The sequence below is a fragment of the Aestuarium sp. genome (genome assembly GCF_023253315.1).
In the GTDB taxonomy this organism is placed as follows: Bacteria; Pseudomonadota; Alphaproteobacteria; order Rhodobacterales; family Rhodobacteraceae; genus Marivivens; species Marivivens donghaensis.
Window position 1 is genome coordinate 371 of sequence record NZ_JALRGW010000015.1, and the last position, 54,172, is coordinate 54,542.

Sequence of the window (54,172 nt, forward strand, 5' to 3'; positions counted from 1 at the left end):
CTCGCCCCGAACAAGACGCTCGCCGCGCAGCTATATGGGGAATTCAAAGGGTTCTTCCCCGACAACGCCGTCGAATATTTCGTGTCCTACTACGACTACTACCAGCCCGAAGCCTATGTGCCGCGGTCGGACACCTACATCGAAAAAGAGAGCCAGATTAACGAACAGATCGACCGTATGCGCCACTCGGCGACGCGGGCACTGTTGGAGCGGGACGATGTGATCATCGTGGCGTCGGTTTCGTGTATCTACGGTATCGGTTCGGTCGAAACCTATTCGGCCATGACGCAGGACCTGTTCGCGGGCAAAATGTATGACCAGCGTCAGGTGATGGCGGATCTCGTGGCGCAACAATATCGGCGCAATGATGCGGCATTCCAGCGGGGATGTTTCCGTGTGCGTGGTGACAGCCTAGAGATCTGGCCTGCCCACTTGGATGATCGGGCATGGCGGCTGTCGTTCTTTGGCGAAGAGCTTGAGGTTATTCACGAATTTGACCCGCTGACGGGCGAGAAGACCGATACCTTTGACAAGGTGCGTATCTACGCGAACAGCCACTACGTGACCCCGCGCCCAACGATGCAGCAGGCGATCAAGGGTATCAAAGAGGAACTTCAAGTCCGCCTGAAGCAATTGCAGGACGAAGGGAAATTGCTGGAGGCGCAGCGCCTTGAGCAGCGAACGAACTTTGACCTCGAGATGCTCGAAGCGACGGGCGTCTGCAACGGCATCGAAAACTATTCACGGTATCTGACGGGTCGTGCCCCGGGTGAGCCGCCGCCAACGCTGTTCGAATTTATCCCTGACAACGCGATCGTTTTTGCCGACGAAAGCCACGTGTCCGTGCCGCAGATTGGCGGCATGTATAAGGGCGACTACCGTCGTAAATTTACGTTGGCAGAACATGGGTTCCGCCTGCCGTCCTGTATGGATAACCGCCCACTCAAGTTTGAAGAATGGGACGCGATGCGTCCGCAGTCGATCTATGTGTCGGCAACGCCAGCCTCTTGGGAGCTGGAACAAACGGGTGGTGTGTTTACCGAACAGATCATTCGTCCGACCGGCCTCCTCGACCCTGTCGTCGAAATCCGTCCTGTTGAGATGCAGGTCGATGACCTCTTGGACGAGGTGCGCAAGGTCGCGGCCCAAGGTTATCGGACGCTCTGCACCACGCTGACCAAACGCATGGCCGAAGACCTGACCGAATACATGCACGAACAGGGTATCCGCGTGCGCTACATGCACTCGGACATTGATACGATTGAGCGGATCGAAATCCTGCGTGACCTGCGTTTGGGTGCCTTTGACGTGCTGATCGGGATCAACCTCTTGCGCGAGGGTCTCGATATCCCTGAATGCGGATTGGTTGCGATCCTCGATGCGGACAAAGAGGGCTTCTTGCGTTCTGAAACCTCGCTGATCCAGACCATCGGTCGTGCGGCGCGAAACGCCGAAGGCCGCGTGATTATGTATGCGGATCGGATAACTGGGTCGATGGAGCGGGCGCTGGGCGAAACAGAACGCCGCCGTGCCCGCCAGATGGCCTATAACAAAGAACACGGGATCACCCCGCAGACGGTCAAAAAGAACGTCGAGGATATCCTTGCAGGCCTCTACAAAGGTGACACCGATCAATCACGCGTCACGGCTACGGTCGACAAACCGCTCCACGGTGGGAACCTTGAGGCCGTTCTGGAAGGTCTTCGCAACGATATGCGTAAGGCCGCTGAAAACCTTGAATTCGAGGAAGCCGCCCGTCTGCGCGATGAAGTCAAACGGCTAGAGACGGTCGATCTGGTGATTTCCGACGATCCATTGGCCCGACAGTCCGCAGTCGACGATGCGGTCGAGGAAAGCCGTAAGGCATCAGGTCGGTCATCCGCTGGCCGCGCGGGGCAGCGTGGCGGTAACAAACGCAGTCGTAAATCGCGTTAGATAAACGGCACCAACGGCACGCCACCACAAGCGGCGAGAAGTGTCAGGGTGATCAGTGCAAGGGTGATGCGCATGGTGTGTCTCCTCGTTTGCGTTCAGAGAACACGAAGTTTGGCCACGAGGAAACCCGTGGCCAAATGTTTTTCAATGATCAGCGCATGACGTGCACAGCGCATTGCGCATGACGCACAACCCGCGCTGCGGTCGAGCCGATCAGATAATCGCCAAGACCCGGATGGTGCGAGGCCATGACGATCAGGTCAACGCCGTGCTCTTCGGCCCAGTCGAGGATGGTGCGGCCAGCGTGACCATCAACCACCCACACTTCGGCGTTGGGGATGTCCGCTGCTCTTTCCTGTAGGTCATTGCGGATGGCTTCGCGGCTTTCTGCGCGAAAGTCATCAGGCATGTAGGAAATCGCGTAGCTAGGCACTTCTTCGAGGACGTGGATCAGGCTGATCCGCGCATCTGGTTCAGCGAGAGCCTTAGCGATCGGAAAGGGATCGAGGTGATCATAACCCGCGTCAAATGAGACCGGCACAAGGATGTGTTTGTACATAGCAGACTCCTGTTTATGACCCCTACCAACCACGCGCACAGAGTCGCCGCATTGATCCAGATCACCCTTTGATCAAAGGGGTTTGTCCATGCGGGCCTTCACCCAGACCTTGCCTTTGACCGCCGAGGGCCAGACCAGTCGGACTTGGCTCTGCGCGGTGCCATATGATGCGTCGATCCAAGGGCTAACGAACTGCGTTGCGTTCGAGGCGTTGGTGATCGCACCATTCGGCGTGCAGCTTTCCACCGTGCGGGACCGTCCGCCAAACGGCAGGAGAGGGGCCGTATCGACGACCCAAGCAGAGCTTGCCGTATCTTGGCTATGTTCGATCATCGCGGGGTTTTCAACTTCCTCTTGGACGCCATTAAACGTGTTACCTTGGAACAGGACATTCCGCATCCGCCCGTAGTCGAGATCGGCAAAGGTGGTGTCAACTTTTTCGACCCGCTGGATACTGCCATTGAGCACGCGGAAGGTGTTCCCCGTCACGGATAGCCCGTGGATGTAGTGGTTGGGACCGTAGGGTTTGATGACGATGTAATTGAACCAATCGGCCACATCGTTGGCGGTAAAGATATTGCCTGTGATCGTAAGGCCCCCAAACGAATACTGTTGCCCCAAGGCGGGCGTTTCGTCGTGTTCATTAGTCCATTCGATAAAGTTGTTATCGATGTAATTACCCGTGATCACCGACTTTGCGTTCGGCGTGGTAAAGATGATCCCGCCCTTGCGCACACCATCCGTTTCGCCATCCCCGTGGAACCAGTGGTTGCCGACGATCAGGTTACCAGTCCCAGCCAAGAGGCAGAAATGTTTGAACCGCACAACGCGGCAATCGCGGATTTTCACGTCGTTGGCGTTTGCGTTGAACCCGATTGTGGTGCGGTTGCTGACGGGTTGATCCATCTCGTTCGATAGGAACTGGCAACGGTCGATGGTCAGGCCCTGACAAGCCCCACCGACAGAGGTGATCCCGCGGTCTTTGGGTTTGGTCATGCGGCAGTCGCGGAGTTGGAAAATGCTGCCCTCAATAGCCAGCATCACGCCGCTGGCATTGCCCTGACAGTTAAAATCCACCCCGTCGATGATGAAGTTCGAAATGCTCTCGAACCCCGAAAAATCGAGCAGGTATTGGAACCGCGTAAAGGTAAAGACCTGCGTCCCCTCGGCATCATAGAGCGGTTGGTTGAGTGTGATGGTTTGCGCGGCGATATTGCGGTCTTTGACGTAGATTTCGCGGCCGACCCCGTTGCCCGTGATGTGCGCCCCAATAGGGATATTGGCCACATTCACCACATTCGTCAGTTGCCGCGAATTGGCCGCCGAATAGGTTGCCTGCGATGTGACTGTGACATCGTCCCAATTGGCAGAGCTATTCGCTTGAAGCTGACCATTTCGGATCACACGGCGGCTGGCGTAGGTGGTTTTGGTGCCCTCGGCGGCCTGCATGTCTACGGGGCCGCTCAATTGAATCCGCCGTCCGCAAAGGTCGAGCGAGTCATGATCCACGTTGTTCAAAAGCGCCTGAAATGCCTTGCGAAAGGCGACCTCTTCGTCGGGGAAGGCATCGTTATAGGTCGCAAAGTCAAAGTTCTTTTGCAGGACGAGCCGTTTGTCGTCGGGCATCACAACCGAGCCAGAGAAATGGATCTGGTTCTCGATGGTCACATGGTTGGCGAGGTAAAACACGCCATCAGAGACGAGCACCTCACGTCCCCGCGCATCGGCATCGGCGGCTTCAAACGCGGCACTATCGTCGGTGACGCCATCCCCCACGGCCCCGTAATCGCGCACATTGACAAAGCCGATCATGTCGCGGATGTAGACGTTGGTGATGTCCTCGATCACGATGTCATCGACGCGGACCACGCCGCCCGTGCCGTTCACGATGTCGATGCCAAAGTGACCGTAGATCGCGTTCGGCCAGACCATATCGACGCCACCACGCGGACCTGTGCCGACAATCGCGCTGATTTCTGTCACCTCGCCATAGGCGCTCAGCGTTACGTCTGGACCCGTCTCGGTCAGACCCGCCACGTGGTTACCACCCGCGCCACCAGCCCAACCCGCAATGCGCACAGTGGGCAGCGGGCCAGAGATCGCCTTAACCCGTGCGGTGATGCGCAGATAGCACCCCGGTAGTATGGTCGTTTGCCCGATGTATCGCAGCTTTTGCAGCGCAGAGGTCGATAGAATTTCGATGCAGCCGTCAAAATGCTGATCGGCGGGCACATAGACGCCTTGTCCTGATCCGTCGTAGGTGTCCGATCCTGGGGTGCCGTCCCCGCTCGACCAAACAGAAAGACCGAGCGCAAATTCAGGCGGCATAAAGACCAGACCGTCGGTGATAGCTTTGTTCATGATGACCTCTTTCATTCCAGCTTTGCGCTAGAAATATCAGGTCAGTTTGAACATCTGCTTAGACCACCGTGACGGTGCCCCCTTAGACGCTTGGGGCGGGGGACGGGACGAGATCGACGCCATCGATGCGCCAGCCGTCTTCGGTCTCAATCATGTAGTATTCGAGGATATGGATCGCCCCTCGGGTGTCCGTGACCATGACCCGCTGGACCCAACGATCCGCTTTGGGCGAAAGGCCCAAGAACCTTCGGTCACTGTTATCCCAGACCATCGGGTAGCCGAATTCGACCATGTGTCCAAAGTTCCGAGGGCTGTTGAATAACCGTTGGATCATCGGGCTTGCAAATTGGAACGCTTGTTCGACATCCCGCGCGGTGAAAGCGTCCAACTGTCCTGTGATTGTCGTTTCAATCGCGGGGCGGTCTTGGGCTGTTGCGGGAATGGCCAGCAGGCTCAGAAGCAAAATTGCCGTTCTCATCATGGCGTATCCTCCATATCGAAAGATACGCGCGAAACATGGATTTGGTTCAGAACGGAGATTGGGGTGACCCTGAAAAGCAGTCGCTTTGAGATGGTCGACTAGGAGATCATGGGCGGTCGATGCGCCCATGATCTAATTTGTTCAAGACGTTAGCCGAGGTTACCGGCCAAACCGTCTTCGATCAGCTTGATGCTTTCTTCAACGCCGTAGAGCGCGATGAAACCACCGAAACGCGGACCTTGGGATGCGCCCAAGAGCACCTCGTAGAGGGCCTTGAACCAATCGCGGAGGTTCTCGAACTCGTGGTCCTTACCAACGGCAAAGACCATCGACTGCAGTTCTTCGGCATCCAGCCCACCGTCCCAAGCCTTGAGGCGAGTAACCATATCCTCCATGGCAGCGCGTTCTTGATCGTTCGGCGCGCGGTAGGTTTTCTCGGGCTTCACGAAGTCCTGATAGTAGCGCACGGCAAAGCCTGCGGCCTGATCCAGATCGGGGTGCGACTCTGGGCCCGCGTCGGGTGCGTAGCGCTGAATAAAGCCCCACATTGCGCCCTTGTCCTCTGCGCCCGAAACAGACGCGAGGTTGAGCAGCATGGAGAACGGAACGACCATGTTGGACTGCGGAACGTTGCCGTTGTGAATGTGGTAGACGGGGTTCGCCAGCTGACCTTTGGCATCCTGACCGTGGTAGGCGTTCAGCTGCTGGTGATATTCGTCCATCATCTTTGGGATCACGTCAAAGTGCAGGCGCTTTGCGGTCTTGGGCTTCAGGAACATGAAGTAGGACAGCGATTCCGTCGAGGCATAGGTCAGCCATTCGTCGATGGAGATACCGTTGCCTTTGGACTTCGAAATCTTTTCACCGTTCGCATCGAGGAATAGCTCATACACCATGTGGTTCGGCTTTTTCGCGCCGAGGATTTCCGAGATGCGGTCGTAGATGTTGGTGTTGGTGGAGTGGTCCTTACCATACATCTCAAAGTCTACGCCAAGCGCAGCCCAGCGTGCGCCAAAGTCCGGCTTCCACTGGAGTTTCACATTGCCGCCCGTGACAGGCAGTGTCCACTCTTTGCCTGCCTCGTCGTCAAAGGTGATCGTGTAGTTTTCGCGGTTCACTTCCTTCATCGGCACGTAGAGAACGCGGCCTGTTTCAGGGTGGATCGGAAGGAAGATCGAATAGGTCGCCTGACGTTCGTCGCGCAGCGAGGCCAGCATCACTTTCATGATGTCGTCGTATTTATCGACAGCACGTTTCAGGACTTCGTCGAACTGGCCCGATTTGTAGAATTCGGTCGCCGAATAGAACTCATACTCGAACCCAAAGGTATCGAGGAAACGGCGCAGCATCGCGTTGTTGTGGTGACCGAAGGATTCGAATTCACCGAACGGATCTGGCACCGAAGTCAGCGGCTTTTGCTCGTGGTCTTTGAGCATGTCCTGATTGGGGACGTTGGTCGGAACCTTGCGCATCCCGTCGAGGTCGTCCGAGAAACAGATCAGACGGGTCGGGATGTCCGAAATTTGGTGGAATGCGTTGCGGATCATCGTGGTCCGCAGAACTTCGCCAAAGGTGCCGATATGCGGCAGACCCGACGGCCCGTATCCTGTCTCAAACAGAACGTATCCCTTTTCCGGCGGCGCCTTTTCATAGCGTTTGAGTAGGGCGCGGGCTTCTTCAAAGGGCCATGCCTTGCTCTCCATCGCTACTGCGCGCACGTCGGTCATTGTGATACTCTCAGATTTATGGCCCGCCCCCATGGCAGGTCTCAAGCGCACTCCCTATTGCGACAGCGCCATGTCGTCAATAAATGAAGGGGTGTAACACGATGGAGACGACAATGATCGAAGACGCCCCAATGACCGCTCAGGACGCACTGGTTGCCCTGATGATTGCCGTTTCCGCAAGCGACGCCGACATCCGCACCGCGGAATTGGTGCGGATCAACAATATGATCAACCATTTGCCAGTATTCGCAGAATTCGATGAAATCCGTCTGCCGCGCTTGTCTCAGACCGTGTTTGATCTATTGGAACAAGAAGACGGATTGGACGCCTTGTTCGGCCTGATCCGCGATGCATTGCCTGAAAAACTATTTGAAACGGCCTATGCGTTGTCTTGCGATGTTGCGGCAGCAGACGGTCGGATTGAAGGCGCCGAAGCACGTATGCTGGAAGAAATTCGCCACGAGCTGAATATCGACCGCCTGCATGCCGCGGCAATCGAACGTGGTGCGCGTGCGCGTCATATGACGATCTAATAGCGGCCCCAGCGTTTCAGTAGCACTTGTTGCAGCGCCTTGGCGCGGTGGTTCCATCCGACCGCGCCCGCTGGCACATCGTCGAGGCTACCTTCGGCGGCTATGCGTTCTCCGAGGTTGGCCGAGAAAATCGCGAATGCCAGTTCGCGACCAGTTTCTGTGTGGATGTATCCCGCAAGCGTAGAGACAAAGTTCAACGTGCCCGTTTTCGCCTCGACTTTGATCGGGGTTTCCATCGGGCGACCGTTTTCATCCTTGATCGGAATGGACTTCAGTAACGGTCGAAGTTGCGCCTCGACCCCATCGGTTGTCAGGAATTTCACCATCTGCGCCGCGCTCACCTTCGAATCGCTTCCAAGGCCAGAGTGATCTTCGACGGCGATCCGTGCCCCCGTGCGCTGGGCGATCCAATCGCACATGTGCTGTGCGGATTGGTGCTGGTCCTCAACGTCTCCAGTAAGGCGGGCGCTGGCGGTCAGGCCAATCGCCTCGGCCGTGAGGTTGGTCGAGTATTTGAGGCAATCGCGCACAACAGTGGTCAGCGGTTCGCTGCTATGGGTCACGAGTATTTCGCCACGCGGAGCACGGCTACGTTTCGTCGGCGCGGGCAGGGTGATGCCGTGGCTGCTGGCAAAACTGCGGAACACATCACCCGCGTAGAGCGCGGGTTGCCGAACGGGGAGCCAACGAGAACCGTCGTTCCCCAAGGCACGCCGCGCAACCGTCCAGTCATCGACTTCGCCATCGGCGTCGTAGGTGTAAACAGGCAGATCACGATCTACGACCCGCATCCGTGCCATATGCACTTCGGGGCGGTACAGTTCGCTTCGGGCGTCTAGGCTGACGCGATAGTCCCCCGCCGTCCGCGCCCATTCAAAATACACGCGGTTAAAGTTCAGGTTCAGCCCAGACACCGCAGGGTTATAGCCCAGATGGTCAAGCTGGTCTGGGTCGATTTCATTGATGTAGGGCAGGGCGCCGTTCCAGACCTCGAACCCGCCGCGCACTTCGCGCAGGCCCGTCGCTGCAAGCCCCTCTGCCATCGCAGCGAGGTCATCCGTAACCAAGGTCGGATCGCCACCGCCAGCCAAGATAAGCGTGCCATCCAGCACCCCATCGGTGATCGTGCCCTCAGCGCGAAGAGTGGTCCTGAATTGGTAATGCGGCCCGAGCGCCTCTAGCCCGTAAACCGATGTCAGGGTTTTCGCCACGCTCGCAGGGGGCAGAGGCACATGCGCCGATCCACGTTCGATGATCTCGCCTGTTTGGGCGTCCGCAATGACAAAGCCTGTGGTTCCGCCCAATCGGGCCTCGGCGATCAGGTCTTCGACCTCTGGACGAGTCGCGGGGCGCGGGGCGGGTGGCCAAAAAGCTGGTCGTTCGGTCGGACGGGGTGACTGCGTAGGTGCGCCAGCCAAGGCGATAGACGCGCTAGACGATAAGAGGCCGATCAGGGCGGCGCGGCGTGTTAGTCGAACCGTCATGCGCCTGCCTTGCCGTGATCCCATTCGCCCTTATCGCGGATCGCGGTGCTCGATGCATGAGAGAGCGGGTGGTTCACATAGCACCACGCGGGCGCGTCGTGGGAGCCAAGCACAGTAGACGCGCGGGGATCCAATTGCGCCCCCCTGAACATCCGCGCCATTTTCGATGTCCGCGCCTGAACGCCATACCCCGGACGGGCGACGACCCCGATAGGCACCGAATTGGCGATCTGTTTCCAGCTCTGCCAGCGATCAAACTGCGACAGGTTATCGGCCCCCATCAGCCAAACAAACCGCACGCCGCGATAGCGTTGTTGCAGGGCTGCGATGGTTTCGGCTGTGTAGCGCGTGCCGAGCCGTTCTTCGATGCCCGTGACGATAACACGCGGGTCATTGATGACCTTGCGGGCACGTTCAATGCGCAGGTCCAGTGGTGCTGGGCCGCGCTCTTTTAACGGGTTCCCCGGAGAGACGAGCCACCACACGCGGTGCAGTCCGAAACGGCGCAAGGCCACGCGGGTGATATGGGCATGGCCTTCGTGGGCGGGGTCGAATGACCCGCCCAAAAGGCCGATCACCTGACCGGCTTGCGCGACTGGAAACCTCTGATCCATGGCTGACCAGAAACCGTGTGGCGGCTGAAAAGTAAAGCCGCTGTTTGTTATTCCAGCTCTGACGACCGCGCCCAGAGGTTGATCTGTTCCTCATTTGCATAGGTGTCGATCAGCGCCAGTTCATCGGCGGTGAAATCGAGGTTCCCGATCGCGCCGCAGCAATCCACGACCTGCGAGGCCTTGGACGCACCGATCAACGCCGTCGTCACCCGACCACCGCGCAGCACCCACGCAATCGCCATTTGGGCGAGCGTTTGACCACGGCCCTCTGCGATTTCGTTGAGCTTGCGGATGTTGTTCAGAACACGTTCGTCCAGAACATTCGGATCGAGACTCTTGCCCTGAACAGCACGGCCTTCGGTGACACCGCCGAGGTATTTGTTCGTCAGCATCCCTTGGGCCAGCGGAGTGAATGCAATCGACCCAACGCCGAGGTCATCCAATGTATCCAGCAGGCCGTCATGTTCGACCCAGCGGTTTAGCATGTTGTAGCTGGGCTGATGGATCAACAGCGGCACGCCCATGTCACGCAGGATCGCGGCAGCTTCGCGGCTGCGTTGCGAATTGTAAGACGAGATGCCGATATAGAGCGCCTTGCCCGACCGCCAGATATGCTCCAGCGCGCCCATTGTCTCTTCGAGCGGGGTTTCGGGGTCAAAGCGGTGCGAATAGAAGATATCGACGTAGTCCAGACCCATCCGTTTCAGCGATTGGTCACAAGATGCGATCAGATACTTGCGGCTTCCCCATTCGCCGTAGGGGCCAGGCCACATGTCATAGCCCGCTTTGGACGAAATAATCAGTTCGTCACGATAGCCCGCGAAGTCGGTCTTTAGGATTTCGCCAAAGGCTTCTTCTGCAGAGCCTGCGGGTGGGCCGTAGTTGTTCGCCAAATCGAAATGCGTGATGCCGAGGTCAAAGGCCGTCTGGCAGATATCGCGCTTTGTTTGATGTGGTGTGTCATGTCCGAAATTGTGCCAAAGGCCGAGCGAGATCGCGGGCAGTTTCAGGCCAGAATTTCCGCACTTGCGGTAGACCATTTTCGAATAACGGTCCTCGGCTGGTGTGTATGTCATGTCATCCTCCCTCGTGTTGGCGCTAACTTGATCGGAAAGATGATATTGAGCAAGCGGATTGCAAGCCGCGCCGCATTGCCCCTCGTCGCCATGATCGCTATCTAGGGCCAAACCAGATTCAGAGGATCACCCAATGGCCAGCTACCAGTTTGTCTATTTCATGGACGGCGTGTCCAAGACCTACCCAGGCGGGAAGAAGGTCTTTGAGAACATCCGTCTCAACTTCCTTCCCGGCGTTAAAATCGGTGTTGTCGGTGTCAACGGCGCCGGTAAATCGTCGCTTCTTAAAATTATGGCTGGCTGGGACAAGGATTTCTCGGGCGAGGCATGGGCCGCAGAAGGCGCAAAGGTCGGCTACCTGCCGCAGGAACCGCAACTCGATGAAACGCTGTCTGTGCGTGACAACGTGATGTTGGGTGTGGCTGCGAAAAAGGCCATTCTGGACCGTTATAACGAACTCGCGATGAACTACTCGGACGAGACCGCCGACGAAATGGCGCGTCTTCAGGACGAGATCGACAGCCAGAACCTCTGGGACCTCGACAGCCAAGTGGACGTGTCGATGGAAGCACTGCGCTGCCCGCCAGATGACGCGATGCCTGCGAACCTCTCGGGCGGTGAACGTCGCCGTGTGGCGCTGTGTAAACTTCTGCTCGAAGCACCTGATATGCTTCTGCTCGACGAACCGACCAACCACCTCGACGCTGAAACCATTGCGTGGCTCCAGAAGCACTTGATCGAATACAAAGGCACGATCCTCTGCGTTACCCACGACCGTTACTTCCTCGACGATATCACGGGGTGGATTCTCGAACTCGACCGTGGTCAGGGCATCCCTTACGAAGGCAACTACTCCAGCTGGCTCGAACAGAAAGCCAAACGTCTGGAGCAGGAAGCCCGCGAAGACAAATCCAAGCAGAAAACGCTGGAACGCGAACTTGAGTGGATGCGTCAGGGTCAGAAAGCCCGTCAGGCAAAACAGAAAGCACGTATCAACGCCTATAACGAACTGGCTGAACAGTCAGAGCGTGAAAAGGTCGGTCGCGCCCAGATCGTTATCCCGAACGGCCCCCGTCTGGGCGGCAAGGTGATCGAGGTCTCTGGTCTGAAAAAGGCGATGGGCGATAAGCTGTTGATCGAAGACCTGTCGTTCGACCTGCCGCCGGGTGGTATCGTGGGCGTCATCGGTCCGAACGGCGCTGGTAAATCGACCCTGTTCAAAATGCTCACAGGTCAGGAACAGCCAGACGAGGGCTCTATCGCTCTCGGGGATACCGTGAAACTGTCCTACGTTGACCAGTCGCGTGACGACCTCGACCCGAACGCGACTGTATGGGAAGCAATCTCGGGCGGTGCAGAACTAATCGCGCTGGGCGATGCCGAAGTGAACTCGCGCGCCTATTGTTCGTCGTTCAACTTCAAAGGCGGCGACCAACAGAAGAAAGTCGGACTGCTGTCGGGCGGTGAACGCAACCGTGTTCACATGGCGCGCCTGCTCAAAGAAGGCGGCAACGTTCTTCTTCTCGACGAACCGACCAACGACCTTGACGTTGAAACCCTCCGTGCTCTCGAAGACGCGCTGACCGATTTCGCGGGCTGCGCCGTTGTCATCTCGCACGACCGTTTCTTCCTCGACCGTATTTGTACCCACATCCTCGCCTTCGAGGGTGAGGCACATGTCGAATGGTTCCAAGGTAACTTTGAGGACTATGAAGAAGACAAGAAACGTCGTCTCGGTGCCGATGCATTAGAACCGAAGCGCCTGAAATACAAAAAGTTCTCGCGCTAATACGATCCAGGCAAAGCCGCAGCCCCGCGCTGCGGCTTTTTCATTCTCAAGGAACAAAGCCTTGTCCGCAGCACTCATCCTCTTTTTCTCGACCTTTGGCGCAGTCAGTGCGGCCCTGTCGGTCTGGCTCTTTGGCGCGGGTATTGGTGTGGCTGCATTGCTCTACGCAGCCATTGGATTAGGCATCCCAGCGGCAATTGTAATCATTCGCCATTCGGGTGAGGATTGCGGCCCTGACGATCAGTGATCCGATTTGGTCGTGACAAAGATCACAACGCATCCCGCAACCAATACCGCTGACAACACAAACGGTGCACCTGGGAGGTAGCCCCAGCCACCCGACGTGAAGGCCCAGAAAATCCAGGTCATGATCAGTGGTGAAATCGCCATGCCGACCGCGTTGATGGATTGGACGACGCCTTGCAATTCGCCTTGCTGGTTGTCGGGGGTGGCGCGGGACATGATGCCTTGGATCGTCGGCCCAGAGATAGAGCCAAGCGCCATCACAGGCGTCAGCGCGAGAACCATCCAGCCGTTGTCGACAAAGACCACGAGCAGCATCCCAACAATATCGACGATAAAGCCTGCGAGCACTGTTTTACGATCCCCAAGTATGCGGAGGATCGGGCGGATCAGGACGGCTTGGACCACGGCCATCGAAATACCGAAGGCGGCGAGCGATAGGCCGATCATCGTCGGGTCCCAGCCGAATTTCTCTTTGCCTAAATAGGCCCAGATTGCAGGGTAGACGAAATGCGCGACGCTAAAGACAAAGATGATCAAGAGCATGGGCGATTGGCCAGGAAGTGACCCAATCGCACGGAACGCTGACAAGGGGTTTGCGCGTTTGATATCAAAGCTTCGGCGGTTTTCTTTTGAAACAGTCTCTGGCAGCACGAATAGCCCAAAGACAAAGTTGGCCGCGGCAAAGATCGCGGCAGCATAGAACGGCGCACGCGTGCCGAGGTCAGCGAGGAACCCGCCAATCATCGGCCCCACGACAAAGCCCACGCCAAAGGCAGCACCGATCAGGCCAAAGTTCGCGGCTTTTTCTTCAGGTTTTGAAATGTCGGCCATATAGGCGCCTGCGGTGGTGTGGGTTGCACCTGTGATGCCGCCGATAATCCGTCCGACCAGCAGCAGCCAAATCGTCCCCGCCACGGCCATCAGCATGTAGTCCATCGCCATGATCACAAGCGCGATCAGCAGGACTGGCCGACGGCCAAAGCTGTCAGAGATATTGCCGATCAGTGGTCCAAAGAGGAACTGCATCGCGGCAAAGACGGCGGTCAGGATGCCGCCCCAAAACGCCGCGTTGCCAACATCGCCGCCGTGGATCTCTTGGATCAGGTCGGGCATGACGGGCATGATGATGCCGATACCCATCGCATCAAGCAGGACTGTGATCAGGATGAAAACGATAGGTAAGCGCATGTCAGGCTCCAATTAGCCTGACAGGAGTTAAACCATCGGGTTCACTTTGCAAGTGTGTTTAACCTACCTAGCGCAAGCGCCATTTGTGGGAGGCACATGCGACGGGTCAGTCGCTCTGCGTCTGTGTCGCGTGCGGATTGGAGGCTGTGGTTCAGGCCGGTGATCAGGGCAACCAGTGCAGAAGCGAGTGGCGATGTGGCGGCTAACTGTTGAGCGGTCGTAACCATCCAGTCCGCAAAATCGGCAAAAGCCACATCAGTGTCAGCGTCAGCGAGGCCAAGGTTCAGGCCCTTTGCCAAATCTTCGTCCGCGATGTGGCTGACCTTTAGCCGCGCAGCGAGCGGGGCAAGGGCGTCGGGCGCACCCAGACGTTCTGACATGATCGTCAGGAACTGACGGAGGCGGAGCGCTTGGGCCGTGTCCTCGATCTGCGCCATGGTCGCACCTTCGCCAACGTGCGGTGCGAATTCTGGCGCCTGCATCATTTCTCGGAAATACTGGATGACAGGGGCCACGGGATCGCCGTCAACGGCGACACCCTTGGCCAGACCCGACGGGTCGATCTGCAGTTCGAGCGAGGCACGGTGGATAGCCTTTGCCGCGATATCAGGAACCTCACCCCGTTCACCGCGAACCTTTGCCAAGGTGCCCAGCACGATCATGATAGCACGCACTTCGGCTGTATCAGTAAAGAGCGCAGCCGTTTCGCGGTCAAAGAGGGCGTCGCGCCAGATTGCGCTGTCAAAGGGGGATGCGGTCATCAGATATGGCCCGTGTCTTTCATGAATTGCGTTAGGAGCGCGGTATACTCTTCCGGCTTTTCAACACAAGGCAGGTGTCCTGCTTTGCGGATGATCTCGAATTTGGAACCGGGGATCACGTCTATGGTTTCGCGTACCAGATCGGCAGGGGTCGACCCGTCATCAGACCCCGCGATGCCTAGCGTGGGGCAGCGAAGCCCGCTGGTGGGCGTGTAGAAATCCGTGCCTGAAATCGCAGCGCAGCACCCGCAATATCCCTCGACCGAGGTTGCGCAGACCATATCGCGCCACGGTGTCACGGCAGGCGAATTGCGAAAATCGCGGGTGAACCATTTCTGCATGATCCCATCGACCAAGGCCTCTAGACCCTTGGTGCGGACGGTATCAATGCGGTCTTGCCAGAGTTTCGGCATGCCGATCTTTGCGGCGGTATTCGATAGAACGAGCGTGCGGATGATGTCGAACCGTTTGACTGCCAAGCCTTGGGCAATCATGCCGCCAATCGACAGACCAACGAACATCGCATCGCGCACGTTCAACGCGTCACAGACGGCCTCTGTATCGGAAATCAGCGCACCCATTGTATAGGGCGCCTCAGGAGCCGAGGACTTCCCGTGCCCACGTTTGTCCATCCTCACGATCCGCAAGCCTTCGGGCAAGAGCGGCAGAACGGCGTCCCACAGATGAAGGTTGGTGCCGAGAGAGTTGGCAAACACAACGGTCGGTGCAGCAGGATCATCGACCCCGTCAACACGTGCGTAGAGGGTCACATCGCCCCGTTGGATGAAATGTTCGGACATGGTCGCCTCCTCGGTTTCCCCGATACATGCGGCGGGTTCCGCCGAAAGGCAACCTTTAGACCTAGATCAGACGCTAGGCTTGGGTGTCCTTCACAGCTGAGAGCCAAACCCGCAGGGCTTCAATGGCTTCTGGTTCGTCCAAAAACGGCACGTGACCACGATCTGGCACCTCGGCGCGGATCATGTCGGGGCGGCGCTTTGACATTTCGTCAGCCGTCTCGAGCGAGAGCAAATCGCTGTTCATCCCACGGATCAGCGCAATCGGCAGTCCGTCGAGCGCGTCGAAAAACGGCCAAAGCGATGGGGCGTTGTTGTCTGCCGCGTTGAAAGTATCGCGTAGCTTTGGGTCATAACGAATGACGAGCCCATCGGCGGTCTGTTCGTAGTGGGCACGAACCTCGGCCAACCAACGCTCCATCGGGACGTTCTTAAAATGCACCCAGTTGCGGTCGCGGAATTGGGCGGCCTCTTCGTAGGTTTTTTGCGCGGGATTGCGGCCAACGTAGGCGCTGATGATATCCAGCCCTTGGGTGTCGATCACGGGGCCAATGTCATTGAGCGCAACGCCCAGCAGTCGGTCCTTGGCGGTTGCTGCCAGAACCATTCCAATAATCCCACCGCGCGATGTGCCGATGATCGCAGCCTTTTCCAGCCCCAGATGATCCATAAGGGCCAGAATGTCCTGCGCCTCGTGCGGCACGGAATAGGTGTCCGACGATGCCCAGTCCGATTTCCCCCGACCGCGATAATCAGGCCGAATGAGTCTGATCCCGTCCAGCAGCGGTGCGATGTGGTCGAAATCAGCCGCGTTGCGCGTTAGGCCTGCCAGCGCGAGGACGGGCAGCCCTTCGCCTTCGTCGAGGTAATGCAGTCGGGTTCCGTCGGGGGCGCTGTAATAGGGCATTAGATCAGGTCCGGGATCGTACTGAGGTCTGTGAGTACCCATTCCGGCGCGGCATAGAGCCGATCCATCGGGTCGCCATTACGGTTCACCCAAGCGGTGCGATAGCCAAATTTCGATGCCCCCGCCGCGTCCCAGCCGTTCGACGAGACAAAGAGGACTTCGTTCCGTTCGCAGACAAAACGGCTCTCGACCATTTCGTAAACGAGGTCATGCGGTTTATAGACGCCCACCGTTTCGACCGACAAAACATCGTCGAGAAGATCAGACAGGCCTGCCGATTTCACCGCCGCATCCAGCATCGCGGGCGATCCGTTCGACAGGATCGCAGTGTTCATCCCGCGCTCTTTCAGCGTGGCGAGCATTTTGGGCACTTCGGGATAGGCGCTCAGTTCCCAATAGAGCGCCAAAAGACGTTCGCGGAGGGCGGCATCGTCGAGGCCAGAAGCCTCCATCGCCCAATCCAGACCGTCACCCGTGACCTGCCAGAAATCAACGTGTTGGCGGGCCACAGCGCGGAGCCATGAATATTCCAACTGCTTGCGGCGCCAATTTGCGGCCAGTGTCGGCCAGACTTGCGCCAGTGCCTCCTGTCCGGGTTCTGCGGCAGCTTCCCGTGCTGCGGCAGCGACGTCGAACAATGTGCCATAGGCATCAAAAATACAGGTGTTGATCAATGTGGGTCCTCCATCCTGTCGCGCAGAGTGACCAACTCTGAGCGGAAGAACAAGGGTGCCGTTTGCAATCCAGCCATGCATTCCATAGGGTGTCCCCCGAATCCCAGAGCACCCGCAGAGTGCGGCCTCTTTCATTCTTTCCCTGACAGACCGGAGATTTTTATGACCCAAGTAAAATCGGGTGACACCGTTCGTATTCATTACACTGGCACCCTGACCACTGGCGAAACCTTTGACAGCAGCGAAGGTCGTGAGCCGTTGGAATTCATCGTTGGCTCTGGTCAGATCATTCCTGGTCTGGATAAGGCTCTGCCTGGCATGACCGTTGGCGATAAGAAAACCGTCGAAGTCCCCTGTGCCGAAGCCTACGGCGAAGCCAGCCCTGACGCGATCCAAGCGATCCCGCGTTCCGAAATTCCTGATCACATCCCGACCGAGATCGGCACCCAGCTTCAGATGCAAGCGCCGACGGGTCAGGTTGTCCCTGTGACTGTTGTGGACGCGAACGAAGAGCAGGTTGTTCTGGATGCGAACCACATGCTCGCTGGCAAAGACCTGATCTTTGCGATCGAACTGGTCGAGATCAAAGCGGCCTAAAGGCCCAAGGCGAGAACAATGAGCGGCCAGCCGAACCGATACAGGCTGGCCGTGACCACAAGATAGGCCCCGATCAATAGCCATGCGGCATCTTTGGGCATCGGGGATTGATGCGGCGTCGGGTGTTCAAGGGCCATGAGGCCACGAATGCCGATAAACGCGATAGCGCCAAGCGTGAATGACATAAAGCCAGCGGCCAATGTTAGGATCACAGCGAGGGCAGCACCCCCCAATACAAACGGCAGAATTGGCCAGAATGTCTCTGACACGGCGCGGATGATCCGTCCTCCTGCCAGCGGCCAGAACGGCAACAGCGTGAAGGCGCCGTAAGTGGCCGAGACGGCTGCAAACCCCGCGAGGTAATTCCCCAGCAGCGGTGAGCTGTTCAGCAACATCGCTGCAATCGCGAGGCACAAAAATACCGCAGGCACGGTAAAGGCAGGTCCCATCAGCGCGACATAGGCTTCTTTGCCTTGGTCCAGTTTGTGCAAATCCCACTTGGGCGGGTTCGCAAAGACGGGGATGGCGCGGATTTTTGCGTCCACGCCGAAAGAGCGAAGCGTGACGACGTGGCCGAGTTCTTGGAAATAGAAGGTTGCGATCAGGCAGGGGCCAAAGAACGGGCCGAAAAAGAAAAAGATCGCTGCGGCGGCGAGTGCGCCAAAGGCCCAGAACTTGCGGTCGGGCCACTCAATGGAAAGTCCAGCCCAGCCCCCGCGTGTTGCCAGCCAAAAGGCAGTGCAAAACCCGAGGGCAAGGGCCAGTAATCCCATGGATCAGAGGTGGTCTTGCTGTGGCATCCCAAGAACGTGGAAGCCGCCGTCAACGCGGATAATTTCGCCCGTTGTGTAAGCGCCAGCATCGGATGCGAGGTAAACCGCGGTGCCGCCAACAGCCTCGAGCGTTGCGTTCGACCGCAGCGGTGCGTTTTGTTCCGTGTGGCGGAACGTTGCGCGTGCGCCACCGATGGCTGCGCCGGCCAGTGTTTTCATCGGGCCGGGGGAGACCGCGTTCACGCGGATACCCTGCGGGCCGAGGTCGTTTGCCAGATAGCGGACCGAAGATTCCAGCGCAGCCTTTGCAACGCCCATGACGTTGTAGTTCGGCGTCACGCGGTTGGAACCGCCATAGGTCAGCGTCAGCAGCGTGCCGCCGTTCGGCATCAGTTCCGATGCGCGCTTGGACACTTCGATGAACGAATAGCAGCTGATAACCATCGAATTGCAGAAGTTATCGCGGCTGGTGTTGATGAAACGACCTGTGAGTTCGTTCTTGTCCGAATAGGCAATCGCGTGGACCACGAAATCTATGGTGCCCCATTTGTCTTTCAGTGTCTGAAAGGCGAGGTCCATGCTTTCGTCGTTGGTCACATCTACGTCGATGAGGGTGTCAGAACCTACCGACGCGGCCAGTGGTTCAACGCGTTTGCCAAAGGCTTCGCCTTGATAAGAGAACGCGAGTTCTGCGCCTGCGTCCGCCATTGCCTTAGCGATACCCCAAGCGATGGAGCGTTCGTTGGCAACGCCCATGATCAAGCCACGTTTGCCCTGCATCGAAATAGTCATGTGAAAAAGTCCTTAGTCTCGAAACTTGGAGAGCAGCATCGACCCGTTCGTGCCACCAAACCCAAAGCTGTTGGTCATGATGGTGTCTAGCCCAGCATTTTCAACCAGAGAAGTCGATATTTCTGTGGGATTCAACTCTGGGTCGAGTGTTTCGACGTTGATCGAAGGTGCGATGAAGTCGCCCTGAAGCATCAGGAGGCAGTAAATGGCCTCGGATGCGCCAGTTGCGCCTTGGCTGTGACCCGTCATGGATTTGGTCGACGAGATCGGCGGTGTGGTCCCTTCGCCAAAGACGCGGCGCACAGCCTGAACCTCGCCCACGTCACCGACGGGTGTCGATGTGCCGTGTGCGTTGATGTAGCTAATTTTGCGGCCTTCGGGCAGGGTTTCGAGAGCGAGGCGCATTGCGCGTTCGCCACCTTCACCCGACGGGGCAACCATGTCGTGACCATCCGAGGTCGCGGCAAAGCCTGTGACCTCAGCGTAGATTTTCGCGCCGCGTGCTTTTGCGTGCTCGAGCTCTTCGAGGACAACTATACCGCCGCCGCCTGCAATGACGAAACCGTCACGGCCAGCGTCGAATGCGCGGGACGCTTTGGTCGGCGTGTCGTTGTATTTCGACGACATCGCACCCATCGCGTCGAACAAGCAGGACAGGGTCCAGTCGAGTTCTTCTGCGCCACCTGCGAACATAACGTCCTGTTTGCCCATCATGATCTGTTCTGCTGCGCTGCCGATGCAGTGCAGAGAGGTCGAACAAGCCGAGGTGATCGAGTAGTTGATGCCCTTGATCTTGAACTGGGTCGAGAGGTTCGCAGAGATGGTCGAGGACATGCACTTCGGCACAGCGAAGGGCCCGATCCGTTTGGGCGAACCGTTGTTATCGACGATCTGGTGCGCGGCGTACATCGCGCTGGTGGACGGGCCACCAGAGCCTGCGATCAGACCTGTGCGGGTGTTGGATACTTGATCCTCGGACAGGCCAGAATCCTCGATCGCTTGCTTCATCGAGATGTAAGCATAAGCCGCGCCCGGACCCATGAAACGCAGAGCACGCTTATCAACGTGTTCTGTTACGTCGATTTTCACGGTGCCTGCGATCTGGCTGCGGAAGCCGCGTTCTGCCATTTCGGGGCTGGCTTCGATGCCCGATTTACCCGCACGAAGAGAGGCCTCTACCTCGGCAGCATTGTTCCCGATCGGTGAAACGATCCCGAGACCAGTTACGACAACACGGCGCATAGGCACCCTCCCTTGTAGTCTTTGATGTTCTGTCGGTCTTAGGACGCGGACAGAGCCACTTTCATGTCTTTAACGACGTAGATCACTTCACCGTCAGCTTCGACGATACCGTCGGCCACACCCATGGTCAGACGACGGGTTTGCACCGCTTTGGTGAAATCGACCTTGTAAGTCAGCATTTTGCGTTCTGGACGCACCATACCAGTCAGCTTCACTTCGCCAACGCCGAGCGCGTAACCACGACCTTCCCAACCACGCCAACCGAGGTTGAAGCCTGTCAGCTGCCACAGACCATCAAGGCCAAGGCAGCCCGGCATGATCGGGTTGCCGGGGAAGTGGCAGTCGAAGAACCAGAGGTCTGGTTTGATGTCGAATTCAGCAACAACATGGCCTTTGCCATGCAGACCACCGTCCTCGGAAATCTCGGTGATGCGGTCCATCATAAGCATCGGCGGTTCCGGCAGCTGCGCGTTACCGGGGCCGAAAAGTTCGCCACGGGCACATTTTAACAGATCGTCGCGGTCAAAGCTGCTCGGGTATTGGGCCATGCGTATGTGTCCCCCTTGTTGGGATAGTGATGCGTTATTAACGTTCGTCTATCACCCAGAGGTTAACAAGAGCAAGTGTAGCGGCGTCGCGGGCCAATTTGACTTTGCGATTGAAAAAAGTCGCTGCCGCGCTGTATTGTACCCTTCAACATAAGGATGACCTTCATGCTGGATGACCGGATCAATCGCGGAACAGAATGGCTCGCTCAGGCGGGGCTGCGTCCGACACGGCAACGTGTGGCGCTGGCGGCTGTTTTGGTGGGTGACGGTATGGATCGGCATGTAACCGCAGAGTGGCTCTATGAGGCCGCGACCAAAGCAGACGCCGATGTTTCGCTCGCGACGGTTTATAACACCCTGCGTGCGTTCAGCGAGGCAGGCTTGGTCCGTGAGATCACCGTTGATGGGTCGCGCAGCTATTTCGACACCAATATGTCCGACCACCCGCATTTCTATTGGGAAGACGACGGTCGTCTCACCGATGCGCCTGCGGACCAACTGCGTATCGAAGGACTGCCAGACGCCCCTGATGGCGCGCGCATCTCTGCGGTGGATGTCGTGATCCGCCTGCGTCGGTCCTAAAGAATCAGAACCACTGACCCGGCTCGATTAGCCCGAAATCCAGCAACTGTCGTGAGTGCCAGTCAAACGGCACCGAATTGCGCCATTCAAAGGTGTTGATCGCAAAGGTCGATCCCGGGTTACGTTTCAGCGCCTTTGCAGTGCGGAACGAACAGATTGCAGCCGTGAGGTTATGGTGCCACGGACAAGCGTAGGTGTTGTATTCTGCGACGTTAAACGTGTGATCGTCATTGAGACGCAGCCCTTTTTGGGCGCGGAAAATGGCGATCCTGTCGATCCGACGCTTGGCAGCGGGGATGAACTCTTCATACCGCCAACGCAGACCGCCGTAGAAATCCAACTGTCGTTCCTTGGGGTGGTTGTGGTTCGCGGGGTCGTTGCGGGCCAGCGCATAGTAGCCCGTTTTGTCCAGCATGGCTTCGTCGACCGAGACTGCCGACGGGTATTTTCCCAAGTCGCCCGCATAAAGATCAACGACGTAGGTCAGCATCGCATCGCGGCGCTCTTCGGTGTGGAAAGAGAGCATTTCGCCGATCGTGCGCGTCTCGCAAAACGGGTAGAACAGGTATTCTGCGTTGTAGCAGTAGTACATCCAGACATTCGGCGCGGTCTCAATGCAAGCGTTCACAGCCGTCGTCAGCGCATGTTCGCCCCGCATATCGAGATCGACGCGAATGGTCTTGGTCTCGACCTTCGGCGACACTTCGATATCGGGGTCGGCAAAGAGGACGACCTTTTTGAAACCAAGGTCGAGATGGTGCCGTACGGTGCTGTCCACTTCGACCTCGTCCTCGACCATGATCAGGGCAATCGGACCCTTGGCAAGCGCGGAAGGGGCGTCGGATAGAAAATCTTTGAGTGAAGAATACCGCATGGGCCTGTCTTAAATTGTTCGTCTGTAAGGTCTGTCAAATCCGTCGGCATTGCAAGACAGAGGGCGAGGCGTTAGGTAACGCCGACTTTCCCCACCGCTGTAAAACGGGATGCCGCCCATGACCGAGCCGAAGAAGCTGTTTATCAAAACCTATGGCTGTCAGATGAACGTCTACGACAGTGAACGCATGGTCGAGGCACTGGGCGGAAACGGCTACACGCAGGTGGACTCGGCGGATAAGGCGGACATGATCCTGCTCAACACCTGCCACATCCGCGAAAAGGCGGCGGAAAAGGTCTATTCCGAACTGGGCCGTCTGAAAGAACTCAAGGACGTGAACCCTGATCTGAAAATCGGCGTTGCTGGCTGTGTCGCGCAGGCCGAAGGCAAAGAGATCATGGCCCGCGCACCTGTTGTGGACTTGATCGTTGGGCCGCAGTCTTATCACCGCCTCCCGCAGATGGAGAAAGCCGTGCAGCGCGGCGAACGTGCGGTCGATACGGATTTCCCCGAAGAAGACAAATTCGACACCCTGAACAAACGCCCCCGCGCCACCCGTGGACCGACCGCGTTCCTGACCGTCCAAGAGGGTTGCGATAAATTCTGCGCTTTCTGCGTGGTGCCCTATACGCGCGGGGCCGAGGTTTCGCGTCCCAAAGAACGCATCCTTCGCGAGGCGGTTGATCTGGTTGCTGCGGGTGTTCGTGAAATTACGCTGCTCGGCCAGAACGTGAATGCCTATCACGGTCATGACAAAGGTCTGGCTGGTTTGATCTGGGAACTCGCTGACATTGATGGGCTAGAGCGCATCCGCTTCACCACCTCGCATCCGAACGACATGGATGACGAATTGATTAACGCCCACGCGACCTGTGAAAAGCTGATGCCCTATCTGCACCTCCCCGTGCAGTCGGGCAGTGATAAGATCCTCAAGGCGATGAACCGCAAACACACGCGGGATGATTATTTCCGCCTGATCGACCGTATCCGTGGCGCACGTCCTGATTTGCTGCTGTCTGGCGACTTCATCGTCGGCTTCCCCGGTGAAACGGATCAGGATTTTGAGGACACGCTCGATCTGATCCGTCAGGTGAACTACGGGCAGGCCTATTCGTTCAAATACTCGACCCGTCCGGGAACACCCGCGGCTGAGAAGCCGCAGTTGCCCGATGACCTGATGGACGACCGTTTGCAGGAGCTTCAGGCGCTTTTGACCCAGCAGCAACGCGCAGCCCAAGACGGAATGGTCGGGCGTGAGGTCAAAGTTCTGTTTGAGAAGGCGGGTCGCATGCCGGGGCAGATGATCGGGAAATCCGACTACCTCCACGCGGTCTATGTCGAAGCACCTGCTGACGTAAAAGGGCAGGTTCGGACCGTTCGGATCGTCGAAAGCAGCCGAAATTCCTTGGGCGGCGTCCTTGTCTGAATCGGGTTTGTTGCCGATTTCGATCTAAAATACATGAATTGCACCGATTGTTGTGGTTATAACCACAACGTTCTACTAAATTTGCTTTTTTTCGCTAAAACATCAGTTAAGGTAGTCGTTATATACGATAGCGTAGCGTATGAGGTTGTCTGCTCGACCTCAGAGCATGGACGAAAAGGGCATAAACTGTGAAAATGAAATTGGGATCGATTGCGGTCAAGGCGTTCGGGGGCGCTTCGATTGCTGTACTAGGGCTCGCGGCAGTCGCGACCACTTCTTTTGCGGAAACCGCTCAAGTGATTGAGCTTCCGACCCGTGTAATTGAAGGTGAACAATACATTCCGACGATCTGGATCGACCCAGATGGTTGCGAGCACTGGGTCATGGATGATGGCGCCGAAGGTTACATGGATGCCAATCGCCGTCCCGATGGCTCTGCTGTGTGTCACCGTAGCGAAATCTGTGGTGTCGTTCCGACAGACCAACTTTTCGCAACAGATCGTTATGCGATCAGCAGCGCGGGTCGTTCGTCGTTGCAGCAGTTCTTTAGCCAGTCGATGCAGAACGGCGTATTTGGCTTCTTGATCTACGGTCATACCGACAGCCGCGCGTCTGACGAATACAACATGCGCTTGTCGAACAACCGCGCGAATGCTGTTGCTCGCGTTGGTGCTGAAACAGGTGCTCGCATCGTTGATGTGCGTGGCTTTGGTGAGCGCAGCCCGCGTGCGGACAACTCGACCGCAGCTGGTATGCAGCAAAACCGCCGCGTCGAAATTTATTGCCTGCGCTAAGGAGAGATGGACATGAAACTCGTTAAACTAACGTTCGCTCTCGCTGCTGCAGCTTCGCTTTCGGCTTGTATCGGTGCCGAAGGGTTTGAAGGCTCTGGCTTTATGGGTCGTGGTGGCATCGGCGCTGACAAAAGCATCGACTACGGCGTGAACAAACACCACCTGTCGGACATGGTTGCTGGCATCTGGGTTGACCCGCATGGTTGTGATCACTGGATCATCGATGACGGTGTCGAAGGGTACCTGTCGCCGCGTCTGACCCCTGATGGTCTTCCTGTCTGTTCGGGTGTTGCCCCGCCGAACTACGCGGTTGGACCGTTCAAAGATGGATCGCCGATTGCAGACCCTCTCTAACTGTTTAGAGATTGTGCAGAATGAACAGGCCGCGGTGAGATCCGCGGCCTTTTTCGTCTTTCGGCTGTCACATACGCATGAGACGCTTGCCACAGGTCCAAGTTCTTGCCACCATGAAGGTACACAACCTGTTGTAAGGAGTCGTGATTGCCAGTCGATATCTTGACCCCCGCTAGCGAATTCGTCATCGAATTTCCGGATAACTTTCTGCTCATCGACCTGTGTGGAGAGCACGACAGAAATCTGGCCAAGATTGAGGAACGACTGGGAATACAGATTGCGCGACGTGGTAATCACCTGATCCTAATTGGTGAGGAAGCCTCGCAGAAACAAGGCGCAGAGGTTCTTCAATCTCTTTACTCTCGTCTGGAAACGGGTCGCGGCATCGAAGCGGGCGACATTGATCGCGAACTTCGCATGGGCAACTCTGAAAAAGAGACCGCACCGCAGGCGGGCGATCAGATGGAGATGTTCAAGGGCGGACCCGTTGAGATCAAGACCCGTAAAAAGGTGATTGAGCCGCGCACCGACGCGCAAAAGGCCTATGTCCAGAACCTTTTCAAAAACGAACTTGCGTTTGGCATCGGCCCAGCGGGCACGGGTAAAACCTATCTCGCGGTTGCTGTCGGCGTGTCCATGTTCATTCAGGGCCACGTGGATAAGATTATCCTGTCTCGTCCTGCGGTCGAAGCGGGTGAAAAGCTCGGCTTCCTCCCTGGTGATATGAAGGACAAGGTCGATCCATATATGCAGCCTCTCTACGATGCGCTGGATGATTTCCTTCCGGGGAAACAGACGGCCAAACTGATCGAAGAGAAGAAGATCGAGATCGCGCCGCTTGCCTTTATGCGGGGCCGCACACTGTCCAATGCCTTTGTTGTGTTGGACGAAGCGCAGAACGCGACCACGATGCAGATGAAAATGTTCCTGACCCGTCTTGGTGAAGGTTCACGCATGGTGATCACAGGTGACCGTTCTCAGGTCGACCTCCCGCGTGGTGTGGATTCGGGTCTTGCCGATGCGGAACGGCTGCTGAAGGGCATTCCAAAGATCAGCTTCAACTACTTCACAGCCAAGGACGTGGTGCGTCACCCGCTCGTGGCTGCGATCATTGAAGCCTATGATGCGGATGCCTCGCGCAAGTAATCTCTGGCAGAGGGGCGGGCGGCCTGTTATGCGCCGCCCAACCTGACCGGAGGGCATGCCCGTGGACATTGATATCGACATCACCGACGACCGTTGGGAAACGCTGGGGCTGCCTGCCATTGCAGAGCGCGCAGCGATTGCTGTTCTCGAACGGTTGGATATCGATCCTGACGAGTGTGAGCTGTCCATCCTCGGCTGTGGTGACGACAAAATCAAAGAATTGAACGCCGATTTCCGTGAAAAGGATAAGGCGACAAACGTTCTGTCTTGGCCTGCCGATGAACGTGCCGCCGAAGTTGAAGGCGAACTGCCCGAACCGCCCGAAGAGGACGTATTCGGCGCAATCGAACTGGGTGATATCGCGATTTCCTACGATACCTGCGCTCGGGAAGCGGAGGAGGCAGGGAAGTCGCTCGAGCATCATGCGACCCATTTGATGGTCCATGGCGTGCTCCATCTGTTGGGTTTTGATCACATAAGAGAGGGTGACGCGTCTCTTATGGAGGGATTAGAGACAGAGATACTTGGCAAAATGGGTATTGCTGACCCATATTCAGAGGAATGAAGGTCGGGCCCTGACGCCGCGACCATAGGTTTGGAGACAATGGGCGACACCAGCGAGGGTCCTTCTATCGCAGCGCAGAGCGCGCAATCGGACCAAATTGACGAACAACGTAGTGGTTTTTTCAGCCGTATTATTGGCGCACTTAGCCCGTCTGATGATCTTCCTGAGGCAGAGTTTAACGGTAGTAAAACGCATTCGGTGACCACCACATTGGGTCTATCGAACCTGCGTCGTATGCGCGTTGAGGATGTGAGCATCCCCAAGGCGGAAATCGTTGCGGTCTCTGCGACCATTGGCAAAGACGAACTGGTACAGGTGTTCCGTGAAAGCGGCCTGACCCGTCTGCCTGTCTATGATGGCACGCTCGACACGCCGCTTGGCTTTGCGAACCTCAAGGACTTTGCCCTGCGGCATGGTTTCAACGGGGACACGCCAGAGTTCGACGTGAAAGAGATGTTGCGTCCGTTGCTCTATGTGCCGCCATCGATGCCGCTGCATGTTCTTCTGCAAAAGATGCAGGCAGAGCGGATCCATATGGCTTTGGTCATCGACGAATACGGTGGCACCGATGGGCTTGTGACGATCGAGGATTTGATCGAACAGGTCGTGGGTGAAATCGAAGACGAACATGACGTCGAAGAGGATGAAACCTTCACCCGCACCGGCAATGGCATCTACATGGCGCAGGCCAAGACGCTTCTCGATGAATTCGAAGAAGAGATCGGCCTCGATCTGACGGCTCATGATGAGATTGACGCAGAAGAGGTCGATACGCTCGGCGGTCTGGTCTTTATGCTGGCAGGTCACGTGCCCGCTCGAGGTGAAGTCATTAAACACCCTGATGGCCCAGAGTTCGAAGTTGTCGATGCAGACCCGCGGCGGATCAAACGTTTGCGCGTGCGTCTGCATTCCAAAGCTGAGGACTAAGCCTTGAACCGTGCCCTGTCGGCTTATGGCCTGCCATTGGCCGCAGGGACGGCTCTGTCGTTGGGACAAGAGCCTGTCGCGCTCCCCGTCGCGATCTTACCCGCGCTGGTTCTGTTCGCGCTGCTATTGCAGGGGTTAGACGCGCGGGCGGCGGCGGGACGCGCGTGGCTGGTTGGGTTCGGGTATTTCGGGCTGACGCTCACGTGGATTGTGAACCCGTTCTATGTTGAGGCTGACCTCTATTCATGGATGGCGCCTTTTGCGGCTGTGATGTTGCCTGCAGGACTTGCCGCGTTTTGGGCGGCGGGCATGTGGGTTGCCTTTCGCATTGGGCAGGGGGTGGCAGCATGGGCGCTGGGCCTGATCCTCGCGGAATTGGCACGCGCGCATTTGTTCACGGGGTTCCCGTGGGTGCAATTTGGCCAAGGATACCTAGACACCATTAGCGCACCTTTGATGGCCTATATCGGGGCAGAGGGGCTGTCGGTTCTGATCATCGTCGTGGCAGCGGCCGCGGGGGCTGCGATGCGGTATCGCTGGGCGATCATTCCTGTATGTGCGGCCTTGTTGCTGCCCGCTGTTCCGTACTCGCCCGAACCACAATACAGCGATGGGCCAATGGTCCGATTAGTACAGCCCAACGCTCCTCAGGCCGAAAAATGGATTCCTGAACAGGCAGAGGCATTTTACCGCCGTATGATCGCAGCCACCGAGGCAGAGCCGCCCGTCGATCTGGTGGTCTGGCCCGAAACCGCGATCCCGTATCTTCTGAATGATTCTGGCCCCATCCTGACCGACATCGCGGATGCGTCGAACGATACCCCAGTGATCTTTGGCGTGAACCGCGAAGAGGGCGGCCTCTATTACAACAGCCTTGCCATGGTTGGTGCGGGCGGTGCGGTTGATGCGATCTATGACAAGCGGCATCTGGTGCCGTTCGGCGAATACATCCCCTTTGGCGACCTGTTGGCCCGTTTCGGTATCCACGGTTTAGCGGCGGCGGATGGTGCGGCCTATGCGGCAGGGCAATCGGGCGATCTGATCACTGTGCCAGAGGTTGGCGGTATTTTGCCCCTGATCTGTTACGAAGGGATATTCCCGAGCATGTCCGCCAGCGCCGAGCGTCCCAGAGCCTTGGTCCTTATTACCAATGACGCGTGGTTTGGCCCCGATGCTGGTCCGCGCCAACATTTCGCCCAAGCCCGCCTGCGTGCCATCGAACAGGGACTTCCTATGGTGCGCGTTGGGAATACAGGGCTAACGGCGATGATCGATGCGCGCGGTGCTGTCACCGCATCGCTGCCGTTTGAAACGGTCGGATATGTGGATGCGACACTCCCCCAAGCCCGCGCAGAGACAATTTTTGCCCGATTTGGATCGTGGCCATTGGTAATAGTGATCCTTTTGTCATGCTCAGCCGTAGCAATACGACGCCGGATAATATCCGGTTGACCTAAAACGCACCGAGGATTAGCCGTCCTCCATTATGCCCCCACAACGGCTTCCTGGCGTGGCGGGTTCACCCTAACGGAGCACTTCAATGTCACGTAACGACTATATTTTCACTTCGGAATCGGTTTCCGAAGGTCATCCGGATAAGGTTTGCGACCGTATCTCGGACACCATTCTTGATGCATTTCTGGCTGAAGAGCCCGAGGCCCGCGTTGCCTGCGAAACCTTTGCGACCACAAATCGTGTCGTCATCGGTGGCGAAGTTGGCCTGTCGGATCAGTCCAAACTCACTGAATATATGAACGCCGTGCCGGACCTCGTCCGTGGCGCGATCAAAGACATTGGTTACGAACAAGACAAATTCCACTGGAATACGGTCGAGATCACCAACCTTCTTCACGAACAATCTGCGCATATCGCTCAAGGTGTTGATGCGACCGCGGACAAAGATGAAGGCGCGGGCGATCAAGGCATCATGTTCGGCTATGCCACAAACGAAACCGAAGCGCTTATGCCTGCGCCGATCCAATACGCACATGCGATCCTGCGCCGTCTGGCGGAAGTTCGCAAAAACGGAACAGAGCCTGCGCTGGGTCCAGATGCGAAATCGCAGCTGTCGATCCAGTATCGTGATGGCAAACCCGTTGGCGTGACCTCGTTGGTTTTGTCGACGCAGCACCTTGATGAATCGCTGTCGTCGAATGACGTACGCGCAATCGTTGAACCTTACATCCGTGAAGTGCTGCCCGAGGGTTGGCTGACCGATGCGACCGAGTGGTGGATCAACCCGACAGGTAAATTCGTCATTGGCGGCCCTGATGGGGATGCTGGTCTGACGGGCCGTAAGATCATCGTGGATACCTACGGCGGCGCGGCTCCGCATGGCGGCGGTGCGTTCTCTGGCAAAGACCCGACCAAGGTTGACCGTTCGGCAGCATATGCTTCGCGCTATCTGGCAAAGAACGTTGTTGCTGCTGGACTGGCTGACAAATGCACCATCCAGCTGTCCTACGCGATCGGCGTGGCAAAGCCGCTGTCGATCTACGCAAACACCTACGGCACCAACACCGTGGATGAAGCGGCGATTGAACGTGCCGTTGCGCAAGCGATGGACCTGACCCCACGCGGCATCCGCACACATCTGGGGCTAAACAAACCGATCTATGCCCGCACTGCAGCTTACGGCCACTTTGGTCGTGCGCCCGAGGCGGACGGTGGTTTCTCGTGGGAACAGACCGATCTGGTCGAGACGCTCAAGAAAGCGGTTTGATCCAATGAAAAAGGCGGCCTTCGGGTCGCCTTTCTTTTTGGTTTATTGCGCGCAGAGCACGGAGTTGCTATGGCGCCGCCCATGACCGCATCGAACAAACACCCCGAAGCCCCTTGGCGCAATTTCTACGGCCGTATTCATGGGAAAACCCTGAATCAGGCTCAGAAGGACTATCTGGACGAAGATCTAGAGGCCTTGTCGCCGGGCGCGGTGAGCTGGGACATTAACCCTAATCGTGACCCCATTGATATGGACGCGCGGTTTAAGGGTAAACCAGTTTGGCTCGAAATCGGGTTCGGTGGGGGTGAACACCTCGTTCACATGGGCGAAACCTACCCCGAGATTGAGATCATCGGCTGTGAACCGTTTATGAACGGCGTCGCGATGCTCTTGGGCAAGATACGCAAGCTGCAAACCCAGAACGTTGCTGTCCATCCGGGCGATGCGCGGGATTTGTTCGACGTTCTTCCAGATCATTCGATTTCCAAAGCGTTCCTGAACTACCCCGACCCGTGGCCGAAAAAGCGTCACCACCGTCGTCGGTTCGTGACCGCAGAACATCTGGAGCCGCTGTTCCGTGTGTTGAAGCCAGGTGCAGAGTTCCGCGTGGCGACGGATATTCCTGACTATGTGCGCCAAACTCTGATCGAAGTGCCCAAGGCAGGGTTCGTCTGGCAAGCCGAAGGCCCACAGGATTGGAGCCAGCCGTGGTCCGATTGGTATTCAACTCGCTATGAACAAAAAGCCCTACGTGAAGGGCGGACGCCGCATTATCTGACGTTTATTCGGCCATAGTGGAATTAGGCTGCGGGCTATAACCTAAAAGTTGTATTTTCTGTGTGGAATTGAACACAAAAAGATAGCGTCGCTTACCTTTTGGATTTTCGTGCTGAAAGACTAGTCTCACCTTGATACATATTTCTCATAAGATTCCATTATTTATGAGATTTCAATTATGGATGCAGTTCGGTTGTTTAAATGTCCGAAGTGCGATCACAAACTCCGGTTCGGATCTGAGTTTTGTGGTTGGTGTAACGCTCGTACGCCTTTGCGAAACCGCAAGAGTTTTTGGGTGGCTTCGGTGATCGCGCTTTGCGCGGCTGGCGTGATTTTGACGCGATAGCTGTTTTTAAGAGACCAAGATAAGGGACGAGGCGGCGTAAATGCCGCCTTTTTCGTTTTCGAACGCTGCGGTTTTTTTGAGTCATCCACATGAAATTTCGGCGATGGCTGCGTTATCCCCAAGAAAGTGCTTTACAGAATAGCGCCTCTCGGCCCACCATATATCGTATGGGGTTGTGGATAATTCCACAGGTCCTAGAGCAGGCACCAAGCGCTAGGGACGCTGCTTATGCCCAAGCGCAATAGCGAACGAGGCCGAGCAATGGCACTGACCGAGCATTTCGAAGACAGCGGTGACATTCATCCGATTGATGTCGTTGAAAACATCGCTGAATTTCACGAATGGGAATTCGACCGTATCGCGGACGACCAAATCGCGATGCAAGTCGAAGGCCAATGGCGCACCTATTCCATCACTCTCGCGTGGTCCCACTATGATCAGACCCTCCGTCTGATCTGCACCTTCGATATGGAGCCACCCGCACACCGCGAGCCAGCCTTGTATGAGGCGCTGAACGCGGCGAATGAGATGTGCTGGTCTGGTAATTTCACATGGTGGACAGGGCAAAAGGTCATGGTATTCCGTTACGGTCTGGTGCTGGGCACCGACCAGATCGCGACGCCTGATCAGATCGATACAATCATCGGTGCGGCGGTCATGAGCTGTGAACGGTTCTATCCTGCGTTCCAACTGGTCACTTGGGCCGAACGTGACGTTGCAGAGGCGATGCAGATCGCTCTCACCGAAGCTTACGGCACAGCGTAACACTTTATCGGCGGGGCGGGGATCAACCGCCGCGCCTTGAACCCGTTCGTTTGCCTGCTATCAATAGTGCAAATGACACGGGGAATTCTCATGAATATGGATGATGTTGCGCATCGCGGACTGGTTTTGCTGGGCTGCGGTAAAATGGGTTCGGCTATGCTGGCGGGCTGGTTGAAGTCGGGACTGCCCGCAACGTCTGTTTGGGTGAACGACCCATTCCCGAGCGATTGGCTCAAGGCGCAAGGGGTGCACGTGAACCAAGCGCTCCCTGCTGATCCAGCGGTTGTTCTGGTTGCGGTGAAACCGCAGATGATGGGTGATGCCCTGCCGACCTTACAGGCCTTGGGCAATGGCACGACCGTGTTCCTGTCTGTTGCAGCTGGGATCACGATTGCCACCTATGAGACAATGTTGGGTGCCCAGACGCCAATCATTCGCGCGATGCCGAACACGCCCGCTGCGATCGGTCGTGGGATCACGGCCATCGTTGGCAATGCTCATGCGTCTGGCCCAATGCTCGATCTTGCTGATGCGCTCTTGTCGGCCATTGGGCAGGTTGTGCGCCTTGAGGGTGAACATCAGATGAGCGCGGTTACCGCGATTTCTGGCTGTGGCCCTGCCTATGTTTTCCATCTGATCGAAGCGATGGCTGCGGCGGGTGTCGGCGCGGGACTTGCGCCTGATTTGGCGATGAAGCTCGCCAAAGCGACGGTGGGTGGTGCAGGCGCACTGGCCGAAGAAGCCGCTGAGGACCCTGCAACGCTCCGCCAAAACGTGACCTCTCCGAACGGAGTGACCTATGAGGCCTTGCAAGTTCTGATGAACGATACAGATGGTTTCCCGCCACTTCTCGTTCGTGCGGTCGAGGCTGCGGTGAAACGGGATCAGGAACTATCCAATGGCTGACATCGACTTTGATGATTTCCTAAAGGTGGACATCCGCGTGGGTCGTGTCATCCGTGCGGAACCCTATCCCGAGGCCCGCAAACCCGCGATCAAGATGTGGATCGATTTCGGAGGAGAGATCGGTGAACGTCGCAGTTCGGCGCAAGTGACCAAACACTACACGCCAGAAGAGCTTGTTGGGAAACAGGTGATGGGCGTTGTGAATTTCCCGCCTCGGCAAATCGGGAAGTTCATGTCTGAGGTTCTGGTGCTCGGGCTGCCGGACGAAAACGGCGACATTGTTTTGGTTGGCCCCGATGACGTGGTGCCAGTCGGGGGGAGGCTACATTGAAGAAACTACTCATCACGCGCCAAATCGCGGAACCTGTTCTCGAACAGGCGGCGGGGCTGTTTGATCTGACTGTTCGGACGGACGGCAATCCGTTGACGGTCGCAGACTCGGCAGAGGCTTTGGCGACTTACGACGCGATCCTGCCAACCTTGGGCGATGAGTTCTCGGCTGATGCTTTTGCGGGGGAAATGCGGTGCAAGATCCTCGGTAATTTCGGTGTTGGGTATAACCACATCGACGCGGCCGCTGCTGCTAAGGCTGGGGTGATCGTCACCAACACGCCTGACGTTCTGACGGATGCGACGGCTGATATCGGCCTGACGCTCATTCTCGCCACCGCACGACGTGCGGGCGAAGGCGAACGGATGCTGCGTGCGGGCCAGTGGGAGGGCTTTGGCCCGAAGGTAAAACTCGGCACTCATGTGACGGGTAAACGCGTTGGTATCGTCGGCATGGGCCGCATCGGTCAAGCGGTTGCGCGTCGTTGCCATTACGGGTTCGGGATGGAGGTTCTGTTCTACAACCGCAGCCCCAAGGCGGTCGATTTCCCTGCGACACAGATCACCAGCCTGACCGAGCTTGCGGCGTCTGTCGATTTCCTCGTTGTGACTGTGCCAGGTGGCGCAGAGACGCGGTATCTGATCAACGCCGACGTGCTGGATGCAATGCAGCCACATGGAATTTTCGTGAACATCGCACGCGGTGAAGTGGTCGATGAAACCGCGCTGATCGATGTACTGGAGGCAGGCAAAATCGCTGGCGCCGGTCTGGACGTGTATGAGCACGAACCGCATGTGCCTGCGCGTCTCGTGGCGTTGGAAAACTGTGTGCTGCTGCCGCACCTAGGCTCTGCGACAGTCGAAACCCGTCAGGCGATGGGGCAGATGGCGCTCGATAACATCATCGCGTGGAGCGAGGGTCGCGAGCCGCCACAGCGGGTGAATTAACCGCGATCACCCACGGCTTCGCGCCAATGTCGGCGGCAAAGGGATACGTAGCGATCATTGCCGCCGATCGACACCTGCGCACCATCGGTCACAACGACGCCGTTTTCGTCTTTGCGAACGACCATGGTCGCTTTTTTCCCGCAATGGCAGATCGTCCGCACTTCGCGCATTTCATCCGCAAGGGCGAGTAGGGCGGCTGAACCAGGGAACAGTTTGCCCTGAAAATCGACGCGCAGCCCGTAGCACATGATCGGCACGTTGAGGTCATCCACCACGCGGGCGAGCTGCCAGACTTGGGTCTCGGTCAGGAACTGCGCCTCATCGACGAAAACACAGGCGCAAGGACCTTCGTTCAAACGGGTTTCGATCTGGGCAAAGAGATCGCTTTCGGGCGTGTAGGTGTCGGCATCAGCGCCAATACCAATGCGGCTCGCAATGCGGCCAGCGCCTGCACGATCATCAAACCGCGCGGTCAGCAGATAGGTCTGCATCCCGCGTTCGATATAGTTGTGACTCGCTTGCAAGAGGATCGTCGACTTGCCAGCGTTCATGGTCGAATAATTGAAATAGAGCTTTGCCATGGCAGAGGAATAAGCGGCAGGGCCGCCCAGATGCAAGAGGGCTGTCTCAGGTGATTTGAGCGGCCAGAGAACGCGGTGCGGTGAAGATCGGCAAGCCGCCAACAGCGCGCAGGATGGGGTCGCATTCTCTGGCCTAGCGCGGCGGTTCCGCAGCGCATTCTGGAAACTGAATCGGGGCATGCGGTGCGGTAAATGCACGCTATGCACGCTGATGTATGGTAAATTAACCAATAACGTGTAATGGGAAACAATCGGGTTGGTTCCCCGAAATAAAATGTACACCGCGTTAGAGGTTCATCCGTAGTGAATGGTTATTTGAAAAAACACACCGAGGCCTTGGTCAAAGATGTCGGGATCGAGGTTGCTTGTCGTGTTTCAGGCAAGTCCAAGGCGACCTTGGGTCGGTATTACTCTGAAGCTCCAGAACATGCCGAACGCTATATGCCGGTCGATACTGTGGCCGCGTTAGAAGCCGTCGCGTCTTATCCGCATGTGACATCTGCTTTGGCCGAAATTCGTGCGATCAAACTGGGTGATGCAGAGACGCAGCCCGAAGGGCTTTGCGCGATCATGATCGGGTTGAGCGAGCAGTATGCGACTTTGATGGCTGAATTTGGTCGCTCGCTTGAGGCGGACATGTCCGAGAACGACACCCGCCGTATGCTGCGCGAGGCGATGGCCCTTCAGAAGACCTTATTGGGCCTGAAAGTGCATCTCGAACGTCGCGTGGTCTGATTATTTGCGCCGTACGATTACTGAGCCAACAGAATACCCCGCGCCAAACGAACAGATCAGGCCCATGTCCCCGCTGGTCAAATCGGCAGAGTATTTGTCAAAAGCGATGATCGACCCTGCGGACGAGGTGTTTGCGTAGTCCTGCAGGATGTTGGGCTGTTCGCCTGCTTCGGGTTCGCGGCCTAGAACCTTTTTGCCGATGTAGTCGTTCATCGTCTTGTTCGCCTGATGGAGCCACAGACGTTTGAGGTCTGCCGCCTCAACACCTTCGTCGGCCATGTGATTGGCGATATGGGCGCTGACCAATGGCAGCACTTCTTTGAACACTTTGCGTCCGTTCTGCATGAACCGCATATCGCGGCGGTCTTCCATTGCGTCACGGGTCGGTCGCAAGAAGCCGTTGTTATTGCGGATATTGTTCGAAAACTGGGTGGCGCAGCGGGTTGAGAGAACGCTGAACCCATCTTGTCCTTCGTCGCGCTCTAGCAGAACTGCCGTCGCAACATCGCCAAAGATGAAATGGCAATCGCGGTCGCGCCATTCGAGGTGGCCAGAGGTAATCTCGGGCGAGATCACAAGGGCACGTTTCACCGATCCCGCGCGGATCATGTCGGCGGCGGTTTGGATGCCAAAGGTTGCGGACGAACAGGCGACGTTCATGTCAAAAGCCATACCGCCCGCGCCGATGAGCTGCTGAATTTCCACCGCCATCGCGGGGTAGGCGCGTTCCATATTCGACGCAGCGCATAGGATCAGGTCCACGTCCGCCCCAGTTAGACCCGCACGGTCCAGCGCGGTCTGCGCGGCCTTCACGCCAATCTCGGCCATAAGCGACGGTTCGTCGTCGGACCGTTCGGGAAGTCGTGGATACATCCGCGTCGGGTCGAGGATGCCATCGCGCGACATGACATACCGCTGTTCGATGCCAGAGGCGGCTAGAATGAAATCGCTGCTCGAATGGGGGATCGCTGCGATATCGCCCGCTTCAATCGCATCCGCGTTCTGAGCGTTCTGGAGGTCCGCGTAGGTGTTGAAGGCTTCGACCAGTTCGTCATTCGTGATGACTTCGGACGGGGTGAATACGCCGGTGGCGGTCAGGACGACAGAATGCATGGGTTCCTCCAACATCGTTGGGGCAGAGTGGGCGTTAATCCCCTAGTTGTCCAGATTGACCAAAGGTCGTTTGACCCAACGAAAAAGGCCGGACGCGATGGTCCGGCCTTTGATCGATGTCTGCGCGATTAACCTTGGAGGCTGCGGACGCTGATATCGTCCTCAACGCGGGCCTTCATCGCCTGAGCCGCAGCTTGGCTACCTGCCGCCGTGGTGAAGTAGGGCAGCTTGTCATACAGAGCGACCGAGCGGATATCGCGGCTGTCGTTCACAGCCTGCGCGCCTTCGGTGGTGTTGAACAAGAGGTCCACTTTGCCGTCTTTCAAGAGGTCGACGATTGTGCGGCCACCCTCGTAAACTTTGTTGACGATTTCGCAGTCGATGCCGTTTTCGCTCAGGAACGAAGCGGTGCCGCGGGTCGCGAGGATTTTGAAGCCAAGGTCAGAGACGGTTTTCGCCGCTTCGACCATGCCTGCGGTCTTGTCGTTGTCACGAACCGAGATGAACACGGTGCCTTCGGTCGGCAGGTGGGTGCCTGCACCCATCTGCGCCTTGAGGAACGCACGTGCGAACGAACGGTCCCAACCCATGACCTCACCCGTGGAGCGCATTTCCGGTCCGAGGATGGTGTCAACGCCGGGGAAGCGAGCGAAGGGCAGGACAGCCTCTTTGACCGAGAACCAAGGTGTTTTCGGATCAGCGAGGGTGAACGGGTCGCCCTGCGGCTGCATCTGATCAGCGCTGATGGTTTCGTCATAAGGTTCGCGCACTGGGAAGTTCGACAGCGGTTCGCCAGCCATCAGGCGGGCAGCGATCGATGCAATCGCGCTGTCGGTTGCTTTTGCAACGAACGGCACGGTGCGGGATGCACGCGGGTTAACTTCGATCAGGTAAACTTCGCCGTCTTTGACTGCGAACTGAACGTTCATCAGGCCTTTGACTTCGAGCGCGAGTGCGAGAGCTTGGGTCTGTTTGCGGATTTCAGCAACGATCTCTGCCGACAGGGTGTGCGGAGGCAGACAGCATGCGGAGTCACCAGAGTGAACGCCTGCTTCTTCGATGTGTTCCATGATGCCCGCAACGTGGACGTTTTTACCGTCGCAAAGTGCGTCGACGTCAACTTCGGTCGCGCCCGCGAGATAGCTGTCCAAGAGAACAGGGCTATCGCCCGAAACAACCACAGCTTCGGCGATGTAGCGTTCGAGCTGCGCCTGATCGCGCACGATTTCCATCGCACGGCCACCCAGAACGTAGGACGGACGGATCACCAGCGGGAAGCCGATGTCAGCAGCGATTGCAAACGCTTGTTCGTCGGTCGACGCGATGCCGTTCACAGGCTGTTTCAGGCCCAGACGGTTCACGAGGTCTTGGAACCGTTCGCGGTCTTCCGCGAGGTCGATTGCGTCCGGCGAGGTGCCGAGGATCGGAATACCTGCTTCTTCCAAAGCGTTAGCGAGTTTCAGCGGAGTTTGGCCGCCGAACTGAACGATAACGCCGTGCAGGGTGCCGTTGTCCTGTTCCACGCGCAGGATTTCCATCACGTGCTCAAAGGTCAGCGGTTCGAAATACAGACGGTCCGAGGTGTCGTAGTCGGTCGACACGGTCTCGGGGTTGCAGTTGATCATGATGGTCTCGTAACCCTGATCGGTCAGCGAGAAACATGCGTGACAGCAGCAGTAGTCAAACTCGATACCTTGACCGATACGGTTCGGGCCACCGCCGAGGATCACGACTTTCTTACGGTCGGTCGGACGGCTTTCGCATTCCACGTCGCCCATCGCTGCGGCTTCGTAGGTGGAATACATGTAGGGTGTCTGCGCTTCGAACTCTGCAGCGCAGGTGTCGATGCGTTTGAACACAGCCGTAACGCCGAGGTTCTGACGTGCGCGGCGCACCTGTGCTTCGTCGCGGCCTGTCAGCTTCGCAAGACGTGCGTCGGTGAAGCCCATCATCTTGAGCTTACGCAGACCATCTTCGGTCACAGGCAGGCCGTTTTTAGCCACGTCCTGTTCGACTTCGATGATTTCGCGGATACGGTCGAGGAACCACGGATCGAACGAAGTGATCGCAATGATTTCATCGTTGGTAAAGCCGTGGCGCATCGCCTGAGCGATGGTGCGCAGACGGTCAGGCGTCGCCTTGCCAAGAGCGGCAGAGACAGCGGCCTTGTCCGGTGCGCCCGGAATTTTCACTTCGTCAAAACCAGTCAGGCCAGTTTCCATCGAAGCGAGGGCTTTCTGGACCGACTCGTGGAAGGTCCGGCCAATCGCCATCGCCTCGCCCACGGATTTCATCGCGGTGGTGAGGTAGGGTTCAGAGCCCGGGAACTTCTCAAATGCGAAGCGCGGGATTTTGGTGACGACATAGTCGATGGTCGGCTCGAACGATGCCGGCGTGACCTTGGTGATGTCGTTGTCCAATTCGTCGAGCGTGTAACCCACAGCCAGTTTCGCCGCGATTTTAGCAATCGGGAAACCTGTCGCCTTGGAGGCCAGAGCCGACGAACGCGACACGCGCGGGTTCATTTCGATGACGACCATACGGCCGTCTTTGGGGTTTACGGCCCATTGAACGTTCGAACCACCTGTCTCAACGCCGATCTCACGCAGAACCGCGATCGAAGCAGTGCGCATGATCTGGTATTCTTTGTCGGTCAGGGTCAGGGCAGGGGCCACAGTGATCGAGTCGCCTGTGTGCACGCCCATCGGGTCCACGTTTTCGATCGAACAGACGATGATGGCGTTATCCGCTTTGTCGCGGACCACTTCCATTTCGTATTCTTTCCAGCCCAAGAGCGATTCATCGACGAGGATCTGACCTACTGGCGATGCATCCATGCCCGAGCGGCAGTAGTATTCGTATTCTTCGCGGTTATACGCAACGCCACCGCCGGTGCCGCCCAAGGTGAACGCAGGACGGATAATTGCAGGCAGACCGATGTCTTCCAGTGCTTCCATCGCGATTTTCACACCAGCGTCGATGTCGTGTTTGCCCTTTTCGTTTTTCGGGGCAGTCACAATCGTCGCGCGCGGGTTTTCGAGGCCGATACGGTCCATCGCTTCGCGGAACAGTTTGCGGTCTTCGGCCATCTCGATCGCTTCGCGGTTCGCACCGATGAGTTGGACGTTGAATTTCTCAAGCACACCCATGTCCGCCAGAGCGAGCGAGGTGTTCAGGCCCGTTTGACCGCCCATCGTCGGGAGAAGCGCGTCGGGGCGTTCTTTCTCGATGATCTTCGCGACGACCTCAGGGGTGATCGGTTCGATGTAGGTAGCATCGGCCAGACCAGGGTCGGTCATGATCGTTGCGGGGTTCGAGTTCACGAGGATGACGCGGTAGCCTTCTTCGCGAAGTGCTTTACACGCTTGAGCGCCCGAGTAGTCAAACTCGCAAGCTTGGCCAATCACAATTGGCCCCGCTCCGATGATCATGATCGACTTGATGTCGGTTCTCTTCGGCATGGGACCCTCATATGTTATGGCAGCAGACAGCAGAGCGCATAGCGCGCCCAAATTGTTGGGCGTTATAGACAGAGTCGCCCAAGGTTCAAGGGGTATGATTAGCGAAAACCATGTCGCTTTTGTACTGTCGCTGGCTGAATGGCTGGTTTATCCGTCCAGCATGCAAAGATTAGGTGTGAAAAATGCGTGTTTTATTTGACCGAGGGCCAAATGGGTCAGCGGCTGAATTTGATGTGCCGCATCAAATCATTGAGGCATGGGAGCCCGAAGATATCCCCGCCGCGTTCGAGGCGCTGAAGGCCGCCAAGGGCTGGCTGGTTGGCTATTGTTCATACGAACTAGGCTATGCGTTAGAGTCGCGACTTTTGCCGTTGATGCCAAAGAACCGTAAACTGCCGCTGTTACGGTTCGGGGTTTATGGCGGGCCAAAGCCCGCGGTGATGCCAGAGGCCGATGGGACAATCGGAGAATTGGCCCCGCTTTGGGATGCGCCAAAACATGCCGATGCGATTGGGAAACTGCGCGACTACATCGCGGCGGGCGATATTTATCAGGCCAATCTGACATTTCCGATTGCCACAACGGTCGATGGATCGCCCGAAGGCATCTACGGCGCGCTCGCTGCGCGTCAGGCCGTCGGTCATTCGGCGCTGGTCGTTCAGGACGGCCCTGCGATTCTCTCGCGTTCGCCCGAACTGTTTTTCCGGATCAAAGACGGGATGATCGAAACCGCGCCGATGAAAGGTACTATGCCGCGCGGTAAGACCGAAGACGAGGACGCCGCGAATAAGGCGTTCCTGTCGATGGATGAAAAGAACCGCGCCGAAAACCTGATGATCGTGGATTTGCTCCGCAATGACATCTCGCGAATCTCTGTCGCGGGGACGGTTAAGGTGCCGAAACTGTTCCATGTCGAAACCTATGCGACCGTTCATCAGATGATCAGCCGTGTTGAGGCGCGTTTGATGGATGACGTGACCTTACCCGATATTTTGCAGGCGCTGTTCCCTTGCGGGTCCATCACGGGTGCGCCGAAATTGCGGGCGATGGAGATCATCGAAGAACTCGAGACCGCGCCACGCGAGGTCTACTGCGGGTCTATCGGTTGGTTTGCGCCAGACGGGCGGGCAGAATTCAACGTCGCGATCCGCACGCTTATGGTAGACGGGGATCAGGCGACACTGAACGTGGGCGGCGGGATCGTATGGGATTCGACCCCAGCATCGGAATACGAGGAAGCCTTATGGAAAGCGCGCTTCGCACAGATCGACCCAAAGACCTCCTCCTGATCGAAACGATGGGGCGTGGGGCGGATGGTATTCGCTACCTTGATTTCCACCTTGCGCGGTTGAAACGCGGTGCCGAGGCGCTGGGCTATCCCTTTGATGAGGCACGGGTTCGTTCTGCGTTGGCGGACGCGACCGAAGGGCATGAACGCATTCGTCTGACGCTGAACGAGGCTGGTGATGCGGTGGTCGAAACGGGCCATCTGCCGCCCAATCCGCCGCATTGGACCGTTGCAGTTCATAACACCCGACTAAATTCCGATGACCCGTGGCTACAAGTAAAAACCACCAATCGCGCGCTCTATAATCAGGCTCGCGCTGATCTTCCGAGTGGCGTAGATGAGTGGCTGTTCCTCAATGAACAGGGTGAGGTTTGCGAGGGCACGATCACCAATATCTTTGTCGTGACCGAGGACGGACGAAGGGTAACGCCGCCGCTGACCTCCGGTCTTTTGCCCGGTGTCCTGCGGCAGTCACTGATCCAGAACGGGTGGGAGGAACAGGTTCTGACCCTCTCTGACCTATCAAAAGCCCGCGAAATCCACATGGGGAACGCTTTAAGAGGCCTTATCCGCGTTCAACTCGCGCCCTTTGCTTGACATCGGGCGGTGAACCCTGTGTATCGGCGCGGAACCCCGCAAACCCAAGGGACATGACATTATGCACGCCTATCGCACTCATACCTGCGCCGCACTGACGAAAGACAACGTTGGTGAGACCGTCCGCCTGTCGGGCTGGGTCCACCGTGTGCGCGACCACGGCGGTATCCTCTTTATCGACCTGCGCGACACCTACGGCGTGACGCAGGTTCTCTGCGACCCCGACTCGGCTGCGTTCTCAGCTGTCGAAAAGGTTCGTTCGGAATGGTGTATCCGCATTGATGGCGAGGTGAAGGCCCGCGATCCAGAGCTGGTGAACCCGAAACTGCCAACCGGCGAAATCGAAGTCTTTGTTCGCGACATCGAAGTGCTGGGCGCAGCCGCTGAACTTCCGCTGATGGTGTTTGGCGATCAGGAATACCCCGAAGAAACCCGTCTGAAATACCGCTACCTCGATCTGCGCCGCGAAGCGATGCAGACCAACATGAAGCTGCGGTCTGACGTTGTTGCCTCCATGCGTCGTCGCATGTGGGACAAAGGTTTCCGCGAATTCCAGACCCCGATCATCACGGCTTCCTCGCCTGAAGGCGCACGTGACTTCCTCGTTCCGTCGCGTCTGCACCCGGGCAAATTCTACGCACTGCCGCAGGCACCGCAGCAGTTCAAACAGCTGATCATGGTGTCGGGCTACGACAAATACTTCCAGATCGCGCCGTGCTTCCGCGACGAAGACCCGCGCGCTGACCGTTCGCCGACTGACTTCTACCAGCTCGACATGGAAATGTCGTTCGTCACCCAGCAAGACGTGTTCGACACCGTTGAGCCCGTGATCGCTGGCATCTTTGAAGAGTTCGGCGGCGGGAAAAAGGTCGACCGCGACTGGACCCAGATTTCCTACAAAGACGCGGCGCTGTGGTATGGTTCGGACAAACCCGACCTTCGCAACCCGATTAAAATGCAGGACTGCTCGGAACACTTCCGCGGGTCTGGCTTTGCGATCTTTGCGAAACTGCTCGAACAAGACGGCACCGAAGTGCGCGCAATTCCTGCGCCGACAGGTGGCAGCCGTAAATTCTGTGACCGCATGAACGCTTTCGCTCAGAAAGAGGGTCTGCCGGGCATGGGTTACATCTTCTGGCGTGAAACTGACGGTGAAATGGAAGCGGCTGGCCCGCTTGCTAAAAACATCGGCCCAGAGCGCACCGAAGCGATCCGTCAGCAGCTTGGCCTCGGTATCGGTGACGCGGCGTTCTTCCTCGGTGGTAAGCCGAAAGCCTTTGAATCGGTTGCTGGCAAAGCCCGGAACGTCATCGGCGAAGAACTGGGCCTGACCGACAAGAACCGTTTCGCCTTTGCTTGGATCGTGGACTTCCCGATCTACGAAAAAGACGACGAGACTGGCAAAATCGACTTCGAACACAACCCATTCTCGATGCCGCAAGGTGGTATGGACGCGCTGTTGGGCGATCCGCTGGCCGTTCGTGGGTTCCAATATGACCTTGCTTGTAACGGCTACGAACTGGTGTCGGGCGCGATCCGTAACCACAAGCCTGAGATCATGTTCAAAGCCTTTGAAATCGCTGGCTACGGCAAAGAAGAAGTCGAAAAGCGGTTCGGCGGCATGGTTAACGCGTTCCAATACGGCGCTCCGCCGCACGGTGGTTGCGCAGCAGGCATCGACCGTATCGTGATGCTCTTGGCTGAAGAAGCGAACATCCGCGAAGTCATCATGTTCCCGATGAACCAGCGCGCAGAAGACCTGATGATGAACGCGCCGAGCGATCCGACCAACGAACAGCTCCGCGAACTGAACCTGCGCGTTGTTCCGCAGGAAAAGTAAGGCAAACGCCAGATAAACAAAGAGGCCGGTAGGGAAACCTGACCGGCCTTTTTACGTGGAGGATTAAGTCTTAAACGCCAGTTGCGGTGTAGAGAGGGAGGCTATCCGCAGCAAATTTTCCAGTCGATGTATCGATCACGGCAACTACGGCAACGGCCAGCATAATGAGGCCAGCAGTCAATACGACCCAATCTACAAGGTCGCTGCCTTTGTCCTCTGACCAGATATGGTCGATAATTTTTACCATGATCTCACTCCTAACTCTCTTAACGGCGTGGGCCGCGTTGAGATTAGGTTTGACATCTGACTAGGGCTGCTTGGCGGACGGTTTGTGCCTTTTTTGAGGAATCTAGGCACGTGATTGTGGCATTGATCGGACAGTCGCAACAATCCGAAGTAGTCTGTGGTTACTGTAGCCTCGGTCCTGACGGTGCCGATAGACGATCCTGCACCAGCGCCATGACCCGCGACAACGACGGGAGAATCGGTTGTCCATCATGGCGGCATTGGTCCAGCGCCGCGACCGCGTGGGTGAGGGTGTGATCGTCGGCACTGCGGGCGATGCCCGATAGAAACTGCGTCACATAGTCGAGCGACCGACCGTCATGGCAGTGCGACAGAACCTCTGCTGCTTGGGCGAGGTCGTCCTCATAGGCCACGAGATCAGGGACGACATTGTCATTCGTCACAACCCGCAATCCGTGTAGTTGCCGATCCGTCGGGAGGTGCTTGAGGATGAGCGACTGAAACGCGGCCAAAGACCCCACTGGTTTGGGCAGAAACCCATCTGCACCCGCCACGACTGAGCGCATTTCGCCGTCTGGATCACCGCTTGTCCCGAGAATCACATCAACGCGGGGGTGGGCGCGGGACAGGTCCGTGATCAATCCTTCGCCGTAGCCATCAGGCAAGCCTAGGTCGATGACCACGACGGCAGGACGATAGACGCGTAGATGCATTCGCGCGCTCGCCAGCGTATCCGCCCGCCGCAATCGTGCGCCCGACCTCTGGGTCATGAGGCGCATCGCCTCGGACGCGAAACGGCTGTCTTCGACCAAGAGCAGCGTCAGCCCAGCCAAGGGGCGGCTGGCGGTGGGGGGGAGGGTCATCATAAAATCGGTTTGGCTGTCCATCATCAGGCCCTTTGGTCGGGGTTGGATGAGGTCAGAAAACACCAGCATGGTTGATGAAAGATTAATCCGCGACGAAACGACAGCTTTGCCTTGGGGGGCGGAACCCGCGATAAGGTGATCAAAGCTATGAGGGAGAGATCGCATGATCGGACGTTTGAACCATGTTGCCATTGCAGTGCCGGACCTAGAGGCCGCATCGGCGCAATACCGTGATACTTTGGGTGCCAAAGTGAACCCGCCGCAGGACGAACCTGATCACGGCGTGACCGTTGTGTTCATCGAACTGCCGAACACAAAGATCGAACTCCTGTATCCGTTGGGCGAGAACTCTCCGATTGCGGGCTTTTTGGAAAAGAACCCAGCGGGCGGCATTCACCACATCTGCTATGAGGTCGACGATATCCTCGCGGCGCGTGACAAGCTCAAAGAGCAAGGCGCACGGGTTCTGGGCACAGGCGAGCCGAAAATCGGGGCGCATGGGAAACCCGTTCTGTTCCTGCACCCCAAAGATTTCAACGGCTGCTTGGTCGAGCTTGAGCAGGTCTAAGGCTTGCCCCTGACCTGAAGCAGAGTATGTAAGCATCAAACAAAAGGGGCGGTCCGTCGCCCCTTACTTTAACAGGAGAGTCCGATGGCTCCGACGTCCGCATTTGTCCTCTTTGCCGTGATCTGGTTCATGGTGTTCTTTATCGTCCTGCCGCTGCGGCTCGAAACGCAGGGTGAGGCGGGCGAGGTGGTCAAAGGGACCCATGCATCGTCCCCTGCGAACTTTAGCTTTAAGCGCAAGGCGTGGATCACCACGATGGTGGCTGTTCCGCTTTGGGGTGTGATCGCGGGTGTGATCCTGTCGGGCCTGATTTCGGTGCGCGACCTAGATTGGTTCCACCGAATGAGCACACCCGAAGTGAGCCGTCCCGCTGAATAATCAGCGAGACGCGAGCCGGTGATAGAGGTGGGTAAATGTCGCCGCGCCGAGCACCGGAATGAACAGGTTTACGAGCGGAAACGATAGTGGCACTGCCATTAGGCAGCCCGCGACCCAGATTTGTCCCGAATAGTGCCGACGCATGGCTTTGGCGCCTTCGCGACCCTCACGGCGCTGGGCGGCGAGGGTGAAATATTCCCGACCCAGTAGGTAGCCGTTCAGCATGTAGAATATCGGAAGTGCGAAGATCGGCAGGAGCGTCGACAGAACGAACGCCAGAATGTTGCCGACCAACAGCACGCCGAGGAAGTTGATCGTGTCACGCAGGCCGTCCCAGAATCCCACATGAGGGACAGGTGGCAGGTGGGGATAATGGCGATCCTCAACCGCTTGGGCCACGTCATCCAAAAAGAGTGACGTCATCGCAGATGCGACAGGCACCATCAGGAACATAGATGCCACGATCATCAGGATCAGCGACCCCCACGACAGCAGATCGCCCAGCCACGTGACCTGACCCACCCCGGGGAGCGTTAGGGCAGAGGGGTCTGCCCAGTCGATCAACATCAGAAAGCCCGCGTAGATCGCAACGAGCAGGGCAATGGTCAGCCCGATGCCGAGCATCACAACCCGCTGGAAACGGCTATCGCCCAGTTGAGCGACGGCCTTAAAGAAATCGCCGAGGATCATTTCCACGTCACAATCTGGTCGAGGTCAGGACGCGGACGTTCTGGGGGCACCATGCCTTCGGTGCCGATATGGATGATGCCCGCAACCTTTTCGTCTGCGGTGACGCCCAACTGTTCGGCGGTGAACTGTGGATCGTGGCTATGCCAGCCAGACACCCATGACGCAGCCCAACCCGTGGCGAGTGCCGCATTGACGAGGCTGAGGCAAACAGCGCCCGCCGAATACTGCTGTTCGATCGCAGGCACCTTTGCCGCGTCTTTGGGGCTGTAGACGACCACAACGGCGCAGGGAGACTGTGCGTAGACGGTTGCGGGTTTGTCGATATTGCTTTGTTCGATGCCTAGCCGCTCTCCCGCTGCTTGCAATGCGCCTGCGTAGGTTTCGAGAGCCTCTTTGCTCAACACGATAAACCGCCATGGCACCAATGCGCCGTGGTCGGGTGTGCGGGCTGCGGCGGTTAGGATGGTTTCCAATGCGGCACGATCTGGCCCCGGCCCTTTGATCATTTTCGCGGGACGCGACCGGCGGGTCAAAAGGAAATCTACGGCGGCGTCATTGCGGGTGAGGGGCGGAATAGTCGTGTCGGTCATCAAAATCTCCTGCTTCACTAGGGATATCGGCATTAACGGGACCGAATTCAATCGGTAGAATTATACGCAGCGGCAGATTAAACCCGTCGCTATGACTGATCTTTCCCATCTTGCCGTAGAGGGCGCTGAAATCGCTGTGCGGGTAACACCCAAGGCCAGCCGTGACCGTATCCTCTTCGAAGATGACACGATCCGTGTCTACGTGACCACGGTGCCTGAGGACGGCAAAGCGAACAAAGCGGTGGTCAAACTGCTGTCCAAAGCGCTGGGCGTGCCCAAAACGCGGCTCGATCTGATCCGTGGCGCAACATCGCGGGATAAGGTGTTTCGGATCGTCTAGCCGTCCTTGCGCAGACGATAGACACCTTCTGGCAGATCCAATGCCGCCTCAAGATCGCGGAGCTGGCTCAGCGACAGGGTGATTTTAACGACCTGATCGGTGCGCGGGTCCAACTGCTGAACCGTGATGCAATCCTCGAACGCCGAGACGGTCACATCCTCTTGCAAAAAGGCTGCGTCTTCGTCGACCAAGGTCACGACGGTGGCATCGAAATCGTGTTCAATCGTAAACATGAGATCAGCCTAGACCTGCAATCGCGACTTGAAAAGAGGAGATGCCAATCCCGTGAGGACGCGGCATCAGGGGCTTACGGGCCGTCGGCGGAATGATAAGGTGCCGCAAAGCAAAGCGAGAGGCCAATGCGGGCGTTCCTCATTCTCATGTTTGGTGTTTTCGGGTTGGCTGGTTGTTCAATGCCACCAATCACCGTGGCCACCGTTGCGCCCAAGGCTGTTTCCGTCACGCCTGATCGCCAAACCGCGAATATGTTCGTGGCCGTGGTGCAGGACGTGGAACCCTTTGTCGAAGAGATTTGCGTTCGAACAGATGCGCGTCGCAACTGCGATTTCCGTATTGTGATTGATGACACCCCCGGTGCGCAGGCCAATGCGTTTCAGACCGTGGATCGGTCGGGGCGTCCTGTGATCGCGTTTACGCTAGCCCTACTGGATGACATCCAGAACGAGGACGAGTTTGCCTTTGTTTTGGCGCATGAAGCCTCGCACCACATCGCTGGGCATTTGGAACGGACACAACGCAACGCGGCGGTCGGCGCGATGATCTTTGGCGAATTGGCGGGGGTTGCTGGTACGGGCCTCCCGTCGAATGTCCAAGCCGCGCGAGAGATTGGTGCCGCTGTGGCCTCCCGTGCCTATTCCAAGGATTACGAGCTAGAGGCGGATATGATGGCCGCCCGTATCGTGACAGCAGCGGGGTATGATGCGCTGCGCGGGGCTGCATTCTTTGCCCGTATTCCTGACCCGGGGGATCAGTTTCTTGGCTCTCACCCCGCGAACGCGGATCGTGTTGCCGCGGTGCGCCGTGCTGTGGGTGCAATCTGAAACTGACACAAAGCTTTTAACTCGCGCTGTTATGAGCGCCGAATTAGACTTCTCTGCACCAACGGCAGAGAGGAGCGGTCAGTGGGGAAGATCATGCAAGGTATTATGCGCATCCGCCAAAGGGCTATTTGGTCATGGCAGGGATGGGTTCACGTTTGGAAAACCGAACAATCGCTGATGCAGTGGATTTGGGCCAACGCGGTCTCGATCCCTTTGGCCGTGATTTTGCCGCTGACGGCGGGTGAAACCGCGCTGATCATTATGGGCGGTGTGTTCGTTTTGGCGATGGAGTGCATCAACACAGCGATTGAGCGCGTTGTCGACGACATCTCAACCCAGCGCCGTGACCGCGCAGGCCAAGCCAAAGACGCAGGCAGCGCCGCCGTCGCGGTTTCTGCTGTTGGCGTCGGGATGGCTTGGCTCGTGATCCTGTTTAGGCTCGTGACGAACGGCTAACCTTGCGCGTCTCGGGGTGGAGCGCCTTGCCCAGAATATGTTCGTCGGTGTGGATGACCTTATCCGCAGAGCCTACGATTTCGGGGTCGGGGAGTACGGCGATTGACGGGTCTTTGCCTGGATAATCGAGGGTCGATAGGAAGTGGCGCATACAATTAATCCGCGCCCGTTTCTTGTCGTTCGATTTTACTACGGTCCACGGCGCATCGGCGGTGTTCGTGTAAAAGAACATCGCCTCTTTTGCCTCGGTGTAGTCATCCCATTTGTCGAGCGACGCCTTATCAATCGGGGACAGCTTCCATTGCTTCAGTGGATCGGTTTCGCGGGCCTTAAAGCGGCGAAGCTGTTCGTCTCGGGTGACTGAGAACCAGTATTTATAAAGCCGAATACCAGACCGAACGAGCATCTGTTCGAGGTCGGGGGTCATGCGCATGAATTCTAGGTATTCGTTGGGTTCACAGAACCCCATGACCCGTTCGACGCCTGCGCGGTTATACCAACTGCGGTCGTAGAACACCATTTCGCCCGCCGTTGGCAGATGTTCGATGTAGCGCTGAAAGAACCACTGGCCGCGTTCAGTTTCGGTCGGTTTGTTCAGTGCCACAACCCGCGCATGACGTGGGTTCAGGTGCTCCATAAACCGTTTGATCGTACCGCCTTTGCCTGCAGCATCACGGCCCTCGAACAGGATGACGAACTTCTGGCCTGTTTCTTGGGCCCAGTGCTGCACCTTGAGCATTTCCGCCTGAAGTTTGGCTTTTTCGGCCTCATAGGGAATGCGGGCCATGCGTGTGTGGCGGTGACGAGGGGCAGATGGTTTGGCCTCGACAGAGGGGTCCTGAGCCTCTGTGGCAATCGCGGCGGTGTTCTCTGTCATGGCGTCGTCCTCTGTTCGTGTCTGATGGGGGACTTTAGGCCTGATGTAGGAAGGGTGCCTTGATATGCGTCAACGGTGCGCCGTTTTGATCTGGCGCAATGCGGGCGTCAGCGACTTGGCGCACAACGCTGCTTGATTGGATTAAGACATACAAAGGATGAACCGATGCAGCGGTTGGGCGATATTCGGGAACATTTTTGGCTGACCCTCGCTATGGCGAAACATTGTGAGGTCGATCTGGCGGAAGCCATGCGTGAAGGCCATATTTCTACGGCGGAATATGCCGATCACATAACCCGTTGCCGCGCGTGCCCATCCCCCGAACATTGCAAGCATTGGCTCAAAAACGCATCCGCGGGAGACGAGCCCCCGCAGTATTGTCAGAACAAAGCGTCCTTTGCTGAATTGGCGAGCGAACCTGCTTAGCCTTTGACGGCAGAGAGTAGGCTGATCGCGCCGCGCATGTCACCATCAGAGAGGTCGATCAGGGTCTGATCCGCTGTTGCGGTCAGGCCCTGTTCGGCCAGTTTCGCAATGAGGCTCTCGGCATCGGTCCCCATCAGCGGAGCGAGGTCTGTCAGCGATGCAGAGCTAACCATCTGCAATGCGATAATGTCAGGACGCGCATCACCTGCATCATCCCCGAGTGACACGAAAGACGCCGCAAGCATCACCGCAGACGCCGTCATCAGCGTCAGTGCGACAGGCCGTTTGAAATAGGTCTGAAATGCACGCCAGTTCAGCACAACGTGCAAAAGAACCGCCGCGACCATAACCAGCCCGACATATTCATGAACGACGTTGTTCAGCGTCGTATTGGTATGGAAAAACATCAGAATGCCGGTCGCCCCCATAATGAGGAAGGTGCCGATCGTGAGTGGCGTTGCATAGGCGCGGAGGTGTTTCATCGCGATAATCCTGACTGATCAAATACTCACCTTGAAACGGGGACTAAACGAAAGTCCGTCGAATTTTTTCACTCGGTCAGTGTTTTTTGTCAGTGGTATGTAAAATGCCTCCCTTTGGAACCGTTACCCTAACCAAATGAAACACACGCTAGGCTGCGGGATGTGAGATGACGTCACTAAGACAATCAGACTTTAAGACAGCCATTACTATGATTCACGTTCCACCCTGCGCGGCAGATATTCTTGCTGCCTTAGCAGAAGGACATGTGGACGACGTGCAGGCTGACGAGCTTTTGAGGAAGTGCCGTGTTTGCGCACGTCGCTACACACCTCGGGGTTGGCTGAATGTCGATAGTGGGTGTGGTGTTTGGCAAGGTTGCGCGCATTTGGACCGTATCAAGGCCGCGCTGATAGACTGATGAAAGGCCGGCGGTTCCGGGATGAGTTACACAGTTAAATCCCTTTTGCCTGCCAAAGTGATCCACGACGCAGGACGGCCAGACAGCCCAAGCGACGCTGTGACGATCATCGGGTTTGATGTGCTCGATACAGCGGTCCTCGCCATGACGGTCGAGAACAAAGACGGTCAACTCTCTCAGTTCCCGCTTTGGCCGACGGTTCGGATTAGCAGCCAATATGGTGAATCCCTGACAGGCGATCAGCTTTTGATGGCGCTCTTAGAAGAGGGCGTCGTGAACGAGATCAAACCGCCGAAACCGCGTGTCGAATTCCACAATCCGCCACCTCAGGTCCGCATGGTCCAACTCGGTCGGGTCGAGGTCTACACGATCACCGCTGCCGTTGTTTTCCTCCTCTGGGTGGTGCTTTCCGCGCTTTAATTGCGATTTCTACGACCAAAGGACTAGGCTCAGACCCGCCTTCGTTGATCTGGGTCAACCTTCCTGCTGACCAGAGGCGTAGCCTTGGCGCATTCATTCAGGAGGGCACTATGACCTACTTTAAAACCGCTGCGACCCTTGCGCTGATCGCTCTGTCGAGCCCCGCTTTCGCGGACTCCTACAACGAGATCAAAGTTGAGGCGGGCGAGAAACTCTTTGACGCGGAATGCCACCGTTGCCACGCCGATAACCCCACCGACCCGAGCTATGGCCCGCCTCTCGTGAACGTTGTGGGCCGTGGGGCCGGGACCGTTGCGGATTATGACTACTCCACCGCTCTGGCGGCCTCTGGCATCGTCTGGACCCCTGCCGCGCTGCGGGCGTGGATGGAGGACAACAGCGGCTTTATGCCGGGGACGAAAATGCGCCACGTGGGGATCACCGATCCCGTCGTGCAGGACTTTATCCTGTCTTACCTGCAGAGCATCACGACCCAAGACAACGCTGCCATCAGCGAGTAACCCTTTCGCCTGCGGCCCTCACGGACTAGGGTCGCGGGCATGAAGATCATCGACAATGTCATCAGCGACCGTGGGTCGAAATACGCGGTCTCTGGCGCGCCCTGCAGCAGTGCAGAGGACGCAAAGGCGTTCATCAAAGAGCTGTGCAAGACCAAGAAATTCGCCAAGGCGACCCATAACACATGGGCCGTGCTACTCGACGATGGGCCGCTGAAAAACGACGACGGCGAAAGCGGCGCGGGCATGGTGATCGTGCGGATGCTAGAGCGCGAAGGCCTCCGAGGACACCTCATCTGCGTCACCCGCTGGTTCGGCGGCAAACACCTCGGCGGAGACAGGTTCCGCCACGTGCAGGAGGCGGTTAGGGTCTATTTGGAGGGGATGGGGTGAGAATATCTGAAGACTTGAGTTCATCTGTATGTTGACTTTTTACGTGCATTTCCTATATTTGAGACGTCCCTAGATGCGAAAACCGAAGAGATGTCTTTGCCTTTCGCTTAGCGAATAGCATCTTGGGGCCGTGAAATTCACCTAACATTCCAGATGTTTAGATGAGCCGAGTTAATCGGTGTATCATAAATTTCATCCGTAAGGCCTAGTTTTTTAAGAGCGTATTTTGTTAATTCAGATTTAAATTCGCCAGTGCTACCATCTAAATGATAACCATTTCTCGCGGAGCTAATTGCACCCAAAGTTACATCGAGGAGCTGTAGTGGGTGATGGAAGGCACTGTCGCACGGTGAAATATCTATTACCGCGGTGCTGTTACCCGAGTAGCGTCGGCGAAGAATATCCGCATTTAATCCTGATTTTATTTGTGGAAGATACTCTGTGCAGCAACCATTGTCAGGTCGAATAATTAACTTCGCACTTGATCCGAATTGCCTGCCGGCGCGATGCAAAAGGAGCGAATAAAAGGCCTTACTAATACTTGAAGTGTCCACCCTTTCGCCGTGAGCGTATTTAAAACGTAGATGCAAGTGGACATGCTTATCTTTTATGAGTGCAGCTAAAAGGTCGATGTATGCGCGATATATATTATCTCGACGCTTCTTTGCGGTCTTGTACTGGATTTGATTGTCTTGACCATCATACCCTTGGCTCGCTCGAAGCGCATATATGGCGCCTTCAACAAAAGGTAGTTGATCAAGAGGGATCGCCAAGCCACCGACCCCGAACCATTTGGAGCCTCGAATATGCGATTCATCGCAATAATAGATTATTTTCTGGGACAATTTCGACTGCGAGGTTACTTCAACACACCCCACAAATCATACTCGCCCGCTTCGTCTACCTCAACGGTAACAATATCACCCACTGACAACCCTTCGGTGCTTTCGTCGATAAAGAGGTTGCCGTCGATCTCGGGGGCGTCGGCCCATGTGCGGCAGGTTGCGATGCCGTCCTCGTCGATGTCGTCCACGATGACTTCGAGGGTTTTGCCGACTTTGGCCTGTAGCTTGGCTTCGGAAATGGCTTGAGCCTTTTCCATAAAGCGGTCCCAGCGGTCTTGCTTCACCTCATCAGGGACGTGATCGGGCAGGTCGTTCGACCGTGCGCCATCCACGTTTTCGTATTGGAAGCAGCCCACGCGGTCGAGTTGCGCCTCGTCCAGCCAATCAAGGAGCGTCTGGAATTCCGCTTCGGTCTCACCCGGGTAGCCGACGATAA

Annotated in this window: 61 protein-coding genes and 1 riboswitch (1 of these 62 only partly in view); of the genes, 32 read left to right on the plus strand and 29 right to left on the minus strand. The window is 57.1% G+C overall.

Annotated features, from left to right (window positions below; genetic code table 11):
- The coding region (gene uvrB / locus AC1QQ2_RS08945; RefSeq protein WP_479712876.1) for an excinuclease ABC subunit UvrB at positions 1 to 1,935 on the plus strand (1,935 nt) is incomplete at its 5' end.
- A 151-nt stretch (positions 1,936 to 2,086) separates the two neighbouring features.
- Here the strand turns inward: uvrB and AC1QQ2_RS08950 are convergent.
- From AC1QQ2_RS08950 to AC1QQ2_RS08965, 4 genes are all read right to left on the minus strand, one after another.
- Positions 2,087 to 2,494: a universal stress protein gene (locus AC1QQ2_RS08950; RefSeq protein WP_105234165.1), complete on the minus strand. Its 408-nt coding sequence runs from the start codon at positions 2,492 to 2,494 to the stop codon at positions 2,087 to 2,089.
- Positions 2,495 to 2,566: 72 nt separating this feature from the next.
- Entirely contained in the window at positions 2,567 to 4,855 is a 2,289-nt protein-coding gene (locus tag AC1QQ2_RS08955; protein WP_479712877.1) for a glycosyl hydrolase family 28-related protein, read from the minus strand.
- 82 nt (positions 4,856 to 4,937) lie between these two features.
- Positions 4,938 to 5,336, minus strand: a complete 399-nt coding sequence (locus AC1QQ2_RS08960) for a DUF4864 domain-containing protein (protein ID WP_479712878.1) — start codon at positions 5,334 to 5,336, stop codon at positions 4,938 to 4,940.
- Between the two features lie 149 nt (positions 5,337 to 5,485).
- Positions 5,486 to 7,063, minus strand: coding sequence for a lysine--tRNA ligase (locus AC1QQ2_RS08965; RefSeq protein WP_479712879.1), 1,578 nt, complete (start codon positions 7,061 to 7,063; stop codon positions 5,486 to 5,488).
- 113 nt (positions 7,064 to 7,176) lie between these two features.
- Between AC1QQ2_RS08965 and AC1QQ2_RS08970 the strand changes: the two genes are divergently transcribed.
- Positions 7,177 to 7,596 carry a tellurite resistance TerB family protein gene (locus tag AC1QQ2_RS08970; RefSeq protein ID WP_479712880.1) on the plus strand — a complete coding sequence of 140 codons (420 nt, stop codon included), beginning with the start codon at positions 7,177 to 7,179 and terminating at the stop codon, positions 7,594 to 7,596.
- On the opposite strand, the gene dacB is transcribed toward AC1QQ2_RS08970, so the two are convergent.
- The 3 genes from dacB to mgrA are packed head-to-tail and all read right to left on the minus strand — an operon-like array spanning position 7,593 to position 10,770.
- Positions 7,593 to 9,080, minus strand: coding sequence for a D-alanyl-D-alanine carboxypeptidase/D-alanyl-D-alanine endopeptidase (dacB, locus tag AC1QQ2_RS08975; RefSeq protein WP_479712881.1), 1,488 nt, complete (start codon positions 9,078 to 9,080; stop codon positions 7,593 to 7,595). The two genes, AC1QQ2_RS08970 and dacB, sit on opposite strands and share 4 nt — an antisense overlap.
- Positions 9,077 to 9,694, minus strand: coding sequence for a nicotinate-nucleotide adenylyltransferase (locus AC1QQ2_RS08980; RefSeq protein WP_479712882.1), 618 nt, complete (start codon positions 9,692 to 9,694; stop codon positions 9,077 to 9,079). Before AC1QQ2_RS08980 ends, dacB begins: the two co-directional genes overlap by 4 nt.
- A 47-nt stretch (positions 9,695 to 9,741) precedes the next feature.
- On the minus strand, positions 9,742 to 10,770 hold the full coding sequence (gene mgrA / locus AC1QQ2_RS08985) for an L-glyceraldehyde 3-phosphate reductase (protein ID WP_105234169.1): 1,029 nt from the start codon (positions 10,768 to 10,770) through the stop codon (positions 9,742 to 9,744).
- A gap of 133 nt (positions 10,771 to 10,903) precedes the next feature.
- Here mgrA and ettA point away from each other — a divergent pair, with 133 nt between their 5' ends.
- Positions 10,904 to 12,559: an energy-dependent translational throttle protein EttA gene (gene ettA / locus AC1QQ2_RS08990; protein ID WP_105234170.1), complete on the plus strand. Its 1,656-nt coding sequence runs from the start codon at positions 10,904 to 10,906 to the stop codon at positions 12,557 to 12,559.
- A 61-nt stretch (positions 12,560 to 12,620) separates the two neighbouring features.
- On the plus strand, positions 12,621 to 12,806 hold the full coding sequence (locus tag AC1QQ2_RS08995; RefSeq protein ID WP_479712883.1) for a hypothetical protein: 186 nt from the start codon (positions 12,621 to 12,623) through the stop codon (positions 12,804 to 12,806).
- Here the strand turns inward: AC1QQ2_RS08995 and AC1QQ2_RS09000 are convergent.
- The 5 genes from AC1QQ2_RS09000 to AC1QQ2_RS09020 form a co-directional block, all read right to left on the minus strand.
- Positions 12,800 to 13,993, minus strand: a complete 1,194-nt coding sequence (locus AC1QQ2_RS09000; protein ID WP_479712884.1) for a TCR/Tet family MFS transporter — start codon at positions 13,991 to 13,993, stop codon at positions 12,800 to 12,802. The two genes, AC1QQ2_RS08995 and AC1QQ2_RS09000, sit on opposite strands and share 7 nt — an antisense overlap.
- 41 nt (positions 13,994 to 14,034) lie before the next feature.
- The gene (locus AC1QQ2_RS09005; protein WP_479712885.1) at positions 14,035 to 14,754 is read right to left on the minus strand and encodes a lyase family protein; all 720 of its coding nucleotides are present in this window, start codon (positions 14,752 to 14,754) and stop codon (positions 14,035 to 14,037) included.
- Complete coding sequence (gene pcaD / locus AC1QQ2_RS09010; protein WP_438985984.1) at positions 14,754 to 15,554, minus strand: 3-oxoadipate enol-lactonase; 801 nt, start codon at positions 15,552 to 15,554, stop codon at positions 14,754 to 14,756. The genes AC1QQ2_RS09005 and pcaD overlap by 1 nt, the downstream gene beginning before the upstream one ends.
- 73 nt (positions 15,555 to 15,627) lie before the next feature.
- A complete protein-coding gene (locus AC1QQ2_RS09015; RefSeq protein ID WP_479712886.1) occupies positions 15,628 to 16,458 on the minus strand; it encodes an alpha/beta fold hydrolase in 831 nt (276 codons plus the stop codon).
- Complete coding sequence (locus AC1QQ2_RS09020) at positions 16,458 to 17,132, minus strand: haloacid dehalogenase type II (RefSeq protein ID WP_245918105.1); 675 nt, start codon at positions 17,130 to 17,132, stop codon at positions 16,458 to 16,460. Before AC1QQ2_RS09020 ends, AC1QQ2_RS09015 begins: the two co-directional genes overlap by 1 nt.
- Before the next feature lie 162 nt (positions 17,133 to 17,294).
- Between AC1QQ2_RS09020 and AC1QQ2_RS09025 the strand changes: the two genes are divergently transcribed.
- Complete coding sequence (locus AC1QQ2_RS09025; protein ID WP_479712887.1) at positions 17,295 to 17,729, plus strand: FKBP-type peptidyl-prolyl cis-trans isomerase; 435 nt, start codon at positions 17,295 to 17,297, stop codon at positions 17,727 to 17,729.
- On the opposite strand, the gene AC1QQ2_RS09030 is transcribed toward AC1QQ2_RS09025, so the two are convergent.
- From AC1QQ2_RS09030 to fabA, 4 genes are read right to left on the minus strand one after another with little or no spacing between them, the layout of a single operon-like run.
- A complete protein-coding gene (locus AC1QQ2_RS09030) occupies positions 17,726 to 18,502 on the minus strand; it encodes a hypothetical protein (RefSeq protein WP_479712888.1) in 777 nt (258 codons plus the stop codon). The genes AC1QQ2_RS09025 and AC1QQ2_RS09030 overlap by 4 nt on opposite strands.
- 3 nt (positions 18,503 to 18,505) lie before the next feature.
- On the minus strand, positions 18,506 to 19,294 hold the full coding sequence (locus tag AC1QQ2_RS09035) for an enoyl-ACP reductase FabI (protein WP_067550814.1): 789 nt from the start codon (positions 19,292 to 19,294) through the stop codon (positions 18,506 to 18,508).
- Positions 19,295 to 19,306: 12 nt separating this feature from the next.
- Positions 19,307 to 20,536, minus strand: a complete 1,230-nt coding sequence (fabB, locus tag AC1QQ2_RS09040; RefSeq protein WP_479712889.1) for a beta-ketoacyl-ACP synthase I — start codon at positions 20,534 to 20,536, stop codon at positions 19,307 to 19,309.
- Positions 20,537 to 20,574: 38 nt separating this feature from the next.
- A complete protein-coding gene (gene fabA / locus AC1QQ2_RS09045) occupies positions 20,575 to 21,084 on the minus strand; it encodes a bifunctional 3-hydroxydecanoyl-ACP dehydratase/trans-2-decenoyl-ACP isomerase (RefSeq protein WP_105234180.1) in 510 nt (169 codons plus the stop codon).
- A gap of 165 nt (positions 21,085 to 21,249) precedes the next feature.
- Here fabA and irrA point away from each other — a divergent pair, with 165 nt between their 5' ends.
- Complete coding sequence (gene irrA, locus AC1QQ2_RS09050) at positions 21,250 to 21,666, plus strand: iron response transcriptional regulator IrrA (protein ID WP_067550811.1); 417 nt, start codon at positions 21,250 to 21,252, stop codon at positions 21,664 to 21,666.
- Between the two features lie 4 nt (positions 21,667 to 21,670).
- Here the strand turns inward: irrA and AC1QQ2_RS09055 are convergent, their stop codons facing one another.
- Positions 21,671 to 22,540 carry a glycosyltransferase family 2 protein gene (locus AC1QQ2_RS09055; RefSeq protein WP_479712890.1) on the minus strand — a complete coding sequence of 290 codons (870 nt, stop codon included), beginning with the start codon at positions 22,538 to 22,540 and terminating at the stop codon, positions 21,671 to 21,673.
- Between the two features lie 118 nt (positions 22,541 to 22,658).
- Between AC1QQ2_RS09055 and miaB the strand changes: the two genes are divergently transcribed.
- From miaB to AC1QQ2_RS09120, 13 genes are all read left to right on the plus strand, one after another.
- The gene (gene miaB, locus AC1QQ2_RS09060; protein WP_479712891.1) at positions 22,659 to 23,966 is read left to right on the plus strand and encodes a tRNA (N6-isopentenyl adenosine(37)-C2)-methylthiotransferase MiaB; all 1,308 of its coding nucleotides are present in this window, start codon (positions 22,659 to 22,661) and stop codon (positions 23,964 to 23,966) included.
- A gap of 194 nt (positions 23,967 to 24,160) precedes the next feature.
- Positions 24,161 to 24,760 (plus strand): OmpA family protein, encoded by a 600-nt coding sequence (locus tag AC1QQ2_RS09065; protein ID WP_479712918.1) that lies wholly within the window; start codon positions 24,161 to 24,163, stop codon positions 24,758 to 24,760.
- Between the two features lie 12 nt (positions 24,761 to 24,772).
- On the plus strand, positions 24,773 to 25,114 hold the full coding sequence (locus tag AC1QQ2_RS09070) for a hypothetical protein (RefSeq protein WP_105236267.1): 342 nt from the start codon (positions 24,773 to 24,775) through the stop codon (positions 25,112 to 25,114).
- A gap of 147 nt (positions 25,115 to 25,261) precedes the next feature.
- On the plus strand, positions 25,262 to 26,260 hold the full coding sequence (locus AC1QQ2_RS09075) for a PhoH family protein (protein WP_067550808.1): 999 nt from the start codon (positions 25,262 to 25,264) through the stop codon (positions 26,258 to 26,260).
- A 55-nt stretch (positions 26,261 to 26,315) separates the two neighbouring features.
- Entirely contained in the window at positions 26,316 to 26,825 is a 510-nt protein-coding gene (gene ybeY / locus AC1QQ2_RS09080; RefSeq protein ID WP_479712892.1) for an rRNA maturation RNase YbeY, read from the plus strand.
- A 39-nt stretch (positions 26,826 to 26,864) separates the two neighbouring features.
- A complete protein-coding gene (locus tag AC1QQ2_RS09085; RefSeq protein WP_105234185.1) occupies positions 26,865 to 27,752 on the plus strand; it encodes a transporter associated domain-containing protein in 888 nt (295 codons plus the stop codon).
- Between the two features lie 3 nt (positions 27,753 to 27,755).
- The gene (lnt, locus tag AC1QQ2_RS09090; RefSeq protein WP_479712893.1) at positions 27,756 to 29,204 is read left to right on the plus strand and encodes an apolipoprotein N-acyltransferase; all 1,449 of its coding nucleotides are present in this window, start codon (positions 27,756 to 27,758) and stop codon (positions 29,202 to 29,204) included.
- 34 nt (positions 29,205 to 29,238) lie between these two features.
- A riboswitch (SAM-SAH riboswitch) is annotated at positions 29,239 to 29,287 on the plus strand.
- 5 nt (positions 29,288 to 29,292) lie between these two features.
- Complete coding sequence (metK, locus tag AC1QQ2_RS09095; protein WP_249946901.1) at positions 29,293 to 30,474, plus strand: methionine adenosyltransferase; 1,182 nt, start codon at positions 29,293 to 29,295, stop codon at positions 30,472 to 30,474.
- An 81-nt stretch (positions 30,475 to 30,555) separates the two neighbouring features.
- Positions 30,556 to 31,269 carry a tRNA (guanine(46)-N(7))-methyltransferase TrmB gene (gene trmB / locus AC1QQ2_RS09100; RefSeq protein WP_479712894.1) on the plus strand — a complete coding sequence of 238 codons (714 nt, stop codon included), beginning with the start codon at positions 30,556 to 30,558 and terminating at the stop codon, positions 31,267 to 31,269.
- A 589-nt stretch (positions 31,270 to 31,858) separates the two neighbouring features.
- The gene (locus AC1QQ2_RS09105; protein ID WP_105234188.1) at positions 31,859 to 32,362 is read left to right on the plus strand and encodes a type III secretion system chaperone family protein; all 504 of its coding nucleotides are present in this window, start codon (positions 31,859 to 31,861) and stop codon (positions 32,360 to 32,362) included.
- Positions 32,363 to 32,452: 90 nt separating this feature from the next.
- The gene (proC, locus tag AC1QQ2_RS09110) at positions 32,453 to 33,268 is read left to right on the plus strand and encodes a pyrroline-5-carboxylate reductase (RefSeq protein WP_105234189.1); all 816 of its coding nucleotides are present in this window, start codon (positions 32,453 to 32,455) and stop codon (positions 33,266 to 33,268) included.
- Positions 33,261 to 33,599: a tRNA-binding protein gene (locus AC1QQ2_RS09115; protein ID WP_105234190.1), complete on the plus strand. Its 339-nt coding sequence runs from the start codon at positions 33,261 to 33,263 to the stop codon at positions 33,597 to 33,599. Before proC ends, AC1QQ2_RS09115 begins: the two co-directional genes overlap by 8 nt.
- Positions 33,596 to 34,546 (plus strand): 2-hydroxyacid dehydrogenase, encoded by a 951-nt coding sequence (locus tag AC1QQ2_RS09120; protein ID WP_479712895.1) that lies wholly within the window; start codon positions 33,596 to 33,598, stop codon positions 34,544 to 34,546. The genes AC1QQ2_RS09115 and AC1QQ2_RS09120 overlap by 4 nt, the downstream gene beginning before the upstream one ends.
- Here AC1QQ2_RS09120 and AC1QQ2_RS09125 read toward each other — a convergent pair.
- Entirely contained in the window at positions 34,543 to 35,127 is a 585-nt protein-coding gene (locus tag AC1QQ2_RS09125; protein ID WP_249947057.1) for a thymidine kinase, read from the minus strand. The two genes, AC1QQ2_RS09120 and AC1QQ2_RS09125, sit on opposite strands and share 4 nt — an antisense overlap.
- Positions 35,128 to 35,442: 315 nt before the next feature.
- On the opposite strand from AC1QQ2_RS09125, the gene AC1QQ2_RS09130 reads away from it, so the two are divergent.
- Complete coding sequence (locus tag AC1QQ2_RS09130) at positions 35,443 to 35,862, plus strand: hypothetical protein (protein ID WP_479712896.1); 420 nt, start codon at positions 35,443 to 35,445, stop codon at positions 35,860 to 35,862.
- On the opposite strand, the gene AC1QQ2_RS09135 is transcribed toward AC1QQ2_RS09130, so the two are convergent.
- Both AC1QQ2_RS09135 and carB read right to left on the minus strand, forming a co-directional pair.
- Positions 35,863 to 36,975 (minus strand): beta-ketoacyl-ACP synthase III, encoded by a 1,113-nt coding sequence (locus AC1QQ2_RS09135; RefSeq protein WP_479712897.1) that lies wholly within the window; start codon positions 36,973 to 36,975, stop codon positions 35,863 to 35,865.
- Positions 36,976 to 37,103: 128 nt separating this feature from the next.
- Positions 37,104 to 40,436: a carbamoyl-phosphate synthase large subunit gene (gene carB / locus AC1QQ2_RS09140; protein ID WP_479712898.1), complete on the minus strand. Its 3,333-nt coding sequence runs from the start codon at positions 40,434 to 40,436 to the stop codon at positions 37,104 to 37,106.
- A gap of 182 nt (positions 40,437 to 40,618) precedes the next feature.
- Here carB and AC1QQ2_RS09145 point away from each other — a divergent pair, with 182 nt between their 5' ends.
- From AC1QQ2_RS09145 to aspS, 3 genes are all read left to right on the plus strand, one after another.
- On the plus strand, positions 40,619 to 41,725 hold the full coding sequence (locus AC1QQ2_RS09145; protein ID WP_479712899.1) for an aminodeoxychorismate synthase component I: 1,107 nt from the start codon (positions 40,619 to 40,621) through the stop codon (positions 41,723 to 41,725).
- The gene (locus AC1QQ2_RS09150) at positions 41,680 to 42,321 is read left to right on the plus strand and encodes an aminotransferase class IV family protein (protein WP_479712900.1); all 642 of its coding nucleotides are present in this window, start codon (positions 41,680 to 41,682) and stop codon (positions 42,319 to 42,321) included. Before AC1QQ2_RS09145 ends, AC1QQ2_RS09150 begins: the two co-directional genes overlap by 46 nt.
- A 61-nt stretch (positions 42,322 to 42,382) precedes the next feature.
- Positions 42,383 to 44,161 (plus strand): aspartate--tRNA ligase, encoded by a 1,779-nt coding sequence (gene aspS / locus AC1QQ2_RS09155; RefSeq protein ID WP_249946909.1) that lies wholly within the window; start codon positions 42,383 to 42,385, stop codon positions 44,159 to 44,161.
- Between the two features lie 70 nt (positions 44,162 to 44,231).
- Here the strand turns inward: aspS and AC1QQ2_RS09160 are convergent, their stop codons facing one another.
- Both AC1QQ2_RS09160 and AC1QQ2_RS09165 read right to left on the minus strand, forming a co-directional pair.
- Complete coding sequence (locus AC1QQ2_RS09160; RefSeq protein WP_156529597.1) at positions 44,232 to 44,408, minus strand: hypothetical protein; 177 nt, start codon at positions 44,406 to 44,408, stop codon at positions 44,232 to 44,234.
- A 160-nt stretch (positions 44,409 to 44,568) separates the two neighbouring features.
- Positions 44,569 to 45,294, minus strand: a complete 726-nt coding sequence (locus AC1QQ2_RS09165) for a response regulator (RefSeq protein WP_479712919.1) — start codon at positions 45,292 to 45,294, stop codon at positions 44,569 to 44,571.
- A gap of 142 nt (positions 45,295 to 45,436) precedes the next feature.
- Here AC1QQ2_RS09165 and mce point away from each other — a divergent pair, with 142 nt between their 5' ends.
- Positions 45,437 to 45,841 (plus strand): methylmalonyl-CoA epimerase, encoded by a 405-nt coding sequence (gene mce, locus AC1QQ2_RS09170; RefSeq protein ID WP_105234198.1) that lies wholly within the window; start codon positions 45,437 to 45,439, stop codon positions 45,839 to 45,841.
- An 84-nt stretch (positions 45,842 to 45,925) separates the two neighbouring features.
- A complete protein-coding gene (locus tag AC1QQ2_RS09175) occupies positions 45,926 to 46,219 on the plus strand; it encodes a DUF1467 family protein (RefSeq protein ID WP_067550792.1) in 294 nt (97 codons plus the stop codon).
- On the opposite strand, the gene AC1QQ2_RS09180 is transcribed toward AC1QQ2_RS09175, so the two are convergent.
- Together AC1QQ2_RS09180 and AC1QQ2_RS09185 are read right to left on the minus strand one after the other, a co-directional pair.
- The gene (locus AC1QQ2_RS09180) at positions 46,220 to 46,909 is read right to left on the minus strand and encodes an EI24 domain-containing protein (RefSeq protein WP_105234199.1); all 690 of its coding nucleotides are present in this window, start codon (positions 46,907 to 46,909) and stop codon (positions 46,220 to 46,222) included.
- Positions 46,906 to 47,499, minus strand: a complete 594-nt coding sequence (locus tag AC1QQ2_RS09185; RefSeq protein WP_479712901.1) for a nitroreductase family protein — start codon at positions 47,497 to 47,499, stop codon at positions 46,906 to 46,908. Before AC1QQ2_RS09185 ends, AC1QQ2_RS09180 begins: the two co-directional genes overlap by 4 nt.
- A 91-nt stretch (positions 47,500 to 47,590) precedes the next feature.
- Between AC1QQ2_RS09185 and AC1QQ2_RS09190 the strand changes: the two genes are divergently transcribed.
- The gene (locus tag AC1QQ2_RS09190) at positions 47,591 to 47,839 is read left to right on the plus strand and encodes a DUF167 domain-containing protein (protein WP_479712902.1); all 249 of its coding nucleotides are present in this window, start codon (positions 47,591 to 47,593) and stop codon (positions 47,837 to 47,839) included.
- On the opposite strand, the gene AC1QQ2_RS09195 is transcribed toward AC1QQ2_RS09190, so the two are convergent.
- Complete coding sequence (locus tag AC1QQ2_RS09195) at positions 47,836 to 48,072, minus strand: hypothetical protein (protein ID WP_067550788.1); 237 nt, start codon at positions 48,070 to 48,072, stop codon at positions 47,836 to 47,838. The two genes, AC1QQ2_RS09190 and AC1QQ2_RS09195, sit on opposite strands and share 4 nt — an antisense overlap.
- Positions 48,073 to 48,252: 180 nt before the next feature.
- Here AC1QQ2_RS09195 and AC1QQ2_RS09200 point away from each other — a divergent pair, with 180 nt between their 5' ends.
- Together AC1QQ2_RS09200 and AC1QQ2_RS09205 are read left to right on the plus strand one after the other, a co-directional pair.
- Complete coding sequence (locus AC1QQ2_RS09200; RefSeq protein ID WP_479712903.1) at positions 48,253 to 48,900, plus strand: M48 family metallopeptidase; 648 nt, start codon at positions 48,253 to 48,255, stop codon at positions 48,898 to 48,900.
- 93 nt (positions 48,901 to 48,993) lie between these two features.
- On the plus strand, positions 48,994 to 49,356 hold the full coding sequence (locus AC1QQ2_RS09205; protein ID WP_105236270.1) for a diacylglycerol kinase: 363 nt from the start codon (positions 48,994 to 48,996) through the stop codon (positions 49,354 to 49,356).
- On the opposite strand, the gene ppk2 is transcribed toward AC1QQ2_RS09205, so the two are convergent.
- Entirely contained in the window at positions 49,334 to 50,233 is a 900-nt protein-coding gene (gene ppk2 / locus AC1QQ2_RS09210; protein WP_479712904.1) for a polyphosphate kinase 2, read from the minus strand. The genes AC1QQ2_RS09205 and ppk2 overlap by 23 nt on opposite strands.
- 213 nt (positions 50,234 to 50,446) lie before the next feature.
- Between ppk2 and AC1QQ2_RS09215 the strand changes: the two genes are divergently transcribed.
- Positions 50,447 to 50,659, plus strand: coding sequence for a DUF6455 family protein (locus tag AC1QQ2_RS09215; protein WP_479712920.1), 213 nt, complete (start codon positions 50,447 to 50,449; stop codon positions 50,657 to 50,659).
- Here the strand turns inward: AC1QQ2_RS09215 and AC1QQ2_RS09220 are convergent.
- Positions 50,656 to 51,141, minus strand: coding sequence for a DUF4405 domain-containing protein (locus AC1QQ2_RS09220; RefSeq protein ID WP_479712905.1), 486 nt, complete (start codon positions 51,139 to 51,141; stop codon positions 50,656 to 50,658). The two genes, AC1QQ2_RS09215 and AC1QQ2_RS09220, sit on opposite strands and share 4 nt — an antisense overlap.
- Positions 51,142 to 51,581: 440 nt before the next feature.
- Between AC1QQ2_RS09220 and AC1QQ2_RS09225 the strand changes: the two genes are divergently transcribed.
- From AC1QQ2_RS09225 to AC1QQ2_RS09235, 3 genes are all read left to right on the plus strand, one after another.
- A complete protein-coding gene (locus tag AC1QQ2_RS09225) occupies positions 51,582 to 51,980 on the plus strand; it encodes a hypothetical protein (protein WP_479712906.1) in 399 nt (132 codons plus the stop codon).
- A gap of 110 nt (positions 51,981 to 52,090) precedes the next feature.
- Entirely contained in the window at positions 52,091 to 52,501 is a 411-nt protein-coding gene (locus tag AC1QQ2_RS09230) for a c-type cytochrome (RefSeq protein WP_249946916.1), read from the plus strand.
- A 39-nt stretch (positions 52,502 to 52,540) separates the two neighbouring features.
- Positions 52,541 to 52,891, plus strand: a complete 351-nt coding sequence (locus AC1QQ2_RS09235; protein ID WP_479712907.1) for a YigZ family protein — start codon at positions 52,541 to 52,543, stop codon at positions 52,889 to 52,891.
- A 137-nt stretch (positions 52,892 to 53,028) separates the two neighbouring features.
- On the opposite strand, the gene AC1QQ2_RS09240 is transcribed toward AC1QQ2_RS09235, so the two are convergent.
- Positions 53,029 to 53,736, minus strand: a complete 708-nt coding sequence (locus AC1QQ2_RS09240) for a DUF3800 domain-containing protein (RefSeq protein WP_479712908.1) — start codon at positions 53,734 to 53,736, stop codon at positions 53,029 to 53,031.
- A gap of 14 nt (positions 53,737 to 53,750) precedes the next feature.
- Positions 53,751 to 54,172 carry the 3' portion of a 30S ribosomal protein S12 methylthiotransferase RimO gene (rimO, locus tag AC1QQ2_RS09245; protein ID WP_479712909.1) on the minus strand. It continues 952 nt past the right edge of the window, so 422 of the gene's 1,374 nt are visible here — the last part of the coding sequence; its start codon lies beyond the right edge, outside the window; its stop codon occupies positions 53,751 to 53,753.

Coding starts and splice junctions, on each gene's coding strand:
- AC1QQ2_RS09235 (WP_479712907.1), top strand. CDS start 52,541: ATGAAGATCATCGACAATGTCATCAGCGACCGTGGGTCGAAATACGCG.
- AC1QQ2_RS08965 (WP_479712879.1), bottom strand. CDS start 7,063: ATGACCGACGTGCGCGCAGTAGCGATGGAGAGCAAGGCATGGCCCTTT.
- AC1QQ2_RS09000 (WP_479712884.1), bottom strand. CDS start 13,993: ATGCGCTTACCTATCGTTTTCATCCTGATCACAGTCCTGCTTGATGCG.
- dacB (WP_479712881.1), bottom strand. CDS start 9,080: ATGACGGTTCGACTAACACGCCGCGCCGCCCTGATCGGCCTCTTATCG.
- AC1QQ2_RS09055 (WP_479712890.1), bottom strand. CDS start 22,540: ATGCGGTATTCTTCACTCAAAGATTTTCTATCCGACGCCCCTTCCGCG.
- AC1QQ2_RS09160 (WP_156529597.1), bottom strand. CDS start 44,408: ATGGTAAAAATTATCGACCATATCTGGTCAGAGGACAAAGGCAGCGAC.
- AC1QQ2_RS09025 (WP_479712887.1), top strand. CDS start 17,295: ATGACCCAAGTAAAATCGGGTGACACCGTTCGTATTCATTACACTGGC.
- AC1QQ2_RS09175 (WP_067550792.1), top strand. CDS start 45,926: ATGGCTCCGACGTCCGCATTTGTCCTCTTTGCCGTGATCTGGTTCATG.
- trmB (WP_479712894.1), top strand. CDS start 30,556: ATGACCGCATCGAACAAACACCCCGAAGCCCCTTGGCGCAATTTCTAC.
- pcaD (WP_438985984.1), bottom strand. CDS start 15,554: ATGTCCGAACATTTCATCCAACGGGGCGATGTGACCCTCTACGCACGT.
- AC1QQ2_RS09205 (WP_105236270.1), top strand. CDS start 48,994: ATGCAAGGTATTATGCGCATCCGCCAAAGGGCTATTTGGTCATGGCAG.
- AC1QQ2_RS09225 (WP_479712906.1), top strand. CDS start 51,582: ATGAGTTACACAGTTAAATCCCTTTTGCCTGCCAAAGTGATCCACGAC.
- irrA (WP_067550811.1), top strand. CDS start 21,250: ATGCTGGATGACCGGATCAATCGCGGAACAGAATGGCTCGCTCAGGCG.
- AC1QQ2_RS08980 (WP_479712882.1), bottom strand. CDS start 9,694: ATGGATCAGAGGTTTCCAGTCGCGCAAGCCGGTCAGGTGATCGGCCTT.
- ybeY (WP_479712892.1), top strand. CDS start 26,316: ATGCCCGTGGACATTGATATCGACATCACCGACGACCGTTGGGAAACG.
- AC1QQ2_RS09115 (WP_105234190.1), top strand. CDS start 33,261: ATGGCTGACATCGACTTTGATGATTTCCTAAAGGTGGACATCCGCGTG.
- fabB (WP_479712889.1), bottom strand. CDS start 20,536: ATGCGCCGTGTTGTCGTAACTGGTCTCGGGATCGTTTCACCGATCGGG.
- metK (WP_249946901.1), top strand. CDS start 29,293: ATGTCACGTAACGACTATATTTTCACTTCGGAATCGGTTTCCGAAGGT.
- AC1QQ2_RS09185 (WP_479712901.1), bottom strand. CDS start 47,499: ATGACCGACACGACTATTCCGCCCCTCACCCGCAATGACGCCGCCGTA.
- AC1QQ2_RS09085 (WP_105234185.1), top strand. CDS start 26,865: ATGGGCGACACCAGCGAGGGTCCTTCTATCGCAGCGCAGAGCGCGCAA.
- AC1QQ2_RS08950 (WP_105234165.1), bottom strand. CDS start 2,494: ATGTACAAACACATCCTTGTGCCGGTCTCATTTGACGCGGGTTATGAT.
- proC (WP_105234189.1), top strand. CDS start 32,453: ATGAATATGGATGATGTTGCGCATCGCGGACTGGTTTTGCTGGGCTGC.
- AC1QQ2_RS09230 (WP_249946916.1), top strand. CDS start 52,091: ATGACCTACTTTAAAACCGCTGCGACCCTTGCGCTGATCGCTCTGTCG.
- AC1QQ2_RS09215 (WP_479712920.1), top strand. CDS start 50,447: ATGGCGAAACATTGTGAGGTCGATCTGGCGGAAGCCATGCGTGAAGGC.
- AC1QQ2_RS09005 (WP_479712885.1), bottom strand. CDS start 14,754: ATGACCGCATCCCCCTTTGACAGCGCAATCTGGCGCGACGCCCTCTTT.
- AC1QQ2_RS09065 (WP_479712918.1), top strand. CDS start 24,161: ATGAAATTGGGATCGATTGCGGTCAAGGCGTTCGGGGGCGCTTCGATT.
- mce (WP_105234198.1), top strand. CDS start 45,437: ATGATCGGACGTTTGAACCATGTTGCCATTGCAGTGCCGGACCTAGAG.
- AC1QQ2_RS09150 (WP_479712900.1), top strand. CDS start 41,680: ATGGAAAGCGCGCTTCGCACAGATCGACCCAAAGACCTCCTCCTGATC.
- AC1QQ2_RS09200 (WP_479712903.1), top strand. CDS start 48,253: ATGCCACCAATCACCGTGGCCACCGTTGCGCCCAAGGCTGTTTCCGTC.
- AC1QQ2_RS09035 (WP_067550814.1), bottom strand. CDS start 19,294: ATGACTATTTCGATGCAGGGCAAACGTGGCTTGATCATGGGCGTTGCC.
- miaB (WP_479712891.1), top strand. CDS start 22,659: ATGACCGAGCCGAAGAAGCTGTTTATCAAAACCTATGGCTGTCAGATG.
- ettA (WP_105234170.1), top strand. CDS start 10,904: ATGGCCAGCTACCAGTTTGTCTATTTCATGGACGGCGTGTCCAAGACC.
- AC1QQ2_RS09070 (WP_105236267.1), top strand. CDS start 24,773: ATGAAACTCGTTAAACTAACGTTCGCTCTCGCTGCTGCAGCTTCGCTT.
- AC1QQ2_RS08970 (WP_479712880.1), top strand. CDS start 7,177: ATGATCGAAGACGCCCCAATGACCGCTCAGGACGCACTGGTTGCCCTG.
- AC1QQ2_RS09190 (WP_479712902.1), top strand. CDS start 47,591: ATGACTGATCTTTCCCATCTTGCCGTAGAGGGCGCTGAAATCGCTGTG.
- AC1QQ2_RS09220 (WP_479712905.1), bottom strand. CDS start 51,141: ATGAAACACCTCCGCGCCTATGCAACGCCACTCACGATCGGCACCTTC.
- AC1QQ2_RS09125 (WP_249947057.1), bottom strand. CDS start 35,127: ATGGCAAAGCTCTATTTCAATTATTCGACCATGAACGCTGGCAAGTCG.
- AC1QQ2_RS09165 (WP_479712919.1), bottom strand. CDS start 45,294: ATGGACAGCCAAACCGATTTTATGATGACCCTCCCCCCCACCGCCAGC.
- AC1QQ2_RS08960 (WP_479712878.1), bottom strand. CDS start 5,336: ATGATGAGAACGGCAATTTTGCTTCTGAGCCTGCTGGCCATTCCCGCA.
- AC1QQ2_RS09135 (WP_479712897.1), bottom strand. CDS start 36,975: ATGCATTCTGTCGTCCTGACCGCCACCGGCGTATTCACCCCGTCCGAA.
- mgrA (WP_105234169.1), bottom strand. CDS start 10,770: ATGACATACACACCAGCCGAGGACCGTTATTCGAAAATGGTCTACCGC.
- AC1QQ2_RS09030 (WP_479712888.1), bottom strand. CDS start 18,502: ATGGGATTACTGGCCCTTGCCCTCGGGTTTTGCACTGCCTTTTGGCTG.
- ppk2 (WP_479712904.1), bottom strand. CDS start 50,233: ATGACAGAGAACACCGCCGCGATTGCCACAGAGGCTCAGGACCCCTCT.
- AC1QQ2_RS08955 (WP_479712877.1), bottom strand. CDS start 4,855: ATGAACAAAGCTATCACCGACGGTCTGGTCTTTATGCCGCCTGAATTT.
- AC1QQ2_RS09105 (WP_105234188.1), top strand. CDS start 31,859: ATGGCACTGACCGAGCATTTCGAAGACAGCGGTGACATTCATCCGATT.
- AC1QQ2_RS09195 (WP_067550788.1), bottom strand. CDS start 48,072: ATGTTTACGATTGAACACGATTTCGATGCCACCGTCGTGACCTTGGTC.
- aspS (WP_249946909.1), top strand. CDS start 42,383: ATGCACGCCTATCGCACTCATACCTGCGCCGCACTGACGAAAGACAAC.
- AC1QQ2_RS09180 (WP_105234199.1), bottom strand. CDS start 46,909: ATGATCCTCGGCGATTTCTTTAAGGCCGTCGCTCAACTGGGCGATAGC.
- carB (WP_479712898.1), bottom strand. CDS start 40,436: ATGCCGAAGAGAACCGACATCAAGTCGATCATGATCATCGGAGCGGGG.
- AC1QQ2_RS09145 (WP_479712899.1), top strand. CDS start 40,619: ATGCGTGTTTTATTTGACCGAGGGCCAAATGGGTCAGCGGCTGAATTT.
- fabA (WP_105234180.1), bottom strand. CDS start 21,084: ATGGCCCAATACCCGAGCAGCTTTGACCGCGACGATCTGTTAAAATGT.
- AC1QQ2_RS09015 (WP_479712886.1), bottom strand. CDS start 16,458: ATGCCCTATTACAGCGCCCCCGACGGAACCCGACTGCATTACCTCGAC.